The following is a 57,260-nucleotide window of genomic DNA, read 5'->3' as shown; positions in this document are numbered from 1 at the left end:
CTTACCGCCTTTGAAACGCGGTTTTGAACGTTCACAGCAGCAATATCGGGATCGGTACCCTGTTTGAAATACACATTCAAAGCCATGGTACCGTCATTATTGGAGGAAGAAGTCATGTAAGTCATGTTTTCCACCCCGTTCACAGCTTCTTCGATGGGTGTTGCCACCGCACGGGCCACCACTTCCGCGTTCGCTCCCGGATATACGGCGGTTACCTGCACGGTAGGAGGGGCAATGTCAGGAAATTTGGTAATCGGCAAAGTTGTCAGCGCGATACCTCCCAGCAGTAATATCAGGATAGAGATAACCGTCGAAAGGACAGGCCTTTCTATAAATTTTTGAAACATAAGAATTGTGTTTCGCCCCAGCTAGCAGGGCGTGGTGTTGAGTTATTTGTTGTGGTGTTTGAGGCAAGCGATACGCTTGTCATCCTGAGCGCAGCGGCCGCCGCTGCGGTCGAAGGACGCCACTGTGTTCGCACTAAGCACTTGTTGCATTGTGCATTAGCACTTCCGCTCAGTGTGACAAAGCAAGGAGTGCTCAGGATGACAAATGCTTGCTAATAATGTTGCGCTCCGGGTTTAAATAGGGTTCGCCAGCAGCAAGCTATCCATTGACATCTTCTGCGGAGCGATGGCCATACCGTCCCTCAGCCTGTCCAGACCATTGTAAACGATCTTTTCACCTGGCTTCAATCCTTTGGATATCAGGTAGTAGCGACCACTTCTGTCGGATACTGTAACCGGGCGGCCTTCTACCTTGTTGCTATCCAGAACGGTGTAAACGAACACTTTATCCTGCAATTCAAAGGTAGATTCCTGCGGAATGAGCACCGATTTTACCAATTCACGAGGTATCCTGATCTTACCGGTGTTGCCTGAACGCAGCAGTCCGTTCACATTCGGGAATGTCGCGCGAAAGTTGATGGCGCCCATGGTTTTGTCAAACTGGCCTTCCACAATTTCAACTCTGCCTTTTTGCGGATAGGTGCTATTATCGGCCAGTAGAAGCTCCACAGGAGGAATCTGCTTGATCTTTTCCTCTACCGTGTTGCCAGGGAACTGATCTTTAAATTGCAGAAAATCCAGTTCGCTCATGGAGAAGTAGACGTGGATTTCTTTCGTTTCGGAAAGTACCGTCAATGCTTCCATCGTGCCTTTTCCAACCAAGCTGCCACCTTTGAAAGGAATGGTACCAATGTACCCATCCGCCGGCGCTTTGATCGAAGTATAGCCAATGTTGATCTTGGCAGCATCCACAGAGGCCTGCGCCTGGGATACATTGGCCTTTGCAGCATCGTGAGCGGCTTTGGCCGATTTCAGCTGTACGTCTGAAACCACATTGGCAGCCACCAGCGGCGTCAGCTTATCTACATTGATAGAAGCATTTTCCAATGCCGCTTTCGCCGATTGGAGGCTGGCCGTGGCATTATTCAGTTGTTCAAGATAAGGACGCGCGTCGATATGGAACAATACCTGTCCTTTGTGGACGTACGCGCCTTCATCTACGGAAATCTTGTCAAGGTAACCGTCCACCTGCGGCCGGATTTCGATATCGCGGCTGCCTTGAATGGAGGCGGTAAACTCTCTGTGCGCCGTTACCTGGTGATCGCTCACGGTCAGTACGGGTAAAGACTGCGCTGGCATTGCTGTGGCCGGGGCATTGGCAGTGGATGAACCGCAACTGTAAATGATTGCGGGTAATGAGGCAAGTAAAAAAAATACAATGAGCCTGTGAATTGAGGTTAAATGAGTGTTTTTCATGGATGTTGAAGCTCCTTTTGTGGTGATTATTAATTAATTAAGAGTAGATAGCGTGGTTATTATTACTAACGGTGTTAGCTTATTTTCAAAAAAATTACAAATTTTTGATGAATGCTTCCACAGTATCGTCCATTATTTTCTTGTTCATAGTGGAGTCATCAATATCGGAGCAGCGCATCATTACGATGGAAATCAAACCGTGTAGTACCGACCAGAACGCATAAATCTTAAAGCAGGTTTCATCGTCGGACGATTTTTTTTCTTTAACGATTCCTTCTATGGCTTCTCCTATGAAGTTACGGAAGCAATTGAATTCCGGTTTGATCTTTCCGACTCCTGAGCAAGGCATTCCCAAGCCATACATAAGCTGATAATACTCGGGATTTTTAAAGGCAAAGCTCCAATACGATTCTGCATGGGCCCTTAATCGATCCGTCGGATCCGGGTATTTTTTCTTGTTTTTTTCCAGCGTCCTTTCGAGTAACCTGAAACCATCCAAAGAAAGTTCAAACAGAATGGCTTCTTTATTTTCGAAGTGATCATAGATAACCGGCACACTGTACTCAATGGCATCCGCTATTTTTCGGATCGACAGTGACTGCCAGCCTTCATCCTTTACCAGCTGCAATGCAACTGACAGAATATTAGTCCGCATATTCTCTTTCTGCCTGATTCTTCTTTCAAGAATGCCCATATTAAATCCAAGTTTACCTAACGGTGTTAGTAAAGGTAGTGGCGTTTTTTTATTTTGTCAAGAAATTGTCCGGTGATATTTCAGCTGATGTCGTCTTTCCATTTAGAATGATCATTAAACCAGAAATAGTGATGCGCATAAATAGAAATACGTTTTTAAAAGAAATATCCCTGATGGCAGGCGTGGCGGCCATTCCGGCTGACCTGCTTGCGGAAGCACTGGCAACAAAGCCGCAAATGAAGCTGGGCTTTGTTACTTATCTGTGGGGTAAAGATTGGGACGTGCCCACGATCATTAAAAATTGTACGGATACTAAAATTCATGGCGTCGAACTTCGCGTGGAGCACGCACATAAGGTGATGCCCGAGCTCACAGCCGCCGAACGGGCGGAAGTGAAGAAAGAATTTGCGGATAGTCCCGTGAAAATTGTCGGGCTCGGGACTAATCAGCAATTCGATTATCCTGATCAGGCTAAATTGACCGCATCCATTGAGCGTGCAAAAGAATTTATCAAGCTTAGCGCCGACGTGGGTGGCTCGGGAGTGAAAGTAAAACCCAATGCATTGCACAAGGATGTGCCTGTTGAAAAAACACTGGAACAAATTGGTAAATCGCTTCATACCCTGGCGGCCTATGCCGCTGATTTGGGCCAGCAGTTGCGGCTTGAAGTGCACGGCGAGCAAACGCAGGAGCTGCCGAACATCAAGAAAATCATGGAATATGCGGATCATAAGAATGCCAAAATCTGTTGGAACTGCAACCCGCAAGACTTAAATGGGAAAGGTTTTCAGTCCAATTTTGATTTGGTAAAACAGTATTTTGGTGATACCATCCACGTGAGAGAACTCAACAGAACTGACTATCCTTACCCGGACCTGATCGCCAACCTGATCAAAATGAATTACAAGGGCTGGGTACTGCTGGAATGCCATACCAATCCCGACGATAAGGTAAAATCAATGGCCGAGCAGCGCGTGGTTTTTGATAAAATGGTGGTTTAGAGGTACTTTTTCATGTAAGAAATGATATGCGTCCAGTCGGTGGGCAACACGGTGTGCCCACCTTCGTGCATATAATAGCCCAACTCATTCATCAAAAGCGAGGTATCGCCGGCGGCAGGCATGTCTTTGGTTTCGGGGCCGTTCTCGTTAAAAAGCTTGTAAACCGGAGCCGCTGCGACAGCAGACAAAAACTCGCCTTTCGGATCCGACCAGTAATCTGTATTGCCAGTTTGAAGTAGTAACGGCCTTGGCGCAATTAATGCTACCAGCATGTGCGCATCCACAGGCATACTTCCTACATTCTCCGCGAATGAATGGTAATTGGGCGCAAACTGGTACAAATAGCGGGACGGATCGCTGATATGGCGAATCGTTTCACCATAATTTCGCCTGCTCAATGCCGCGCCACCTTCGCCGGAAATACTGGCAATGACCATTTTATAACGGGTATCTTTCACACCCGCCCAAAGGACAGTCTTGCCCAAACGGGACGCACCTTGTAATGCAACACGCTTACTATCAATCTGATTGTCTGTTTCGAAATAATCCATGGCCCGGGCCAGTCCCCACGACCAGGCCGCGATCGCTCCCCATTCATTGGCAGCAGTTTCGGTCTGTCCAGGTTTCAGGTAATGGTTTCGGATACCGTATTTGATACCATCTTTGAAGTCGGGTTCAATGTCTCCATAATACACAGTCGCAAACCCAAACCCAGCATCCAGAAATTGCTCGACATTCATTTTACCAAAAACAGTCGGCTGGTCTGCTTTGATCTTTTTGCCATCTTTCCAGATATAATTGATAAGCAACCCCGCGTCTTCAATGGTTTGATTATAAGCAGCAAAGGAAATATTCATCAGTAACGGAACAGGTTTCCGGGCCGCTGCGGGAATATAAATAAGCAGGTTCATTTGATGACCAGAAGTGTCTTTGGTAAAATAAACCCTTACCTGCTTGCGCACCGCCTTCCCATTGAATGCAGAAGTACCTTTGTCAAATACTTTGAAAGTCATTTCCTCCGGTTTAGGCGGTATTTTGCCAAACTGATTTTCTTCAAACAGTTTCACAAGCTCCGGCCGTCTTTTTTGCGTCCATTGCTTCGCGGTGGTGACCGCCTTGCCATCCAGGGATTTGAGCAATTCCGGAAGCGTATAGGTACCCACAGAATCCTCCTGGTAATTGACTGGAAAGCCGGCCACCACCGTGGGTCGGTTCGCCGCTTGTTGTGCAAAGCCGGTAAAGCTTAGGGTAATGAGGAAGCCAAGTAATAATGTTCTGGTCATGGTTCAGCAATGTTTCTAACACCCAAAGTGCTGTATCTGCCAGACTTACTACCTGTTTCCCGGGATCTTGTTCAGTGGCCCACCACCCACTGGTTCACCCTTTCCCAGAATGCCACCGGCTCATTAAACATCGGGCTATGGCCACTGTGATCAAAAATGGTAGTAGATACATCCGTGCTACCAATATGCGCTTTGATATCGTCAGCCAACTGGGGAGGGCACACAAAATCGTACTTTCCCCACAGCAAAAGAGTAGGCACCTTGATCTTGTGCAGGTTTTCGCTGCCTTTTTGAGCGTAGGCCTGCTTGTCGATTTCTTTGATGAAATTGTTGTAAACGCCATTGCTGAGGTAAGTCGTGACCGGATAATTATATTCTCTGATAAAAAACTTGATCAGTTCTTTGGTCGTCTTGCCGGTAGTGATTTCGCTGATCAGGTCTTCCGCGTCGTGGGCATGTCCATTGATTTTGCGGGTAACCGAGTAGTTGTTTTTTGGATCGTGATTGCGGCAATATTCTGCGATTTTCTTCCAATCTCCCGCATTCCTTCCCGCCAGTACTTCCTGCTCCGCGAATTGGATCAGGTTGTTGCGCGAAAGCGAATCACTAATGGCGTAGTTGTGCTCACCGTCCACCTGTATCCACCCGCTCACGAGGGATTGATTATCAGCCTGCTCCAAAAATAATGGTACGAGTAATCCTCCCCAGCTGTGTCCCAGAAGGTATATTTTCTTCGACTGGCCGTAGCGGTGGCGCAACAGAATGATCAGTTTTTTTAAATCGTCGAGGTAGTTGGGAATATTTGCTTTGCTGATATTGCCCTGCGTGGTACCGGCCAGCCGCTGGTCCCAGTAGGCGATTGCAAAATTCTTTTCCGCGATATTGGTGGCTTCGTCAATGTTATAGTACAACGATCCGTCACCCGGGCCGCCATGCACCATGACCAATATCTTGTCGCTGCTGATGTTCCCTTCGAGGTACACGTGCATTTTGGCGTCGTCATTTTCGAGATAAAACTGATCTTTGACAAGTCCACTGGTACCAATTTCTTCTTTCTGACATCCCGCCAAGAGCAAAACCATGGCCAGGGATATAATAACATTCATTTTCATAGCTAATAGATTGAATTATTTGAAACGTTGCTTGATTTTGACTTTGTGAGTCATGAGGTTGCTGAATTGGTACCCGGCACCAACCTCCATCATCACCCGGCCTACTACGAAGTTGTTATAGGGCAGATTAGTGAATAAAGTGGCTTTTGCAAATACCGAGAGTGGATTTGCAGGGTTTTTGATTGAAAAATCCTTGCCGAACCCTGCCGTAAGTGAGGGAGCGAAATAGAAGTCGCCCGCCAGTTTTCGTTTGGAAACGGCGCCATCATCACCAACACGATAAACAGTACCGTCAATGATCGTCCGGCTAATCCCGATTTGTGGTTCAAAGGTGGAAAACCAGCCATTCTGATTGATCCGCTGCCATTGATAGCCTGTTTGGAGAAAGACGTTGGTATTATAATCTTGGTGGTAATAAAATCCGAGATTGGCAGTAACGGAACGGTGGCGGTATATCGTTTTCCGTTCACCATTCCGCTTGGCTTTCCCGACCATCTTGCTGACTAAAAGGTAGTCCGCACCGATTTTGAGGCCAGGGTATTTGAGTGCGCCGAGTGCTGACGCATGTAGATTCAGGCCGCTTTCTTTGCTGGGAAATACAGACTGGGCGTAATTGTTAAAGGGAGCCAGGAGTAAAAACCAGGCCAGGTTCCAATATTTCATTTTTCAGGCTATTAGATTAGTTGAACATTATCTGGCTGACCGACAACCCAAGAATGGCTCACCCTAAACTGATTCCTGTATATTTTTTCAAAAGGGTTTTATCTGATTGAAAATCAGGCTTGTGTAAATAATCGTTAAAGCGCAACACCATAGCTTACCTTCACTTTGTCCATCACCACATGCGTGTAAAAATGTTTCAGATTAGGATTATCCATCAGATGTTTTTTGGAGAATTCTTCAAAATGGGCCATATCCCGGGCATGGGCTATGACTACAAAATCATAGGTGCCTGTTACATAGTAGCATTGAGCCACCTCCTTACATTGCTGCATCGCCTCCTTGAATTTGTCAATGGCTTTGGAAGTTCCTTCATGCAAAATAATGTCGATCACGCAGGTAATGCCAATACCGGCAGCGGCGGGGGATATGATCGAAACATCAGCCTCAATCACCTTCTCATTCCGCAACCGCGTAATCCTCCGTTGCACCGCGCTCTGGCTCAGGTTGACGATCCGGCTGAGCTCTTCGGTAGTCAGTCTGTTGTTCTGTTGCAGCTCACGGAGCAGCATTTTGTCGTGGTCATCCAGTATTTGCATAATTTACCCGGTTGGGTTCTAAGAATAGGTTAATTTATGATCATTTGAATTGATAATGCAAGAATTGAGCAGAATGAGGTCTTTAATTTTGCATAAAAACTTACAGATCAATGCACAACGAAAACTTTACAATCCCTGTCGGCAGCATATTTTCAAAAGCTGAAATAGCAAAATTAAGAAGCGAGACAAGGGGAGTTCAAAATGTGATCCACTTCAATAATGCGGGTTCGGGTCTCATGCCCGACATAGTCACCCAGGTGCAGCTCGACCACATTGCATTGGAAGCGAACATCGGTGGTTATGAAGCATCCGCTTTGCGGGCGGAGGCTGTGCAGGAATTTTATACGCAAACCGCCCTGTTATTCAACTGTAAACTGACGAACATTGCATTCACCGCCAGCGCGACGGATTCGTATACAAGAGCATTATCGTCGATTCCGTTTAAGCAGGGCGACATTATATTAACAGACAAGGACGATTTTGTCTCCAATCAAATTCAGTTTTTATCACTTCAAAAACGATTTGGAATCAAAATCGTGCACATTAACAATGCTCCGGAAGGCGGCGTGGACCTGGGTGATTTGGAAGAAAAGTTATTCAAACTAAAACCGAAGGTACTCGCCATTACCCATGTTCCTACCAACTCCGGCCTGGCGCAGCCCGTGAAGCAGATTGGTCATATTTATCAGAAATTTGTGGCTAACCAGGCGGACCAAAGCTGGTACATTCTGGATGCATGCCAGTCTGCCGGGCAGATGAAACTGGATGTGCAGGACCTGAAATGTGACTTCCTGAGCGTAACAGGCAGGAAGTTTTTGAGAGGGCCACGTGGTACGGGAATGCTATATATTTCCGATAAAGCCCTCGAATCGGGACTGGAACCATTATTTATAGATATGCGCGGCGCCGAATGGACGGATAAGGGTTCCTACAAGCAGCAGCCCGACGCCAGGCGATTTGAAGACTGGGAATTTGCTTACTCCACGGTGTTAGGAACGAGTGCGGCAATCGCCTATTGCCGTAGTATCGGCGAGGACAGGATCCGGGGCCAAGTAAAATTGTTATCCGGCAAAATGCGGAAAGAACTGGAAGCGATTGACCGGGTACGGGTGCTGGACAGAGGCCCGGAACTCGCAGGACTGGTCACATTCACGGTTGGAAATTCGGATCCTCTACTGATTGTCAATGAACTGGCGCGAAGAAAAATTAATGTGGTACCTAGTTACAGGGCATTTGGCTTGATTGATTTTGACGAAAAAGGCGTGAAATGGGCGATTAGGGCGTCGCCGCATTATTATAATACGTTGGACGAGGTTGAAGGATTTATTGAAAGTGTGAAGGAGATTATTTAATAGCTGTGAACAAGTGCATACTGCTGGCCAAGCTTCTGAAGTTGGGCAGAGTCGTAAGTTGGGCGTAGTCTCCGACTACGTCCGAGCGTCATCCGGTCTCTGACCGGTTTTCGGTTGTGCTTGTGCCGGTCTGAGACCGGCTTTCGCTCGGGCGTAGTTATAAACTACGCCCAACTTATCATTATTTATTAGCTGTGAATAAGTGCCTACGGCTGGCGCACTACGTCGTCAGCCGTAATTTTTATCAAGAAGGCCGCAGCAAATCATCAATCGCCGTATACCCAGTCGGCACGGAAACCTGCTCCCGTCTAGCCCCCGCTTTCAGCAATATTTCCACGGATTCCGGAGAGCGCCGATCAGTCCAGTATGAATGCACGCAGGCGCGGACTGCGTGTTGCAAAGGCGTCCATCCATTTCCGTCGGGTGTATCAATGGGCGATCCTCGTTCCACTAGTAACTTGACGACTTCGGGGCGTGCGCGCCAGGCTGCGACGTGAATGGCCAGGCTCTTTTTCGGAATTTCAAAGTAGCCGTCGCCTTCTTGAAAAACGGCATCTACCTTTACGCCAGCATCCAGTAACTGTTTGATACCCTCGACATTACCAGTACCTGCAAACTTGGCCAGCAACGTGCCGCCCATTAACAACATTTGATCCAAAAGTTCAGGTGCCTGTTCCAAAATGGATTTCATTAACTCGCTATTTCCCAACGCACAAGCTTCGATCAGCCGATCCACACCGTGCAGTGTATACGGAATTCCGCGCGTTTTGAGCATTGACAACACATCTCCACGACCTTCCCGCGCTGCACGTGCCGCCGCTGTGATGCCATTCGTAACAACCTGCGGATCGCCGCCATGATCAAGCAGTAGGGAAATGATGGCCAGGTGATTGTCGCGCATCAATGCATGGTTAAATGGAGAAGTGGTGGCCCAGTGACCATTCGGGTCCACGCCGAGTTCGAGCAGGTATTTTGCGCCAGCGTAATCGTGAACGTCGTGTTTTCGGATCAGCATCAGTACCAAACCTTCTGGCGTGACCTTGCCGGTTTCTACCAATGCCATCATCGCACCGTTTTCGTGGCTTTCGGGGGAATGGTACACTGCTTCGCCATCATTTGGGTTGGCGCCGTATTCCAGTAGCAGCCTGGTAAGTGCCTCATGATGTGCAATGCCAGCGGCGCCATACAATGCGGTTTCAAAGTCGGGATAATCGCCTTCTATCCAAAAGCCTGAGTTAGCATCCGCGCCAGCGTCCAGCAGCAGGCGTGCGGCCTTCAAAAAGTTATCATTACGTGTACTGTCCAGCCGGAGGTATTTTGACATACATAAATAAACCAATGCATTGCCTCCATAAGGTGCAGCGATCGCCGTAGCACTGGCAGGATCGGCAACCAGAAACGCGCGGACAACTTCAACATTACCTAATATGGCTGCTGTATGAATGCTCAGATCTGCCAGCTCAGGATATAGTGCCAGCATGGAATCTGCCTCCGTGAGTGACCCGTGCCAGATGGCTTCCCGGATAAATGCGGCCTGAATGTCCTCCGGTTCAACAGAATTTATAAGATTTTCGGTCATGGCTTTTTCTTTTTCAGCTGTAAGTTAGCAAAATTAAAATGTTCATTAGCGGACAGTTTACGTTCTTTTGCGAACAAATTATTTTTATGAAAAAACGCTTTTTTGAGCCAATTTGAGCCATTCAAGCACTTTTTAAAAACTGGCACGGATTTGTACGATAAAATAGAAACTAATAGCTAACTGCTTATGCGCCGAACCTACTTAGGAGAATTCGAGGAGATGGTTTTACTCATGGTCGCGATCCTGAATGGTGAAGGTTACGGCGTTACGATCAGCCAGGCGCTGGAAGAGCATACCGGCCGCAGCGTCACTTTCGGAACGGTTCACAATACATTGATCCGGCTGGAAGAAAAAGGGTTTGTGAAGTCGGAGCTGGGAGGCGCCAGTACTGAGCGCGGCGGCAGGCGGAAACGTATTTTCAAGGTTACAGCGCTGGGTAGCCGTGCTTTACAGGATATTCAGCAACTACGGCAGGATTTGTGGCAAATGATACCTTCGCAAGCTTTAAAACTGAGCAGTTTATGAGCCAGAATGCCCGACCAGACCCGCATCCACCAGGCTGGATACACAAATTATTATCCTGGCTGCATCCTGAAAATACACTGGAAGAGGTTGAGGGTGACCTGGACGAATTGTATGTGCATTGGTACAAAAAATCGGGAGGTACGATCGCGGATCTCCGGTATTTAATCAATGTCGTTTCGGTACTACCGCCATTTGTGCGCCGCCGAAAACCTGTTAATGAATTCGCAAAAACTCCAATCCTCCATACAGCCATGATCAGAGACTACATTAAAATTGCCTTTCGTAACCTCGCCAAATACAAGGCGAATTCTGCCATCAACATTGTGGGCCTGAGCTTCGGCATGACCTGTTTTTTTCTGATTTCGCTATACCTGTTCGATGAATGGACATTTGATGCATTTCATTCCAATGCAGACCGGATTTACAGGATCACTGAAAAGAAGACGTCCGAAAACGGCAAGCAAACGCATATCGCCTCGGTAGGTTATCAGATTGGCAAGTATGCCGCTACCGAGTTACCGGAAGTGGAGAATGCGGTCCGTGTGACGGCATTGGGACGAATGAATGTTTCCGATACCGCCGGCAGGAATGTGTTTCTCAGGGAAGTGACCATTGCCGATCGGAATTTTTTTCCGGTTTTTGACTATAAATTGATTGCCGGTGACCGTGCGACGGCGTTGCAGCAACCGTTTACAACCGTAGTCACCCGCCAAATGGCAAAAAATCTGTTTGGCACCGAGGATGCAATAGGTAAGATTATTAAAACCGACGGTTTCGATGCGCCTTTCACGGTAACCGGTGTTTGTGAAAACGTGCCAAAAAATTCCAGCTTTCAGTTTGACATATTGTTTTCGGAAAGTACCATACACGGCGATACATGGTATAAAGAGCGCTCCGACAGCGATTGGTCTTCTAATAGCTTCGTGACTTATCTTTTACTAAAAGATCAGGCGAATAGTCAGTCCGTTGCAGCGAAAATCAGGATCGCGGCCGCAGCACACGTAACGGAGAAGAAAGAGCCAGGTATTTTCTTCTTACAGCCGCTTCGCGACATCCATTTCTATTCCGAAGACATCGACAACAGCGCCGAGCGTAATAACAGCGTCGGTCGGATGGGCGACATTACTTATATCTACGTATTTGCGATTATCGGAATATTTGTCCTTTTGATCGCCTGCATTAATTACATCAACCTGACCACTGCACGCGCTTCGCGCAGGGCAAAAGAGATTGGCGTGCGCAAAGTGGCAGGTGCGCACAGAGGAAGTCTCACTGTCCAGTTCCTGATGGAATCTCTGGTGATTACATGCATTGCATTGTTAATCGCGCTGCTTGCGGTGCAGCTGGCTTTGCCCAAATTTAATGCTTTCACGGAAAAAGCGCTGGCGATGAATTTTGCATCTGATTATCGCATCTGGATGATAGTAATTCTGGCAACGCTTCTTACCGGTTTATTATCAGGAAGTTATCCTGCTTTCTTGCTTTCGAAATTCCAGCCATTATTACTGATCAAGGGGGTTACATCAACCCCGGGGACCAATAAAACCCGATTGCGACAAGGGTTGGTGGTTTTCCAGTTTACATTGTCCGTCGTGATGATTGTTGCCACGTTGGTGGTATACCTGCAGCTACGTTTTGTACGGAATAAAAATCTGGGTTTTAACAAAGAGCAATTAGTGATCGTGGATATTAACAGCGGCAAAGTCCGCGAAAATTTTCAGGCGATTAAGTCTGAATACGGCAAGCTCGCTGGTGTGAACCAGGTTTCGGTTTCATCCCGGGTACCCGGTGAATGGAAAAACCTGGCACTGGTTGAAGTTCATGTTCCGGCAGCCCGCGAAGGAGAGAATTCAAATATGACCTTCATTGGCGCTGATGAAGATTTTTTGAGAACGTTCGACATTAAATTGCTCGCCGGCCGGAATTTCGGAAATAGTGCTTCCGCTGATTCTTCCTCAGTACTGATCAATGAGTCGGCAGCCAGGGAACTGGGTATCCAATCGCCAGGGGGACAGTGGATAGAAATCCCTCGCAGGGACGGCAATGGAAATATGCACCCGCTTGATGTCCCTATGCGGGTACGTGTAGTGGGGATCGTTAAGGATTTCAACTTCCGGTCGCTGAGGGAAACCATTTCGCCGCTGGTAATCGGTTATCGCGTAAATCCTATCCAGTCGATCGATTACTTCACGGTCCGGTTGTCCGGTACAGACGCGCAGGAAACCGTGGCCCAGATGAAATACATTCTGCAAAAGATTGATCCGGACGATCTGTTTGAATACCACTTTCTGGATCAGCAACTGGCCTTGTTTTACCGCGAAGATGCCAAACGTGAGACCATTTTTATCGGTATGGTGCTCGCCACGGTGTTCATTGCCTGTCTCGGATTGTTTGGTTTGTCTGCATTCACGGCGGAGCAGCGTGCGAAGGAGATTGGTGTCCGCAAAGTGCTGGGTGCCAGCGTCGGCAGCATTGTTTCATTATTGTCAAGAGACTTTTTGAAACCTGTTCTGATCGGAATTCTCCTTGCTACTCCGGTGGCGTGGTATGTGATGCATCGCTGGCTGCAAGACTTTGCTTATAAGATCGACGTGGAATGGTGGATGTTCGCATTGGCTGGCGTATTGGCCATTGGTGTGGCATTGCTTACTGTTGGTTTTCAGTCCATGAAAGCCGCGCTGATGAATCCGGTCAAAACCCTGAGAAGCGAATAAGTCATGCAAAGCAAAGAAAATCGATCAGCCGCACCTCCCCGCTGGATCCGAAGGCTACTGACCTGGTTTCATCCGGAAAATACCGTGGAGGAAGTCTCAGGAGATCTGGACGAGCTGTATGACCATTGGCACGAAAAGCAGGGAAAAACGGCCGCTGATCTTAAATACGCACTGAATGTGATCTCAGTACTGCCACCGTTTGTGCGCAGGCGGGAACAGACAACACCCTATCTAGCAGAATACCGGACCACACCCAATTTTCAACCAGCCATGATTCGTAACTATTTCAAAATTGCCTGGCGTAACATCGCCCACAACAAGTCATTTTCAAGCATTAACATTCTGGGGCTAGCCCTCGGAATGGCTTGCAGCTTGCTCATTATGCTATGGATTCAGGACGAATTCAGTGTGGATAGCTACCACGCCAACGGTCCGCAACTTTATAATGTCATGGAGCGGCAGTTTTTCGATGGCAAGGTAGAGGCAGGCCCAGGTACCCCTGGTTTACTTGCCGACGAATTGAAAAAAGAGTTTCCTGAAATCGAATACTCTGCCGGACTTTCCTGGGAGGAGGAGCGTACATTCTCTGTTGGAGAAAAATTGAACAAGGAAAAAGGGCGATGGGCAGGTGAGGATTGGTTCAAAATGTACAGCATTCCTTTGCTGACCGGTACTGCCGAGAATGCATTAAGTGGCCCTACAAACATTGCTATCTCTTTAAAACTCGCACAAAATTACTTTGGTGGCGCGCAGGAAGCGATGGGAAAAAGCATTCGGATGGGTAACAAAGACGATTATCAGGTGAGTGCGGTGTTTGAGATACCAGAAAACAGCTCTGTGAAGTATGATTACCTGCTGACGTGGAAGGATTTGCTGTCGCACAATGAATGGCTGAAAGACTGGGGTACCAATGTGCCCGAAACCCGGATTCAGCTGCATACGGACGGTAACGGCGTTTCTGTCGATCCGGGCAAACTGGAAACGAAAATGAAGGCTTTTCTGAAAACCCGCAATCCTGGTATGCAGGCCAAGGGGTTCGACATTCAGCTGTTTTTGCAACCAACACAGGAAGCTTATTTGTATTCCAATTTCAAAAATGGCTTTCAGGACGGTGGTCGCATTGAATATGTCCGGCTGTTCGGCATAGTAGCCGTTTTTATCCTGCTCATCGCCTGTATCAATTTTATGAACCTCGCCACCGCGCGCTCCGTGAAGCGGGCACGGGAGGTGGGTGTGCGTAAGGTAGTAGGGGCAGGGAGGGGCTGGCTCATCGGCCAGTTTGTCGGTGAGGCGCTGGTACTGACCTCATTAGCGCTGATTGTTGCAGTCCTGTTCGTCTGGGCATTGCTGCCAACTTTCAATAGCCTCACTGAAAAACACATTACATTCCAGCTTGCCAATGCATCGTTCTGGCTCACATTACTAGGCATGACGCTGGTCACCGGCCTGATTGCCGGAAGTTATCCCGCATTGTTTCTGTCCTCGCTGAACCCGATTAAAGTATTGAAAGGCTCCATCCGTTTCGGCTCAGGAGCACGGTTTTTCCGGCAGGGATTGGTCGTTTTTCAATTTGCGCTTTCGCTGCTGCTTATTATTGGTACCGTCATTGTGTACAGGCAAATGGATTTTATTCAAACCAAAAATCTGGGCTTCGATCGTCAGGGCATGGTTTACGTTTCTTCCGAGGGTGAGTTGATGGAGAAATACGATACATTCAAGCAAGAATTGCTGGAAATGCCCGGGATAGAGTCGGTAACCAAAATGGAAGGAACGCCTACCAATGGTTTTGGAACAACCGGCAATGTGCAATGGCCGGGCAAAGACCCTACTACCAGCGTTCAGTTCCAGTTTTCACAAGTAGATTATGATTTCACGAAGACATTGAAATTAACGGTTGCCGGGCGCGACTTTTCGAAGGATTTTGGTTCGGATTCTCTCAATTATATCATTAACGAAACGGCCGCTCGCCGCATAGGGTATCAGGATCCTATTGGTAAGCCGCTGACCATGTGGGGCAAAACGGGTACCATCATCGGGGTAGTGTCTGATTATCATCAAAGTTCCATGCACACGGCTATTGAACCATTCATTGCCAAGTTAGGACCGGGGAAAATGATCATTGTCCGCATCAGGCCGGGTCAGACCAAGCAAGCTATGACTAGTATGGAAACCCTGGCCCGGCAGATGAACCCGAAGTTTCCTTTCACGTACAAGTTTGCGGATGAGGCTTTTCAGGCACTATATCGCAGCGAGACGGTGGTGGGAACGCTGGCTAATTACTTTGCATTTCTGGCTATTTTTATCTGTTGTCTGGGATTGTTCGGGCTGGCGGCTTTCACAGCTGAGCAGCGTACCAAGGAAATCGGCGTACGAAAGGTGCTGGGCGCCAGCGTGGCAGGGATCGTTACATTGCTTTCGAAGGACTTTTTGAAATTGGTATTGATCGCCATCGTGATCGCGTCGCCGATTGCGTGGTATGCGATGAACCAGTGGCTCCGCGACTTTGTCTACCGCATTGACATTGAATGGTGGGTGTTTGTGCTGGCCGGTTTGCTGGCTGTGGTGATCGCCTTGCTAACGGTGAGTTTCCAAAGCATTAAGGCTGCGCTGATGGATCCAGTGAAAACATTGCGCAGTGAATAAAAAAAGAAACCCTGACTGATCCGGTTGGCTCAGTCAGGGCTCTTTTGAGTGTGTGGGGGGACTTATAAATTAAATATTAGGTTTGTTACCAGATAATCGTACGTTGTTGTTTCAATCAAAGCCGCGCCGTTCACATTATACCAGTCTCTTTTGGTTACATATCCATCCGGATTGAGCGTGTAAACGTAGTAGTTACCACCTAGTACCGTATTTTCAGTTACAAGTTTCACCAAATGCTTGCTTGATTTGCCAAATACCATCAGGAAAGGATCAGGCAGGTTGGCCGCTTCACAATTGATAGGGGCCAGGTTGGCCAATACAGGATCGCCGGTAGGTTGGTCGTAATAAAGTGTCGATTCCGATTTAAAAGACTCATACGCCTGGCCGTCCCGGAAATTATATCCGGTCAATTTTGTCAGATCACCGTCGGCATTCCAGATAAATACTGTTTTCTCAGTGGCTACTTTTTTGTTGGTACGCGTGTCCAGCTGCCCCTTGGCGTTATAAGTGTAATGAAAATTACTTTCTTTCACCTGAAACGTATTGGGTCCCATTGGAATGTAATCCAGTTGCTTGGAGTCATAGCAGCGACCGGAATTGTCGAGCAGGTAGGTGGTTTCCTGCGCTACTTTATTGTTGTAATAGAATGTGGAGATAATGTAGTTAGCGTTGTATTTATAAGTTGCAAATATGGCCGGTGAACTGCGCGTACTGGGAGCATAGGTTACTTTTTGCAACTTTCCGTCGGGATAGTACGCCAGTTTGACGTTTCCGTATTTGCTCAGTTGATACTTTTTCGGAGCGTCAGGCGATAGGTTTTCACGCATTTTGGCGTTAATAACTTCGTCTTTTTGGGAAGGTTTTACGGCATTGTCCTGTTCGTTGCAGGATGCGATACCCATGGACAGGATGAGGGCGAATTTTAGAATATTTTTCATGGTAACAGATAAGTGATTTGGATAAAATTGTTTGGATTTGTTTTGCCTATCTTTCGAAAGAAGTGTTTCTCAGAAGGCGATGCAAACCTAGGCAGGATAGGAGGGGCCTGCAATTTTACCGGGTATACAAGAGGTTGATCTCTAAAAAATTGGCGTATACAAGAGGTGTATTTAGCAAAAAAGGCCTGCACAAATGATGTACAAGCCCCTTTTTTGAATGTCGATAACCTACTTTGGCGATTGCGCCCCGCTCATCTCGTTACCCGCCCGGAGCATGGCCTGTGCCCAGTAATCGTACAAACTAGTCCATGCTTCCTCGGTTTCAGGGTTCCATAAATCGTCGAGGATGCTTTTTAATGTGCCGATCAGGATCGACCCCACAAGTTGGTAATGTTCAGGGCTCACGCCGTAGTGCATGTGCCGCTGGCCGAGGAGCTCAATCTCGTGCTGGACCTGCTCCATGTTCTGCAAATTGGTCACCATGTAGGTGATCATATCAGTGAACTTGCTTTGCTGTCCTTCTATATCCGATTTGAACATCGGTATCAGGCATGGAGCGGCTTCGAAGAGCTTTTGGTAGAAAAGTACACCCGGATTGTCCGGCTGCGCGATCACCTGGCTCCAAGAATTTTTAATAATGAGCATATTACGAATGTTCATGGCTGTTGTGTTTTTGTGATTGAGGATAAGATTAGTGAAACCTCTGCGAGGCCGATATGGCTTGTTTCCGAAGATGATATAAACTTAGGGTGTCAAAATCGCCGATCCTATTTCTGGTGGTATACAAAAAGTAAACATTCCCTCTTCTGAGCGAAAAAGGAATGTTTAAGTGCTTGAAAAAGCTATTTTTTTCAAACTTCAGACTGTCATAAGGTAATCCGTCAGGTTGCTGTCCTCCGGTAAGTTGAGTTTTTTGCGGAGCCGGTGTCTGGCCGTTTTTACACTATCCGGTGCGATGTTGAGCAATGTCGCTGCTTCTTTCAGGTTAAGGTTCAGCCTGATCAATGCACAAAGACGCAGTTCACCGCTGCTGAGATCGGGGTATTCTTTTTTTAGTTTGGTAAAAAAATCCTTGTGCACGCCTTCGAAATACATTTTGAATTCGTCCCAATCCTTGTCGAGGTTAAAACTGTAATCGATCAGGTTAATGAGCCTGCTGAATAGGGTAGAATGTTCCTCGCCTTGTCTGGTTTTGAGGGCGAGTGAAACAGTTTGCCGGATGTCTTCCAGGATACTGTTTTTCTGGATCAAGTTTAACGTGTGGGTCGTAAGTGCCTTGTTACGGAATTCCAGTTCTGTGGTCAATTGCTGTTCTCTTTCCTGGCGGTTACGAATTTCATTCTCGGCAAGCGCATTTTGCGCGGCATGTATCTCTCTGTCTTTTTGCACTTTCAGGCGCTGGCGGTTAAATGCCAGGCCCAACACGACCAGCCCGCACACAAGCCCCAACGCGAGCATGTTCCGGTGCGCATAACCCAGATCTTTCTCGTTTTGAAGCAGCTTTATCTCGTTTTCTTTCCTTTCAGTCTCATAATGTACCCGCAGGTTCGCGATCTTATTGGTGTTTTCCGCGTTGAAAATGGAATCTTTCAGCGTATTGGAAAGCTGTTGAAAATGATAGGCATTAGGGTAATCCTTCATGTCGCCGTAGACCGTTGCCAATCCCTGGTAAGACATCTGCAATGCAGGCCTGATGCCCGAGCCTTCCGCCAGCGACTGTGCGTGACGGTAATTTTCAATGGCTTTGGTGGTGTTATGTTGTTTGGCATAAACCTGGCCCAACCCGTTATAAGAGGTGATCATCAGTCGCTTGCTCTGAAACTCCTGATTGATCTCCAGAGAGCGTTCATATTTTTGCAGCGCTTGCGGGTAGTCTTCTTTTTGTAAATAAATTTCTCCCAGGTTATTGAGGCAGATGATCTGTCCATTGCTGTCTTTGAAACTTTCAAACAGTTCCAAAGCTTTATTGGCACTGGTGATGGCAGCGTCGTACTTTTTTTGTTTGCTGTAAATGCTGGCAATGTTGATGTAAGAACCCGCGGTGGATTTTTTATCCCCGGCCTTGACCCAAATATCCATGGCCTGATTATAGGAAATCAGCGCCTCTTCGAGATTTTTCTGGTTCTTATGCACATTCCCAATGCTGTTGATGGTCGACGCCATTCTTTTTTGATCATTCAACTCCTGAAAAATCAACAATGACTGTTGGTAGTTGTCCAGCGCCATGTCGTAGTTGCCCTGCTCGCCATATATCATCCCGATATTCGTCAGTGTCCTGCCGTAGCCGAGATGATCTTCGAGCTCCTTATATATTTTTTTGCTTATTTCGTAATGGGCCAATGACTTGGCGTAATCATTTTTTTGCCAATAGTATATGCCAATTCCCTGATTACTTTTCGCTTCTCCACGATAGTATTTTATTTTTTTTGCCAGCATCAGCGCTTTTTCCGAATACTGTCTGGTTTTCTCGGGATCGGAACCCCAGTACTCCACGCCAATATCCGTCAGCAGGTTCACTTTTGTGGTATCGACGGTAGTGTTGGCGAGCACACTTTCGAGACTGTCGATTTTGGAAGATTGGGCAAAAAGAGATGTTGTAAAAAGAGAGAGCAATAAGACACTACTGATTTTCATAGATGCGGTTGAGTCGAGGAGTTATAATGCCCTCAAAATTATGAGAATTAAACAGGTATTTACGTACCGTTAACTTAGAAAACAACAAAATCGAATTAGACTCATGCAGCCGTATATTGGAATTGATGTTTATATTTGTTCCAAAATAGTTACATATACTCAACGTTATTACTTGTGAAGAAATCGAATGTTTTTGCCTTCATTGAACTGTCTAAACTGGTCGAGACTCTGAAAAATGATTCGCGTCACCCTAATCTTAAGGAAAAATTAAAGTCCCAATCTTCGTATTTCAATATTATTGACGCCAAGTATTTCTCTGACGGATTAACGGACGAATGGATTGACTTGCAAAAAACGGCCACCCGGATGGGCATCATGAGGGACGAGGCGGGGTTTGTGGTTATGAATGCAGTGCGCCATACGATTGAAAACATGACCGAAGAAGAGTGCGCGACACTGGTGAACAGGATTTATTCAATCGCCGATAAAGTAAAAAAAGAGTTCGAGTAAAAATCAGCAATGCATGTCTTCACAAAAATAACGTGAGATTATTTTTTGTAAATAAGTGATGATTTTGTAGTATTACTTTTATGTTGATCGCACCGACCACATGAATATATATAACCTCCATATCTATTTAAATGAAGACCTTGTTGCCCTTTTTGAGCCTGATTGTGTTCATATCCTTTTCCGGACTGGCTCAAAAGCCCGAACTTTCTTATAATAAATTTACAGGCGAAGTTACGCAGACCAGAGTTGTGGACATGGGAAAGGACCAGTTGGTCGTTTTCAGGAACGTTAGGACCTGGCTTACCCAAAAGTATTCCAATTATTGGGAGATCATTAAAGTGTCAGATGCTGACCGGGGAAGGATCGTTTATCAAGGCTCAGAATCTGTATATACGCCGGGATATGACGCTTTCTCGTACCGAGTGACCGTCGATATCAAGGATAATCAATATAGCTGCACCATTGATCAGGTAAAAACCAAACAGTCGGGAGTTAAGGCTTTTGAGTCGTCAGACACGGATTTTTCGACGATACATACTTATAGAAGACGGATCGCGGACATAGACGTCGCAAAAATGTTGAGAAAAGGTAAAGCTGAACAATCGCGCCTGAACCGGGAACGATGGTCGAAAACAACATACCTCGAAAACCTGGCCAAAATGCACGATATCATGGCATACCAGTTCGACAGGATCCAGATCGAATTGAGGAATGCGGCATTGAAAAGCGACCCAATGGTCAGGAGATAACATTCACAATTGGATGGGTAGAGCGGAAGCTTATTTTTGGAGATGCTAACCCGGCAGGCGAATGGTACAGGCTTTTTGCAGGCATTGCAAATGCGGTCAACAGTCCGCCGCAGGCAGTTGCGGTGTTTCGAAGGAAATTTCTCCGGTTAAACATATCTTTTTCTTTCATTTTGAACTGTCGCTGTCCGATTTTTATCACAAGGGGGCAGGTATCCGGATCCGTGTAGCAGGGGATCTGACGAAAGGTGCCAAAGAGTTGACGTCCCTGCACGGATCACCTCAATACAGGATTTAATGACGCTGTTTCTTGGCTAAGATAGTAGCGAACGTTAGTGGTTGGCTTTTGACATATATTTGAATGACCAATAGCCTATAGTAATGATACCTAACAAAACATTTTCAGCCGAAAGAGCTGGAAAGCATTCCCTACACCTCGTCGCGATCATGGCGGCGGTACTTATTTCCCTATCCGTTCTAACCCGAGTAGCTCTGCTGTTCAAATCAGCGGCTGGTGTGGATTTTACATTCCTTAACCTGTTGGGAATCTTCGCGATCGGGGTTTTTTATGATGTGATCAATGCCGCTTATTTTACGTTGCCGCTGGCTTTATACATCTGGATTACACCCCGGAAATGGTGGCGGAAGCGCTGGCACCGCTTCGTACTTTACGGTATTTTCGCGTTTTTCGTCTTTGGACTGCTTTTCAATGCTGTCTCGGAATGGGTCTTTTGGGACGAGTTCAGTTCGCGTTTCAATTTTATAGCCGTCGATTACCTGGTTTACACGAATGAAGTAATTGGCAACATCAGGCAGTCGTACCCGGTCGGGATCATTGTAGCGGGGCTGCTGCTGACGACTGCGGCACTGGTCTTTTTTCTGAAACCAGCGCTGAAAAGAGCCGCTTATCAGCGTTATTCTTTCAAGCAGAGATCATTACGTATGTTGGCCTACGTCACGTTCCTGGTGCTGTGCTTTTATCTGGTCAATAACAAATTCAGGCAGTTCAGTGATAACACTTATGTAAACGAGCTGGCAGGAAACGGGTTATACGAGCTATTTGCCGCATACCGGAACAATGAGCTGGACTATGCCCAGTTTTATCAGAAGATACCTGACCAGGATGCATTTAAGAAGATCCGTGAGATGATCAAGACTCCTGAAAGCAGTTTTGTAGACAATAACCCATTCAGTATCGAAAGAAAGATCGTGAATCCGGGTTCGGAGAAGAGGATGAATGTAGTACTGATCAGCGTCGAAAGTCTCAGCGCCGACTTTCTCGGTACTTTTGGAAATACACAGCACATTACGCCAAATCTGGATTCTCTTGCCAGCCACAGCCTTCTTTTTACAAATCTGTACGCGACGGGAACGCGTACCGTCAGGGGATTAGAGGCTTTGTCAATATGTACACCTCCGACGCCGGGGCAATCCATTGTTCGACGGCCCAAAAATGAGGGACTATTCTCCCTGGGTCGTGTTTTTAATCAAAAAGGATATGAAAGCAAGTTCATTTACGGCGGCTACGGGTACTTTGACAATATGGGTTACTTTTTTGCAAACAATGGCTATAAGGTAGTAGACCGGACGGAGATCAAGAAAAAAGAGATTGACTATGAAAATATCTGGGGTGTTGCCGATGAAAACCTTTTTACGCTGGCGACACGTGAAATTGAAAAAACAATACAATCAGGGAAGCCCGTTTTTGCGCACATTATGACGACGTCCAATCACCGGCCATTTACCTATCCGGACGGCCGCATTGACATTCCTTCTCATACCAGCCGCGAGGGGGCGGTGAAGTACACCGATTATGCGATCGGCCGGTTTGTCCGTGAGGCCAGGAGCAAACCCTGGTTCAAAAATACATTGTTTGTCATCGTGGCCGACCATTGTGCTTCCAGTGCAGGTAAGGCCGATCTGCCGGTGAACAAATACAGGATACCGCTTATGATTTTTTCACCAAATACCATCAAACCAGCTAAAATGGAACGGTTGATGAGCCAGATTGATCTCGGGCCGACGATTCTGGGACTGCTTAATTTTTCCTATCAGAGTAAATTCTTTGGTTATGACATTTTTAAACTGGAACCCGGGCGCGAACGCGCATTTATAAGCACTTACCAAAGTTTGGGATACATTAGAAAAGATTCGCTGATCATTTTGAGGCCTCAGCGAATCAGCGATTCATTTGTACCCAATTTTACAGACGGATCAGCAAAGCTTGTACAATCCAACAAAAAGCTCACAGAAGAAGGCATCACCTGGTACCAGACGGCGAGCTATCAATTTAAAAACAAACTGATGAAGTGATCATTCTCAATCCTACCTTATACAAATGACGGGTAAGCGACAGCAATGTCAGGCACGAAGGCCTGCCATTGCCGGGACCTTGCGAAAGTTGCTTTCGCCCGGGCAACGATCACCACTGCCGAATGCATTCAGGCGGTGATGTGAATTTGCCGGCCAGCTTTAAAGCAATGGTATACCCTGAACGTAAGGTTTTACAGCCAGCGGAAAGGTATCTTAAATGAATGTAGTAGTCAATGTTAATTAGTTTGGTTATATAATAGATTATAACTTCGTAAGTTCTGGAAATATTCCTTGTTTTAATTGATAAAGTGACTACTTTAAGCGGAATTATGAAGATCGAATCCGAGTCCCCCTCCACTGATCAACTGCACAAAGCGCTTTTCTTTGAAATATCACAGGATGTTCTTTGCATTGCAGGATATGACGGATATTTTCGGATGGTTAACCCTGCTTTTACCAAACTCATGGGGTATTCTAGCGAGGAGTTGCTTTCCAGGCCTATTGACACATTCATTTATATTGATGATAGGGAATTAACTTCCAAGCATCGTGAGGAATTGAAAAAGAGCATTCCGCTTTTAAACTATGAAAACAGGTATGTAACAAAGGCCGGAGAAATCGTGTGGCTCTCCTGGACATCCATACCCAGCGATGAGGAGCAGCTTGTTTATGCCATCGCTAAAAATATTACGCATAAAAAAACGCTCGAAAAAGACCGCAATGCCCTTTTGGCTAATCTCACCCGCATTAACCAGGATCTGAAACAACTCACCTACACTACCTCGCATGACCTTCGGTCGCCGGTCAATAATTTGCTTTCCGTTTTTGGGCTTCTGGATACTTCTAAAATTGAGGATGCAGAGACATTGCAATTCATTGACATTTTGAAATCGGCCACGGAAAGCTTGAAAGATTCGCTGAATCAGTATGTTGATATTCTCGTACAAAAGGACCTTCTGACCGTCAAAAAAGAGGAAATTAGTTTGAGCGCATCGCTCAATGTGGTGATGCATTCCTTGAAAACACTCATTGAAAATTCACGAACCACTATCCACGTCGATTTTTCGGATTTTGATGACATCAGGTTTAACGCGACCTATATGGATAGTATTTTTCTGAACCTGATCACCAATTCGATTAAGTACGTCATACCGCACCAAACGCCGGTGATTTCTATTTCAACGCAAAGATCAGGGAATATGAAGCAGCTGATTTTTACAGATCAGGGAGCCGGTTTCGATATGGATTTGGTGAAAGACAGGATTTTCGGACTCAACCAGACATTTCACAATCACAGTGACGCCAAGGGGATCGGATTGTATCTTGTACATAGTCATTTGAAGAGCCTGGGGGGCGACATTACCATCGAAAGTAAGCCTAATGAGGGCGCGAAATTTATATTGTCCTTCAAAAACTGACATGGCGTCACCCGCAGTGAAAATCCCTATATCAACTTATTCCCACCATTTTTCTCAGGAAATCCGCCGTTTATGAACCGGGAGGATCAGGTGTTGCTATTTGAATCAATTTTGGTTCAGAAATCAAAATCAAGCCTAACCGTTATGCACCAGGAAGAAAAAGTTACTGCATTGTTAATTTGGATGTTTTTAAAGAACGGCGTACGCCAGTCCGTCGCAAAAAAGTTTGATGTGCACGCCTTCCTGGTGATCGCGCTCATCGCTATGTCGGTCAAAGTGATCTTCCATTATTAAGTAACAGCAAAATATACGATTCAGCGTCATGGAGAAATTTTTATCATTATTTGACATTATGGAGGTCTTTGCTACGGTCAGTATGAGCATGCTGGGCGGTTTGGTAGCTTACGGATTATGGATTTGTTTCACGATCGACAGCCACACCCAAAAGAATTAAATCAAACACGCAATCAAATGGCCATTCGGAGTTTAGTCATCGCCCTTTTAGTTACCGGTGTTTTAGGTTATTCATTCACATTCGGTCTGACCGATCCCAATTCATTTTTGAAAAAAATACCGGATTGGTTGTCGGTCCCGATGCTGTTGGCAGGAGGATTTCTTTACTTATTGGCTGCGTGGTGGGCATTGAAAGGCTTTCATGAACACAAAATCGCCGCACTCACCTCTCTTGCATTTTGCATATTCGGACTAGCGGTTTATGCAACGGTTTTTTCAATGGAATTCGGGCGGGGCAAAGCTTCTCCCGGGCAGTATGAGTACGATTTCACGAGATTGGACTCCACCGAAAAGGTGCTGGTTGCGAAAATTGCGCTAGATGCAGGTTTTGATGTGAAAAACGTGGAGTTTACAGAGCACTGGCACGTTGCCGATTCCAGTAGCAATTTCAAGGTCTGTGTGCAGAAAGGCCACGTCACTGCTTTGAACGTCTCAAACTATACAATAAAGAGTTTGGCATTATTCAATCAGTTTCCAAATCTGGGCGATTTGTACCTGCGAAACTGCGGTTTGACCGATGTAAGCGACCTGCAAACCAAAAAGCTTGATCGTCTGGATCTGTCCAACAATCAAATGACAGATCTGAAAACACTGAGCGGCTGTCCTAATGTGAAGTGGCTCTTCGTCGCCGGGAACCCGTTGAAATCAACGGAAGGTATTGAAAATTTCAGGAACCTTGTAAGTGTGGATATTCCTGTGGATCAAAAGTATTAATAAAAACAGCTTACTTACGAACAGGCCGAGGATACATCTTCATCGTTTCGGACATCTGGATGGTCTTCTTAATAATATTATTGCCGGACATTTCGGTCTGCTTCGTAACCTTATCCTGCTTAGCTAAGCCAGAGTCGGTATTTGTTACAATTGTAGCGGACATGTTTCTGTGTAGTTGAAATGAAATTAACTAATAATTTCGAAATGTGCCATTTTTACCAAAACTAAAAAATTTACAAGAATCAAGAATTTCAACAGAATCTTGCAAATAGATGTAATCGTTGATATCTACCTGACAAGTTGAATAGTGTGTTATTTTCATTGAAATGACAAAAAATCATATTGCACAAAGAATGGAAATATCAACATTCGTTCCTAAAAAATGCAATAAAAAATATTGCTGTAACAACATAAAACGCGCTCAGGTCGCCTGAGCGCGTTTTTGTCATCAACGCATTTCCCTAAACCAAATTAATCTCAACTCCAATATTCCCACGAGTAGCTTTGGAATAAGGACATGTTTCGTGTGCGGCGTTTACGAGAGCCTGCGCGGTTTCGGTGTCAATACCCGGCAAACTTACATTCAGACGTGCTTGCAGAAAGTAGCCGCCTTTGGTCGTTCCCAGATCAACTTCTGCATCAACCGCGGTTTCAGCGGGCAGTGTAACCCTCAATTTAGCAGCTGCGATCCCTATTGCGCCGAGGAAACAAGCCGACCAGCCAGCAGCGAAAAGCTGCTCAGGATTGGTACCGCCGCCAGCTGAACCGGGAGAAGTGAGTTTAATGTCCAGCAACCCATCGTTGCTTTGTGATACGCCGTCGCGGCCTCCTGTGGTGTGCGTCCTGCCCGTATAAAGCACTTTTTCAATTTGAGTAGTACCGTTTTCAGTAATGACTGAGCTTGCAATTGTGTTCGTTTCCATTGTCTTGTTTTTTTTATTTGTTTGAATTGTAGGTCAAAATTATACCAGGGCGGGCCGGTGGACCATCGTCAAAAAAGGGAAGTGGACGAATTGGTGGCTGAACTGGACATCTGTAAATCCGAAGACGGCAATGTGCTTTTTTGGGTTGTACGGGCATTTTTGTTCGGTATATACCTTCCAGCCTGGGTCGTTCCAATTCAGGTTTTAACCTGTCCGGTTCAGCTGTGATTTGGCCTAACTGAGCCGTATTCTGATGTGTATTAATTCTTGCGGAATATACTTTTGAGGAAAAAATAGCAGATATGATTTTCTCAAAACAAAGACGTTACAGAAAAGCCACAGTCCTCATTGCCTGTGTTTTGTTTGCCGGGTTTATCGGCATCCAGGCTACCAGTCCTGAAATTTCCAATCCAGCAGTCACTGGTAAATTCCAGGGGCCGAAGGAGGTGACAAAGATTTTTGAGCGCGCATGCTACGATTGCCATTCCAATGAAACCAACCTGACATGGTATGATAAGGTCGCACCATTTTCCTATGTAGTAGCTGCCGATGTGATTGAAGCCAGAAAGCGTTTCAATTTTTCGGAATGGGACAGTATACCCAAAGCGGATCAGGAAGCGAAGCTGTGGTATATGGTCAATATGATCAGCGCAGGGAAAATGCCCCTGCCGAATTACACCAAGCTCCACCCCGGTGCAACGGTTTCGAAAAATGATTTGGCTATTTTAAAGAAATATGTGTCCCAACTTTCGGACCGAAACCATAGTACCGGAGATACGTCAAAAATCAACCGACCCGCGCATACGCGTAAGTTTCCTACGTCGGCCAATGGTATCACCTATTTTGATGACTATAAGAAATGGAAGGTGATCAGTTCAACCAACCGGTTTGACAACGGTACAACGCGCCTGATCTATGGAAACGACATTACGGTAAAAGCCATCAGGGAAAATAAAATCAATCCCTGGCCCAATGGTGCCATTATTGTGAAGGTGGTATGGAACAGTCAGCATGAAGACGAGAGCGGGAATGTAAGCGCGGGAAATTTCAACAATGTGCAAATTATGATCCGTGACGATCAGAAATTCAGCGATACCGAGGGCTGGGGCTTTGCGCGGTTTGGTGGCCTGGATTTGGTACCTTATGGAAAGACACTCTCATTTGCTACGTCCTGCATCAACTGCCACCGCCTGGTGCCTGAAAATGGGTTTGTATTTGATATTCCAACCAAAAAACAAGATTTAAACTAATAAACTTAAAAAATATGAAAGCTGTAATAACCACTTTTTTTGCCGCCAGTCTATGCATTGCAGCGACGGTACTGACCTCATTTGTTCAACCCAATGATGAATCGACAATGAAAAATACTAACACGGATGATGTTAATAGCCAGGGATTTGCGGTCGTTGAGCTCTTCACGTCGGAAGGATGTTCGAGCTGCCCACCGGCTGATAAGTTAATCGCCAAAGTTCAGGAAGAAAATGCCGGGAAACCTGTTTACATATTGGCTTTTCATGTCGACTATTGGGACCACCAGGGTTGGAAGGATGTGTTCGGCAACCGCGATTTTACCAAAAGACAGTACCAATATGCAAGCTGGCTTAAACTGGAAACGGTGTACACGCCACAGGCAGTAGTAAATGGCAAACAGGAGTTTGTGGGATCGCAGGAGCCAACGCTACGCAACGCTATCGCATCCGGACTGCGCACATCGTCACAGGCCAGCCTGACCATGGAGGCAAAGCGGGACCAAAATAAAATTACATTGAATTACCAAACGAAAGGCACAGGAAACAGCGCGCTGTTGCAACTCGCACTAGTTCAGAAAGTAGCGCAGACAGTGGTGAAACGCGGTGAAAATGCGGGACGTTTACTTCCACATGTTCAGATCGTTCGCCAGATCCAAACCCAGCAGCTCGGTACCAACGGCGCTGGCGATGCGGAGATCATGCTACCGGGCAACTTTGATCCGAAAGGCTGGGAGGTGATCGGGTTTCTTCAAAATAAAAGTAATGGCGAGATCCTGGCGGCGACAAAGCCTGAATTAAAGGAAAATGTTTAGTCAAAAAGTAATCACAATTTCGATGAAAACCAGAATCCTTTCCCTGTTTGCGATGGTACTGCTGTTGTCCGCCTGCGACAACACTCCCGCGCCCACGCTCGCACCTGAGACGATTTTTGATAGCCCGGATATGCAGGCGATCACCTCGGTTTTTAACCGGAAACTGGGCACGACTTCCACCCTTTACGGAAACAACGCAGCGCGAATTGCTGCCAGCGCGGCAGATAGTGGGCATTTGCCCGGAGAAATATTTACATTAGTGACCTGGGAACTTGTCCCGAACCCATACTGGTTTGGCGGAAATATCAACGGCGAGCGGCAAGTGATCGAAACTGTGAAGGTGCTACCGGCAGCGAATGACGGCATCCGCATTGACTACGAAATTGAAAATACCGAAGGGAAGATTTTGACAAGAAGCAACGATGATCAAGAGCAACGGATAAATTTTATCTTTGGCCAAAAGGCGTCCGTTTTTCCGTAAACAAAACCGGTTCATGATTAAAAAGACTTTTAAGGTTTCGGCGGGGATTATTTGGCTCAGCTCCATTTTTCTTGGGGTACTGACTACGGTACCTAAAATAGCCGAAAAGTATTTTAGTGTCTTCGAAGCGATTACCGACGCATTGATCACATCGCTTTTCACGCTGTTTGTGTGGTATTTCAACATTTACTCGCTGCCCAAATTTTCGAGACATACTACCGAAACCGGATTTTCGCCGCCGTTGCTGATCCGTAGCATTGGAGTAGGGGTTTTGGTGATGTTCCTGATGGTAGGCGCGCAAAAACTAATGATGCCCTCCCGGGAGTTCGGGCCGTTTATGCTGATGTTCGAAGTACGGGGGATACTGATCAATCTGGTGTTTTATATGTTGTTGCATTTGCTTTATCAAGCCCATCAGAATCAGCAAGTGATGGTGGAACTGGAGCGCACGAAGGCGGATAATATGGGGGCACAGTATGAGCTGCTGAAACAGCAGGTAAACCCTCATTTTTTGTTCAATAGTCTCAATACATTGAAATCAATGGTGGAACTGGAAGACAAAAACAGCGTGGATTTTATTTTAAAACTGTCTGATTTTTATCGGTTTACGCTGGAAAACAGGAAGCTGGACCTCATTCAGTTGTCGGAAGAAATAGAAATACTGGATGCCTATATGTTCTTGCTGAAAGCACGGTTTGAAGAGGGGATCAGTCTGGAATATAGGATTGAGGATGAGCATTATCACACCTGGGTTCCGCCGTTTACATTGCAGCTGCTGGTCGAGAATTGTATCAAGCACAATGTTGTTTCGCTGGACTATCCCCTGCATATTGTTTTGTATTCGGAGGGAGATCATTTGATCGTAGAAAATAAGTTACAGCTGAAAAACAACCCGGGCCGCTCTACTGGAATGGGGCTTGACAATATTAACAGGAGGTACCTGCACCTTTTGGACAAAAAAATTGAAATAGAAACTAATCAGGACTCATTCAGGGTCAAACTTCCGATCATTCATGAACGTACTAATCATTGAGGATGAGATCAAAACGGCCAAATCGCTGGCTCAGATCATTACTTCGATCCGCCCGGATGCAAAAATAGTGGCGACGATACAGAGCGTCGAAAGGGCAGTCTCCTTCCTGACGGATGGCCCGCAGCCCGACCTGATCTTTATGGACATTCAGCTTTCCGATGGGCTGTGCTTTCAGATTTTCGAGCTTGTAAAAGTGCTTCCGCCGGTTGTTTTTTGTACTGCCTACGACAATTACGCGATTGACGCGTTCAAAGCCAATGGCATTGATTATTTGCTCAAACCATTCAAAAAGGAACATATTGAATCAGCATTGGAAAAGCTGAGCAATCTGAAAACGTATTTTTCGAGCGAAAAGCAGCTGGTACCTGATCTGGAAATGTTACTGAGGAAACTCGGTGAGCCCGACGGCAAGAAAAGCTTCCTGGTTTTCAGGCAAAATAAGTACGTGACGGTGAAAACAGAGCATGTTGCCTTTTTCTATATTCATCATGAAACCACTTCCATCATGACGTTTGATCAGCAGCAGTACGCGATCGCGCAGCCGCTGGAAGAAGTGCAGGGAGTTGTACCGTCGTCTCAGTTTTACAGGCTGAACAGGCAATATCTGGTCAACTTCGACGCCATTAAGGAAGTGGAACATTATTTCTCCCGCAAGCTGTTTGTTAAATTATCCATTCCTACCCCAGAGAAACTATTGATCGGAAAAGAGAAAGTGAGCAGCTTTCTGATGTGGCTGGAAAACAGGTAGGTGACGCTTAATTGTTGAAAAGCACTAACTTCCGGTCCCTGTTTCCGGCTTGTCTGTGCATCAGTAACTTTCCATTCTTTGATCTTTTCAAAAGACTGGACATGTTACCTTCAAACCTTCCTCCCTCGGTTGAATCACCCCAGCCGCCTCTATATTGACCAGCTACAAAAACATAATCCCCAAGACCATAAATCCTGTTGTAATAATGCTTTACAATAAAGGACGTGTTTGATGTATAGGTTTTGAGCATTTTCGGCCTGATACTCTCCATTCCGACATGAATTGAATCAAAACTTGACAGAAGGATTGCGTCCTTTGTAAATCCATCGGCTCTCGCCATTGCGTCACCATTTGCTACGGCTTTTAAAACGACTGCATCAAATTCTTCAATTTCAGCAATCAATTTCTTACTTACATGATCTATTGCTGTGAAGTTAGTTTCTTCCACCCGGACATCTGCATAAGGAACCACTTCAGGCTCAATATATGTATCAGCTCCAAATGTCTCGGATATAATACTCAATTTTCCACCTTTTTCGCTTTTCCATAGGATCATATAATTTCCTTTGTATTCACCTTGTGGATTTTTAATGGATGAGTAATGGAAAGTAAAAGTGCCTAATTCGAGTAAAAGATCTGAGTATATCTCCACTGCGGCTATTTTTTTCTTGTATGTCCTAACGTCTCCTGCCGTAAACCAGTCCTTAAAAAATTTGTTTAACGCCTTAATTTCAAAAATGGCAGGTTTATACTCAGGGAAAAAAGTGAACTGACTGGCGTATAAGCTGGTCAAAGCATTCACATCTTCCGTTAAATATAACTGCTCTATTCTGTTGTTTATCGCTTCCAGTTTTATTCGGGAGTCATTTAAATTGGTAGTGATACTTTGGCTTTTTAAGTCAATATTTAAAGCACCTGTTAACGCGATAATTAATATTACTCTGATCATTTTCATATTTCTTAATTAGATATCTGTTTCCAAGATTCAATTTCTTGTGCGCAGTAAAGTTGAGTCGAGTGCTTGCACTTACTCAAAAGTACCAACCCCTTAATAAGGAAGAAATTAGATTGACTAACGGAGGTCATGGGTGTATCAAATACCCGTTTTTATTGACGAAAAGAATGTGTCTCCCAGTGCTGCCGGCTATGGCAACTGCGATTACATCAGCGCTGACTTCAGACGCAGTAAATTCAAATTAACGATTACATCATTTTCCGGAAGCATTGGGGCAACATGAAGTGGGTAGTTTTGGCAAACATATCCAAGAAGAAAGCGCATGTCCAAATTCTACGCTTCTCCAATAACCGCCTTGTTATTAATCTTATTGCCTTTTATGGTTAGCCAGGCCCCAATACATGATTACGCTGCCAAAAAGCATCTACCTAAATTAAGTGTTTCGGATTCAGGCAGCTTTTCAGCGATCACATACAACATCGCGGGGCTGCCCGAATTTATTTCAAGCGCGGTGACCAAACGCGCCGTCAGTATTGCCGACATTGGCGGGAGGCTCAATTCTTACGACATTGCGCACGTTCAGGAGGATTTCAATTATCACAAAAGCCTGTACCAAGGTCACAATCAGCATTCTTATCGAACCGAAACCAAGGGTGTGGTACCATTTGGGGACGGCCTGAATACATTGTCCAAATACCCGATTCACCGCCTAAGCCGCATCCGCTGGAACGACTGTACGGGTGCCGACTGCCTGACACCGAAGGGATTTAGCTACACTCAGATACAAGTCGCGCTGGGTGTTTTCATTGATTTTTACAATGTGCATGCCAATGCATATAACCATCCGGCTGCGGCCAGAGCGCGGTGCAACAATGTATTGCAGCTCAGTAAATACATTGCCAGTCACTCAAAAGGCAACGCGGTCATCGTCATGGGCGATCTGAATGGTCATTACAGTTTTTCGAAAGATAATATTCATACATTGCTCAAAAACAATGGTTTATCCGATGCTTGGGTTTTGTTACAGAACCAAAACGAAATGCCGGGGCACGGAGAAATGTTACCCGCCAGCAATATTCTCGATCTCCCACCGAGTAGTGAAACCATTGATAAAATACTTTACCGAAGTTCCTCAGAACTTGTTCTCGCACCTGAGAACTACAAACTGGAAAGCGAAGGCTTCCGCAACCAAAAAGGTATTTCGTTATCCGATCATCACCCGGTGAGTGTCTCGTTTCAATGGAAAAAGCGCCAGGGTAGCATTGCGAGGATGTAATACTGGTTTTCAAATAAAATAGCCGACATTAGCCGGCTATTTATTGGGAAACCATTAAGCCAACGCGATCAGTCCGAGTTGTTGTAAAGCAGTTACACCATCGTCCAGCCCGATCTCTTCGACGATCTTGCCGTTTTCTAATTTGAGGACGGTTGTACCCGTGAAATGCATTTTTTTGCCGGTTGCAGCTGGCAATGATCCGGCAAGAAAATCGCTGAATGCAGGACCAGTATGCGTGCCGCCTCCTTCCCAAGTATCGCTTTCATTATTTTTTATTATAAAAGAACTTCCTGAAAAGAAATAGTATTAGTGATATATAAAATGTGAAATTTAGCAAAGCAGAAGTAAGTAGTATAAATCTACTTACAGTCAAGTTTACGTTGTTCATAAACATATATAAACCAAGAAGGAAAACGATATTAGCAATAATAAATAACGTTAACAGGTTTTTGGAATTATTAAGTAGTTTCATACTAGATTAATGAGTTTAATAAATACCACATACTTATTTTATTATGGATTATAATCAAAGGCCATACAATAATCAAGTGCTTGTAAAGCCATACCCGCAGCACAGACAGGTCCTGAGGCTGTACAAGCAATATCACATACTGCATCATTGGTGCAACTGCTTTTAATACTTTGATAATAAAAGTTAAACTCATTGTATGTGCAAGTCGGTTGCAGTGCTACCCTTGCATTTTTTGTTGATTCATCAACCTCATGTGTCAATAGCTTAACGAATTTATTATTTTCGACAAACTCCTCAGAAACAACTTGTTCATCCATAGTTTTTAGTCTGGTAACCCCAGAGAACGTTCCTTCACTATTAAAATTTCCTTCTCTTTCTGTCAAAAGAAAACGATACGAACTAAAATTATTTTTGAAGTATACTATCAAATTTTTACTCAGCTTATTTCCTACGTTATCGGTATTTATAGGAATCATAATCGCTCTTAAGTTACTATTGTTTTCATTATCGAATTTAATTAAAACCATATTGTTAAAATCTAATGAAAAAGACTTCTCATACTCTTGAAATTCTGTAATCTTACAAATTCCTACAAAATCTTTAAATTTAGCATCAATTAACAAAGTACTTGTACCTCTTAGAACTAAAGATCCCGCTGGTGCCACGTCATTTTGTTTAGACTCAAAACAAGAATACAAAAATGAGGACATTAAAAACATGCAAAAAATAGCTTTTTTCATAAGATAATAAATTAGGTTGAAAGGTGAACTAAAGAACGCCCTGTTGACCACAAGTCACAAGCGGGTTTCTTATGAAAAAGACCTTTGTGTTCGAAATACTCGGAGGGAGGCTAGGTAGTTATTAGTAGGTAGGGTAGAGTTACCAATCGGTAAAAATGATCGTTGAGATAACGACTGACAACTTGTAGTGCCAGCTATCAAATAAATAGCCGACATCAGCCGGCTATTTATTTGAAAAGATTAGACTAACGCGATCAGTCCGAGTTGTTGTAAAGCAGTTACACCATCGTCCAGCCCGATCTCTTCGACGATCTTGCCGTTTTCTAATTTGAGGACGGTTGTACCCGTGAAATGCATTTTTTTGCCTGTTGCTGCTGGCAATGATCCGGCAAGAAAATCGCTGAATGCAGGACCAGTATGCGTGCCGCCTCCTTCCCAGCGACCTACTACATAATCGCCCTCCGCAATAAGATCGGCGGCACCCCAGAAGTTAAGGTCAGGGAATGCGCTGCGAAAATCCGTCATAAACGCTTTGATATCCTCCCGTCCATGACGAGGTTCATGAAGCGAATAGCGAAGGAGCATGTCGGGAGCGGCTAATTCGTCCACAATGTTGAGATCACAGGTTTCGCCCCAGAAATTTGTAAACCACCGGCCTACGATCGCTTTGTTTTGTTCTTCTTTTGACATGGTTTCTTTTTGTTGTGCATTCATGATTGTTAATTTTTATTCAAAACTACCTGTCGCATACAGCCCCTGAAACCCGATTCTTGCTGAGATAAATTAGCACGGGTAATATTTCACCGTTAGCGACCTTTTACGATGATATGATCCATTAGATTTAATTCATCATGAAAAATTCGCGACGAAAATTTATCAGTTCAGCTTCGGCTATAGTGGCAGGTGCGGGCATATCATCTGTTTTCCCGTCCACGCTGGCGGCTTTTCCTCAGTTTTCGTCTGTTGCTGACCCCATCCGGATGGGCGCGATCGGTGTCAATGGAATGGGCTGGTCGGATCTGACGGCTATATTGAAAAATCCGGGGGTTGAATGTGTGGCGCTGTGCGACGTGGACAAGAATGTGCTGGAAAAGCGTGCAGCGGAACTCGCCGCGAAAGGTACCAAAGTGAAAATTTATGGCGATTACCGCGAATTACTGAAAGACAAAAATATAGATGCCGTCGTCATCGGATCTCCCGATCACTGGCATTGTTTAATGATGGTAGAGGCTTGCCAGGCTGGAAAAGACGTATATGTCGAAAAGCCGATCGGAAATTCTATTGCGGAATGTCGTGCTATGGTCGCCGCTCAGAAAAAATCCGGGCGCGTGGTACAGGTAGGGCAGTGGCAACGGAGCCAGAAACACTTCCGGGATGCGATGGATTTTGTGCATTCGGGCAAGCTGGGCAGTGTCAGGCTGGTGAAGGTATGGTCGTATTTTAGCTGGGTAACACCTATTTCAAAGCTCCCGGACGGTACTCCGCCAGCGGGTGTAGACTACGATATGTGGCTTGGACCTGCTCTTAAAAGGCCATTTAACCCAAACCGTTTTCATTTCAACTTTCGCTGGTTTTGGGATTATGCCGGCGGGTTAATGACCGACTGGGGAGTTCATTTGCTGGACTACGCGCTTCTGGGAATGAAAGCACAGATCCCCAAAAGCATTATGGCAGCAGGAGGCAAATTCGCGAATCCTGATTCCGGCGCAGAAACGCCTGATACACTGACTACTGTGTACGAATTTGGCGATTTTAATATTCAATGGGAGCATGCAATCGGTATCGACGACGGGCCATATAACCGCCAGCACGGCATCGCTTTCATAGGTAATAACGGAACGCTCGTCCTCGATCGGGAGGGCTGGGAAGTATTTCCGGAAGGTAAAAAAATGGAAGCCGTAGCCGTGCAAAAATCCTCCGATAATGGACTGGATTTGCACGCGAAAAATTTCATTGATGTGGTACGTTCGAGAAAATTGGAGGACCTGCACGCACCGGTTCAGGTTGGGGCTGATATTGCTATTTTTTCGCAGATGGGAAACATTGCTTTCAGGACAGGTAAAAAACTGTATTGGGATAAAGAAAAAGGCATGTTCAATGATGCCGAGGCCAATAAGCTCATTGCCAAGCAATATCACAATGGCTATAAAATCCCGACTGCCTAACCTTCTGATTTGATTATGAAAACTAGAATAATTTTACTCCTTTGCGGGCTGGTAATTTTAAATGCCAAAGCACATTCACAAACGTTGGCATCCGTCAAAACTCAAAAAGCGGTAACGAAGGCTGCTGACAAACGCTACCTGTATGTCGCGACGCCCGGAATCCGCGACTATCTCGGATATGGCGGTCACGGGTTGCTGGTTTTTGATATGAATGATCATCACCGTTTTGTCAAAAGGATCAGTACGAAAGGCCTGCATCCAAACGGCAAACCGTCCAATGTGAAGGGTATTGCGGTCAGCATTCCGCTGAATAGCATCTATGTCAGTACCATCGAAGGCTTGCAGCGCATTGATCTGACGACTGAAAAAGTAGTTTGGGAGAAAACTTTCGAGGGAGGATGCGACCGTATGTCCATTTCGCCGGATGGGCAAACGATGTACCTCCCGTCGCTGGAAAAGGGCTTCTGGAATGTAGTGGATTGCAAAAACGGTGACATTATTAAAAAGATCAATGTCCACAAAAGGGCGCATAATACCATTTACGGCCCGTCGGGGAATTTTGTTTACATGGGCGACATTGCCAGCCCATGGCTGCATGTGGCGGATACTAAGACGCATACATTGGTCGGAAAAGTTGGGGTTTTTGCAAACAGCATCAGACCATTTACGATCAATGCGAAGGAAACAATGGTGTATGTGACGGTGGATAGTTTGCTGGGTTTTGAAGTAGGGGATCTCAAACAAGGCACAAAAATCGCGCACATAGCAGTCGAAGGCTGGGAAATGGGCCCCGTGCGCAGGCATGGTAACCCGAGCCACGGCATTGGCCTCACCCCCGACGAAAAGGAAATCTGGCTTTGTGACGGTCACAATATGCGACTGCATGTATTCCAGGCGAGCACGCCTTACCAGCAGTTGACGACTATTCCTGTGCAGGATATGCCCGGCTGGGTCACATTCAGTATGGACGGCAGGTACGCGTATCCTTCTAGCGGCGAGGTGATTGAAGTGAAAACGCGTCAAATGGTCGCTGTTTTGAAGGATGAATTCAATAACAATGTGGCCAGTGAAAAAATGGCGGAAGTTCAGTTCAGTGGTAACCGAGCTGTGCGTGCGGGTGACCAGTTTGGCATTGGACGAGCAGGTCAAAATTGATATATGATTTAAAAAAAGCTAATTTTGCGCACTTAAAGTTCTTTGTCTTGCTTCTCCACAAAAATTGGTTCACATTGATCATGTGAAAAATAGGGAACCGTGTAATTCACGGACTGTCGCGCAACTGTAAGTAACGATATCCAAAACGTTATAAGTCAGATACCTGCCTTTTTTGTTTGATGATGCTTTCGCGTAATGAAGCAAGTCAGGTACGGATCATTTTTCTGCATATCCTTTACGGGATATTTGCGGCGCTTCGCCATTTGCAATGCACAATGTTTCTTCTTTTCCTGTCTGGTTTATTTTCGCGGCATGACTAGTAATGTCTAAGCCTTTTATTTTTATTAATTCATTTTGGATTAATAAAATGCGAATTATTTCTTAAATCAGAATGCACAGAAAATGATAAATTTTTTATTGATAGACTCGCTTCTTTTGGGTGTACAACATTCATTTGAACCGGACCACATGGCAGCCGTTTCAGTATTGGCCACAGAAAAAGACCAAAAACCAGCTGATCGCCTCAAATTGATCTGGCGTTCATCACATTGGGCATTAGGTCATTCTTTTACATTAATTCTTTTCGCCTGTCTGGTTTTGTTGTTAAAATCCACCATTTCTTTAAGTATCGCCGAGAAGGTCGAACTGGTTATCGGGCCATTAATGATCTGGCTTGGGATACTGGCATTACGACGAAATTTTAGAAAATCAAAAACGTCAGTACAATCATTAAATGCAAAAAAAGTGAGCCGTTCGTTTTGGGTTGGTATGGTCCACGGACTGGCGGGAACGGGCGGTGCTTGTGCAGTTGCGTTAACACTCGCAGCGCGTGATGCATACACTGCTGTTTGGATTATTGTGCTGCAAAGTTTGGGAATTATTTTGTCAATGTCTGCGTATGGCTATTTCTTTGCTTTTTCAATAACTAAATTCGCTGCAAAGAAGGAAACAGTACTCAAAACGATCAATTATGTCGCTGGTTTTCTTTCTATTTCAATTGGAATGATCACTTTGTTGGAGGCTTTTTAAAAATTTTCCGCAAAAGTTATACATTAAGTCATTTGAATTAGGCTTTTAACTGATAATCATCTTGTAAGGATATGGTGAATTCGCAACCATCCGCTTCATTAAATTCTGAAATATCCCCGCGCGGCGTCCGCTTTTTTCATTTTGTGCCTGTTAAACCTATAAGTGTACCTCATTGATGTAAGCTTGCAAATAATGAACTGCATGGTGAACACCTAGAAGCCAGGCCTTAAACATTCTGCTCATAGGACATATTGGAAGCCACCAGGTCCAGCTCTCTTTTTACATAATTTTCAATGGCGGCAGGCATAGCCGCTGGTTCGGGGATAGGTGCAAGAGGTCTCAGGTTCAATCCTGTCATCACGACATTAGTTAAAGACCCTACAGAATTATTTGTAAGCGTCTTTTTGGCTTAATTGCCAGTAAGCTATCATTTCACCAGATTTGAAGCAATTATATTGAATAAATCTTCCGGTACGAAAGGTTTCCCAATTAACTCATTCATTCCTGCCTGAAGTATGCTGGCCCGTTTATTAGAAACCGATGAGGCAGTGATCGCAATGATAGGTAACAGCCGATATTTCTCTTCACGTATTTCCCTAATAGCCATTGCTGCTTCATAGCCGTCCATTACGGGCATCTGCAAATCCATCAATACAAGGTCATAGTCGTTTTTGATCACCATTTCCACTGCCACTTTTCCATTTTCAGCGACGTCACACACACATTGCCACTTTTCCAAAAACTTTTTCAGTACCAAAACATTGATTGGCTGATCCTCCACAATAAGAATTTTTGTACCATGCAAATTAGGGTCAACATTGTCTTTAAAGCTGACCCGTTTTATATTTTTAACTGCAACGTTTTTGAAAACAATCGTAAATGTAAATGTTGATCCAAATCCTGGTCGGCTTATGAGCCCGATCTCACTTCCCATCATTTGCAATAGCTTTTTGCTGATTGTAAGGCCCAGTCCGGTCCCTCCATATTTTCTTGTGATGTTGGAATCCGCTTGTGTAAACATTTCAAACACCTGACCATGCTTATCTTCTGGAATACCGATTCCGGTGTCCTTAATTTCAAATATTAAGGTCGTTGTATCATCTGTCTTGGATTGTGTGGTAACCGACACTGAAACAAATCCGGAAGGAGTGAATTTAATGGCGTTTGATATTAAATTGATCAGTATCTGACCAAGTCGGGTGGGATCAGCCATCACAAACTCAGGAACGTCATCATCAATCAACAGCCTTAAATCGAGCTTTTTGATATCCGCTTCCAACTGCAATGACATGATTATATTTTTAACCAATGCTTTTAGATCCACTTCCATTTCTTCCAGAGGCACCTTCTGGGCATCGAGTTTATTGTAATCGAGTATGTTGTTGATCAATACCAACAGATTCTCGGTAGAGAATTTCAAAACACTCATTTTCTCCAATTGATCTTCACGAGGGTCAAGCAACAACAGGTTAATAAATCCAATCACCGCATTGAGCGGAGTGCGCATTTCATGGCTCATCACGGAGAGGAAATCAGATTTTATGGCTGATGTTTCCTCAGCAGAAACCATCGCTTTCATAATGGCGTCATTGAATGCATGCCGCTCCGAGATGAGTGCCCCAAAAATGATAATGCCACCTGCGGTTTTGGACGGTTCATACCAAGGCCTGATTTCCCACTGCATCCATTCTGTTCGTCCATCCGAACTAAGAAAACTGTCTTCCTCCATCTTCAATTCTTCACCAGCCATACCGCGTTTGTGATATTGCTTCCAGATTTCATGCGTACCCGGAAAAAGCGCATAATGGCTTTTGCCGGTTATATCCGTATCGTTCAGATTAAAATGGGCCTTCCACACATCACTCGCAGCTATGTATTTTTGTTCCGAATCTACTATGGCGATGGCCACCGGCAGCTGCTTGATAAACGAAGCAAGTAATTGCTCATGAAGCTGTGCATCTTCTCTGGCTGCCCTGAGCTCGGTAATATCCTGAATACTTACGAACATCCTGATGCATTCCCCATTCAAATATTCAGGCTCTCCGACGCTGCGTGTCCACATTTTTTCTCCTGTGGCAGTCGTTGCAGGCAGCTCTAATACATAAGGCTTACCACCGTTCAAAGCGTTTATCAAATCATCATTATTGTCAAACCAATCAAGGACTTCATTCTTGTTTGGTTTGAAGTTATCCTGAACCTCAAAAATAGTTTTCGTGTATTCAGTCCAGTAGAATTCGTCTGTCCTCAGATCAAGTTCCCACCCTCCTATTCTAGCAGCATGATTGGTCCTTTCCATTAAGTTCCTCATACTGGCCAATTCCTTTTCCGCTTTTGCCTGATTAGTTACGTTCAGATAAGTCCCTTCCATCTTGGTTTGGGTTTCAGAAATCGACACAATCTTCCCGATGAAAGTTACCTCAAGGATCCGGCCGGTCTTGTGTATCAGCCTGACCCTCTGTACAAAAGGTTTACTATCCGGACTCTGTCGGGCCCGCATGTAATTTCGTTTTAGAAGCCACCAGTCTGCTTTTTCAAACACGAGTTTCCAGTTTGCCCAGGTATCCGGGAAACTATCAATTTCATAACCCAGAAATTTTTTGATCTCATCACAGGAAAAACGTGACTTATCTACCAAATCCCACTCCCAAAACCCACATTCCGGCTCTTCATGACTCGTTTCGGTGGAAAAATACATTCGAAGTTTGTTTTACCGGAATGGTGCAATATTGCACCGTAATCCCTACCCGCAGACATATGAGTGGCATAATTAAATAAGCTTGCTATACTGACGTCGATGTCTGCCTAGTTAAAGTTACCTAATTAAAACTGGTATTATTTAGAGTACTTAAATGATTGAAAACCTGAAAGTAATATAGGGGGGCTTTTGGTAAATAAAATGATTGAATTAGGCTTTTATGCAATAATAAGTTTATAGGGAAGGGGCGGTTTGTCAACCATTCGCCTCATTAGATTTTCGAATATTCCCGCGCGGCGTCCGCTTCCTTCATTTTGTGTCGATTGAAGCGGTAGGTATATTCAATGATGTAAGCTTGCAAATAATGAACTGAATGGTGAATCCCTCTCAACCAAGCGTTAAACATCATATACTGCGGTGCAATTGAGAAAAATTCTTTCCCTTTTTCTCTGATTTTCACGTGTTAGCTTAGGGAATTCTGACTCTAAGCCCTTGTAGCCAGTCCATCCATCAGTACGGACCTGAGCATCCTTGTTGATGTGCGCCTGCATGAATTTTTTGAGGTTTTTCTTGCTAGCAGTTTCGATAACCTGGCCGTACATGCGGGAAACACCCGGCGTCGGTCGTCCGATTTTCCTTTCGTTCGACAGCTACTACCATGATTTTCCGCATCGGCGGTCCAATTCTTACCCTTATAGCGCCCTATCGCCTGGTCATCCTGGCCACCGACGTAAGTTTCATCGACATCAACCTTGCCTCGCTTCGGCGATCCGATCCATTGGAAAATTCTGGCTACTCTCCATCGCTTTCATCACCGCGGCGGCGGCTTTTTTTTTAACTAGCCAGCACGTTTTTTGACGAAGGGCCATTTTTCGACTCAATTCGGTACTACTAATTCCGTTTTTGGTGGTCGCCAGATAATAGATAATGTAAAATGCCGCGCGGCGTCCGCTTTCAAAATCAGCACTTTGCTTTTGTGAAACATTGTGCCTGCAGTTGGCGATTCTATATAACGGCAGCTTGTGCATTGCCGATCATAAATGCCGTTACCACCACAATATCTTCCGTGGCCGCATTTGGAGCGCTCAAATCCATTCTTCCACTTTAAATTGGCCAGATATTCTTTACATTTATTCTCATCCGGAAACTGATTCTGAAATTCAAATAACGATAGGCTTGTGAGTCTTTTCTCCATATAACTTGCTTATTTACAGGTGAGTTAACTATTTTTCAGGTCTTAATCAAGTGCCTAATTCATTAAGTCATTTATAAAATTCAAAATAAATTACTTCGATAATTTCATGTCGGTGACATTAGTGTGCTTTATTTTAGCTCCTAACTAGCTGATTATAAATCACGTATAAACACTTGCTTAAATCAGTACAACTACGCTGCATTTTAGCATTAATACTAAACTACATTTACTTATTATTTTATTGCTCCCAAAGGCCATCCCCACTACTTCTCTTTTTTTGGCATACACAACATTTCCTGTTTGTAGTTAGTACAAGATTCCCATTTCATTCCGAATTGACAATTAACCTTTCATTACTATGAAAAAGATTTATGCTTTTGCGTTAATTTCGATGGCTATTATTGCCCTTCTGCAACTAGAATCGTGTTTCAAGCCAAGGCGGCCCGATCCAATCGCCGGACTTATTACTGGATATGTATTTACGGAGGTCAGGGTAAAAGATAAACCTGCTAGGAAAATGTTTTTGCCGGATGTAATTGTTACTATTAAGGATCCTTCCGGCAGCACTGTTGCCGTGGATACGACGGAACTCGATGGTGGTTATCGCACAAAAGATCTTCAACCGGGCAATTATATTATTAATCTTTCAAAGCAAGGGTTTATTAGTCAGGATTACAAAACGACTGTTGAAAAAGCAACCAATCATCCAGGCCAATTGAAAATAAATTTTCGTGGGAATAATTACATTTTTGGTACTGCAAAATTAGCTGACGGTTTTCCGGCAATTTTTAAAAATGAAGTATTTGCAGTTAGTTTTTTTACAACTGTTTTTGTTGATCTGAATAAAGATAAAACCGCTGTAAGATGCAATACGTCCGGGGAATTTATCTTAACGGGAGTACCACCAAAAGCAAGGTTTTCCATTACCGCAACTTGTCAGCAGGCAGTTGCCAATCAGACGGTACAGGCTAATGGTGAGATATATAATTTGGTTTTTAAAAATACAAAACCTGCTATTAAATACATTGTGGCATTCAATGAAAGCGGTAAGGCAGTGCTACGTACTTTGCCTTCGACCAAATTGAAAGTTGTAGCCAATACATTGGACAAGGAAGGGCAAGCCCTTACCTATATGTGGCTGCCGGGCGGTGATTATCCGGGCTCGACTTTTTCAAATAGTGCGGAAGCGACCTGGCAATTGACGGCAGTGAAAGCAAAGAATCTGTTGACATTGCTGGTGCTCGATGATTTTGGAGGCGCTGCATTTACCTCTTATTCCATCGATGACAATGATGGGAAAGTCGCATTTTCGGGTGTAGCGCTGAACATCGATGGAAGCGGAAAGATCCCCGGTGCCATGATCACGGTTAATGGACAACAAGTGGCGACAACCAACGGCAAAGGGTATTTCAGTGTGCGGGTAGATGAGGCGGAAAACAATCGATACGTGCTCAATGTAGAGAAACCGGGGTTTATGCTCAGCTCTACGATCTTTCAAAAGGAAGCTTTCGAGCAAACTTACAAACTGGTGAGTGCCACAGTGAAGGAATTCGATCCTGGAAATGACATTGTTCTCACGGAAGAGGAAGACAAGTTCACCAAGTTTATTACATTTGACAAGGAACAAAAACGACGCTCACGACCAGCTGCGACTATTAAAATACCTGCCGGAAGCATCACAGACAGTAACGGTAATAAGGTATTGTCAGCAGTGAATGTGCAGCTGCGAACCATTGACCTGTACAATTCGCAGGGATTGATGCCGGGAGATTACGCCGCGGTAGAAAACGGATCGGACAAAACATTGGTGAGTTTCGGAGCCATTGACGTTCAGATACGAGACAAAGCAAACCCTACTAAAAGGTATAACATCAACCCATCCGCCCTTGCGAACATTAATGTGCCTATTTCATCAGACATTCAGAGTGCTGCTCCGGCCAATATCGGCCTTTGGGATTACAACGAAAAGAGCGGTATCTGGGAGAAAATCACGACGGTCAGTAAAAGCGGTGATCAATATGTGGGCACTACCAATAAGTTTTCATCGATCAATACCGATGTGGCCATTATCGGCGGAACCTGCATTTATCTGCAAGACAACCTGAACAACCCGATTTTCCCGGGTGGAGATTGTGATGTGACCATTACGATCCCGACCGCCGGTGCGCCGAAAATAAAGCACGCTACGATCAGTGCCTCGGACCCGACATTGATCATTGCCCGGCTTCCGCTGAACACCAACATTTCGATTGAGGTAAAAAGAGGCGCGGACATCGTCGCTGCCCGTACCTTGCTTACTTCATCCGTATCCTCGGGAGCTGCATCCGCGATTGATCCGGCTGATCCCGGAACTGTCTGTACCAATGACTTTTATAAAAAGGATCCGCCTTTTGCTGACGTAACATCGGTACCTTTCCTGAGCATGGTTGAAACACTTACCGAGGCGCAGGCCATTGCCTATTACAGGTCCACGGGAGCCATTAAGGACACCGACGGCGACGGTATATTTGAGTTGAGCGAAGGAGAGACATTCGCTCAATGGAAAGCAAGGAATAATTTTGGGGCAGGTGATGACGCCCACGCTTCTTATTTCAATGCGGGTGATCTGGGATTTCACCGGGCAATGCATCAAAAAGGATCCGGTGGGCACATCGCGTACTATGTGTCCAATTATGCCAATGCCGCGCAGGCGGAGGACGATGTTTTCGGGGTGCGTTCGATTGTGCCCAATGCGACGGTAGCCATGGAGTATGATTTCAACGCGAACACTGGCGTCCGTGGCATCATCAAATTCTACCTGTTTACAGGCCCCGCGGAAACACTCAACACGCACGTAGACCTGGACGGAGGCGGGGAAAAGTTTGTTCCGGGATTATGCATTGTTTGTCATGGCGGAAGGGAAATTGACTATCTGGCTGTGACCAGTTTGCAAGACTACTATAAACTTAATCCCACCCATTCACCCGCGTTTCTGGCATTCGATGCGCAGTCGTTCAAGTATTCGGCATCGCATGATCGTCCTTCGCAGGAAACAGAGCTGAGAAAGTTGAATCAGCGGGTTTATGATGCCAATTCGACGCAGGCTATCAAGGACTTCCTGAATGCAGCTTATAGCAGCACGGGCACATTGGCAGGGAATTTCGCAGACAACAGTACCGCTGTGAATTGGCTCCCTGGGGCTACCAATGGCATTAATAATGCATTTTTCTACTCCCGCGTAGTCGGACCGTCGTGCCGGACTTGTCACGCGTCCAAGTCGGCGAATCCAAGTCTGCAGTTTAACACGCCCGGCGACTTTTCAGCGTTTCCGGTGTGTGGACCAGGCAAGTATATGCCCAATGCCAAGGTTACTTTTATCAATTTCTGGACGAGCTCGAATCCTTATCAGCCTGAGCAGCTGCGGTTATTTGTAGGAGACCAAATTTGCGAGTAGCGTTTTGGCGGTATTCATTTCAGAACAACCAGTTGTTTCAAACTGTTTTGGTCGTCATGTTAACGTTTTAAAAAATGAGTGGCGGCGAATTTGCCGCCACCATTCAAAATGGAAACCAGACAAAGTCCGATCATGAGCAGAAAGAATTCCATTCCTTCGCTCTGCTGGTTGCGGAACCAGTCCATAAAAAAGTATTGATGCTGTACACTGATGATCACACCGATCATTACTACCATGATGGCCGCAGAGACCACGCGAGTTCCTATGCCTAGAATGAGCAGTATTGGACCAAAGAATTCAATCATAATCACCAGAAATCCAATCTCATAGGGTATCCCGACAATGTGCGTGAAATAGTGCATCGTACCGCCGTAGCCATATCCGCTCCACCATCCGAGCAGTTTCTGGGCCCCATGCGGAAATAGGACGATCCCGATTGCCAGCCGCGAGACCAGGGCTATCAGGTCATGACTGGTTTGTAAGTTCTTGACTTCTAATACGTTTTTCATAAAAAGAAGAAAGTAAGTTGCAGCCGCTGAAAATGTGCCTTTTGCATTGGCAAAATTACATTGGACTGTTTCAGCCAGAAATGACAATTGGTAAAATTTGGCTGTGATAAATGTCACATGATGAACAAAGGCAATGGCTTTTATTGATAAATTTGGTGACATAAGAATCCGTTATGCATCCCTTACGAAAGCACATTGAACAAGTCGTATCGCTCACAGATGAAGAGTTTGAAGTGATATTGACGACCTGCCGGAAACGGGTCTTAAAAAAGAACCAATATTTGCTACTTGAAGGAAATCAATGTACTTCCGATTTTTTTGTGCTGAGCGGCAGTCTCCGCCAGTACTATACGGACGATAAGGGTAAGGAACACATTGTGCAATTTGCGGTGCAGAACTGGTGGATCAGCGATTGGGATTCTATTTTGCACCAAAAACCATCCTTTTACAACATCGACGCGCTGGAAGCTTCGGAAGTATTACAATTTGGGTACCAGCAGCTGGAACATCTTTTTGAAGAAGTGCCCAAAATGGAAAGGTATTTCCGGATCATGCTTCAACGAGGTTTCGCTGCCCATCAAAGTCGTATCCTATGGTTACAAAAACCTGCCAAAGCGCGCTATTTGGAATTTATATCTGCCTATCCTCATTTCGAACAAAGGCTCTCGCAGTCGCACATTGCTTCATTTCTGGGCATTACAAGAGAATCCCTCAGCAGGCTGAAAGCGAAAAACTGATGCAAATAAGAGTTGCGTTTTGTACATTGAGTGCTTCATACTCTTAAACCCACTTTTGCAAGACATCATGAATAAAAAGATCATCACTGTTTGCTGGATCGCCGCTGTTGTCTCGCTCACAGGCATACTTTATAGTTTCACGGAGCGTGGCACGATCAAGCCTTTGAAATGGAAAACGGGTGTAGCATTATACTCATTCAATCATTTCTCGTTTGCCGAGTCGCTGAACAAGGCGGATAGTGCGGGAGCTAAATATGTGGAAGGATTTTTCTTCCACAAGCTGGGTAGTGATTTTGGCGACCATTCCATTCCCGCATTGTCGAACGAAGAGATTACAAAGATGAAGACCATGCTGAGCAATAAGGGGCTTCAAATGAAGTCATTATATGCGGGCAATGGTAAAAATCTGAAAGAGTGGCTGGCGTATTTTGACTTTGCTAAACAGACCGGTGTTGAATTTCTGAACTGTGAGCCCGAGAAAAAGGACTGGAATTTGCTGGATAGCCTTGCCGGGGTTTATAAAATCAAAATCGCCATTCATGAGCACGCCAAAGGTTCCAGCTACTACTGGCATCCCGATTCTGTGTTGGCCGCGATGAAGGGCCGGCCCAATATCATGGCTTGCGCTGATCTCGGACATTGGGTACGAAGCGGGCTTGATCCTGTTAAATGTTTGCAGGCGCTTGAAGGCAAAATTATTTGTCTGCACCTGAAAGACCTGGACGCAGCTAATAATCTGAAAGCCAACGACGTGGCTGTAGGTACAGGCGTGCTCAACTACCCTGCTATCGTGAGAGAATTGAAGCGCCAGAATTTCTCCGGAATGGCCTACATTGAACGGGAAGGAAATTGGGACCACAATGTGCCCGACGTGAAACGGGCATTGAAATACATAGCATCGCTGTCAGCGTCAAATTAGATAAGCAACGAAGAGGCCCCTATTATAAGCTTCTTCGGAAAGCGTGCGCGGTAGGGGCGTGCCAGAAGTTTGTTAGCCAGGGGATCTCCAACGATTTCACGTGCCACAGGATCATATATGATCGGTCTGCCGATATGCACCGAAATGTTGGCTAGCAGGCAGGTCGCCGTGGAAATATGTCCCTGCTAGATGTCAGCCACCGTACGGTCACCTTTAATTATCAGGAGATGAGCAGGATGTGAATTTTGTCCCCCTCACGCACGGTTCCGTTTTGTAAACCCACCAAATTCTGGCCGAACAGTATTTTCCGGTCCTGTTTCCGGTAAGCAGCCAGGGTTTTTAATGGTTCGGTTTCTTTTAATGCAGTTTTAGGGTCGATATTGATCAGCACGCAGCGTTCGCAAGGTCTGGCTACTTCGAAACGCACGTCCCCAATTGTGATGTAATTCCACGAATCTTCTGCGAATGCGGGTACATCGGATACGACGAAATTGGGACGAAATCGCCTCATGCTCACAGGTTGCGGCAGCCTGCTATTGAGGTCGGCAAGTGATGCTTCGGAAATCAACAGGTAGGGAAAGTCATCGGCAAAGCTGACCTCGTCGCCGTGTTGGGAGTCGGTCACATTCATTTTTCGACTAGATGAGCCGGACATGCCTACTATATGTACATTTTTTCCAAGCTGCGCGGTCAGCCAGGCATCGGCATCCGTGCTGATGGTGTGTGCCCAAACCCAATCGTCCCAAATTTTTACTTCTATCGCACGACTTAAAATGCCTTGAAATGGAACTAGTACCTGGTTTTCGGCTTCCAACCGGGTTGAAAGTAACAATCCTTTATCCGTGATAGCTACATCTATCAAAGCCATTTTGGGGTTAGTCCGTTGGGTAAGGAACACACCTTTTTCATCCACCACCATCCAGCGACGATCGTATTTCAGTCCCCTGGCTTCGACTTCCGATTCTTTCAAACGAATGCCTCCCAGGGATTTGACGGGATAGATCCATATTTCGGATAGATGCATGGGCGTTTGTTAAAGGTTTTTTTGAAGTTTCTCAACAATACAATTGGAAGCTTCTTCACAAAAATCCAGCCCGGAATAATCAGGGTTATAACCGCCAATGTAGGGAACAGCCATCATGTAAATGCGTTCATTCTCAATACCGTACTCATTAACTATCTGGAAATCATCATTAATAGTAATACCGGATACTTTTAAAAAGTAATCTCCATTTAAATTGCGCACCACCGACTCATTTCCCTCTTTCAATTCCTGCGCACCAGCATCATTATCCTTAAACCGGATGACTGCCTGGCTGACGGTCTTCTTCATGAGCAGACTTTTGAACGGAAGGTCTTCGTAAGACAAATGCGGCTGTCCAACGCAGTTGACGAAGGTTTTGTAATTGATCGCATGTGCTTTGCCTCTCTCATCCGTGTATTGGTAAACAATACCGCCTTCTTTTTTGGGTACCACGTTACTATCGGGACCGACGGACATGATGTCTAGTCTTCCCGCATCATTCAATGCAAACAATTCTTCGCAGGAACTTTGCGGAACAAATGCGATCACGACCGAAATGAGCGGCATGAGCACCTTTTTCAGCCTAAGCATATCTTCCGCCGACAGATACTTGGCGGGATAGTTCATCGTAAAGCTCAGCTCTGCGAGCATTTCTTTCCAATAAATGGATTCTCTCTCTTCAATCGACTTTTCGGCCTCCGCATATTCCTCCCTGAAAAGTTGAAATGGCTCTTTTCCTTCCCGCATATCCATCACCAGCTCGACAAAGCGTTCGATCTTCATGTCACTGATCTTTTTATAAAACTTAGGGTCTTTTTTACGAAAACCGTCTTTAAAGTTTTTTTCAAAAACATAATCCAGTGAAAGAAAGCCACCGTTCTTTGCCTTGTTTTGCGCTATTTCCTCTCTTGTCAGCAGCGAGTCGCTGGAAAGCTGAGGCGCTTCAAGATGAAACCGGATCGCAGGCAACAAACCATTCCTCGAATGCATGACGATCTTGAATTTGGGGCTGTCTTCGGAAGGAATAAAAGCCAGTTTTCCATCTTCCATTTTTTGAAAAGAACCATTGTGGCGCGCCAGCGTGCGTATTGCGTCAATGGCTGTAAGCGACGACCCTTTCATGGCGATCGGGTGATTGATCACTTTTTGAAGCTTAGCAGGAGGGTAGGGAGAGTCATAGTAGCCAGGGATTTTTCCCTCGTGCTCCACGGGCCAGTTGTGACCCGTACAAACAATCACCGAGTCAAACTCCATCAGACCCTGATCCTCCACCTCGACCTGAACGGTACCTTGCTCAGGCCAGTCGATAATGTCCGTTATATTGCTCCCGAGATGAACCCTGGTGGTTATACCTGACCTTTCTGCCTGCTCCTGCAACAGTTTAAACTGCGCAGTCAGATATTTGCCAAACAACAGCCGGGGCAGCACATGATATTTGCTGAAAGTCTCACGATCAATCTTAAACTTGTTCAGGGTCGTCTGCGGAACCGTTTTGATCCAGTCCTCAATGGAGTTTGCAATCTCTGGTATTTCATTGTCGGAAACATTGGTAATGTGCTCAACATTAGCACCTTCCTCGCTGTAAGGCATTCCAGAGCCCAGTTTTGTCTTCCTTTCGAAAATATCAATTTCAAATTCTGTCTCCGATTCAACCAGTCTTTTGTAGACAAATAAGGCACTTGGTCCGCCGCCAAGTATGGCAATTCTCTTTTTCTGTGTTTTGGAGGTCATCGTTTTGCAGCCCTGAAACTGCCGTCGTTTTGAATGAATACTGTACCGTGTTGTTTGGGAAAAGCCCCTGTGACTGCTATTTACAAAAATCGCGCCGCAACCGAATGCTCGTATTTGCCGACGTACGGAGTTCAATAGAAATGCGGGATACCGAGAATCATTTTGGAAAATTTATTGCTAGTTATTTGTTCGTACGAAATATTTCCTACCTTTGAGGCGCAGTCACTTTAAAGGTAGGACGATGGGAAGCAATCTTTTTGATCAGCCTTATTTTCACGCAGTTATCAATGCGCTTTGCTGGACATTGATCCATTCGCTCTGGCAGGGATTGGTACTGGCCATTCTGACGGGAATCGTGCTGTTGGTCACCCGAAAGTCGGCACCTGCTTTGCGGTATAACCTGTTTGCGGGTCTGCTTTTGCTGTTTGTTCTAACGAATGCAGCTACGTTCTTCTATGTTTTGGAACAAAGTAAAATGCTGGCCGTACCGGTGAATGTACTTTCCGATTATGCGTTCGACAATGCGGTACGGACATCGAATCAATTGATCCCAGCTGGTTTTGGGTACGGGTTTATTGAAATGCTGACAGTTAACCTCAATCGGAATGCGGCTGGAATTGTAACGCTATGGTTGACTGTTTTTCTAATCAAATCGGCCAGGACTGCGGCTGGGCTGATGTATAACGAGCGAATCGGGCGGATGAAGATTTCTCCGGTGAGTGAATCCTGGAACTGGCAATTGCGCGAGCTGGCGGTCAGGCTGGGAATTTACGGTCGCGTCTTGCTCATGGAGTCTGGGATCGTGAAGGTACCGGTGATGAAGGGGTTTTTTAAACCGATGATCATTGTACCGCTTGGGTTTTTGACCAGCCTGCCACAGCAGCAGATCGAAGCCATTTTACTTCACGAGCTTGCGCATATCAAGCGGAAGGATTATCTGGTCAATTTCCTTCAATGCGTGGCTGAAAATCTGTATTTCTTCAATCCTGCGCTTTTGTGGGTATCATACCTGATCAAAACAGAACGCGAGCACTGTTGCGACGATCTGGTGATAGGAGTGACCCGGGACCAAATGGCTTTTGTGAATGCATTGGTATCATTCAAGGAAGCTGAAATCACCATCAGCAACGTCGGGATGTCATTTACCGGGAATCGAAATCACTTACTGAACCGGATCAAAAGGATTATTTTCAATGACAATAAACAACTAACTACCATGGAAAAATTCTCGATAAGTACCAGCCTGATCGCCGTAGCATTGTTATCAATGGCTTATTTTTCACCATTGAAACAACCGGAGAAAACATTAACGCAGGTAATTCCAAAAATTGAAGTGCCCGTTATTGCTCAAAGGTTACCAGTCGGCAAAGAGGAACATATAGTAAAGGCAAAACCTGTGAAACGATTGGCTAAGGCTAAGGCTAAGGTACCGGTACCTATCGATTCGCTGACAAGCATTGACAAGTTAATGGGCGATTTGAAAAAAGCAGTGGAGAGCAAAGATATAGAAGCGGCAGAAACGGTGAGGAAGCGGTTGTCACTTCTGATTTGGGATGAAAAACAGCAGGTAAAAGCGCAGACCGTTGAGGCTAAACTTCGCTCTGGTGCTTTTGCGATTGAGCAAACACAGACGGCGACCGGAACTACACTCGGCAATTTGCAGGAAGCAGTTTTAAAGTCCGAGGCGGAAAAATTGCAGGCCCGTTCGGTGCGGATCAATGCGATTTATGGGGAATTTGAGCAGATAGGAAAAGATATGTGGAGGCAACGGAGCCAGGTCAGTGCGGCCGAGGACAAGGTAATGCAGGAGGAATTAATTCAGGACCTGATTCGTGAAAACGTGATCAAGGATAGGGAAAACCTCTCATTCAAGCTGCATAACATGTTCCTGATCGTGAATGGCGTGGAGCAGCCGGAATCTTTACACCAAAAACTGAAAGCCAAATACCTGAAAAGAACCTGGACGGAATGGGTTTACAACTGGGACGGCGCGACCGGGCACCGATTTACGGGGGTAAGATACAATGGCTGACCTAAGCTGATATTAAGTATTTTACCAAAAAACTGATACTACTAACTAATTAGTTTGCAAACTAATTAGTTAGTAGTATCTTTGTTTCAAGGGGTTGTTATTTACCAGTCCTATCACTACGTTTATGGAGATACGTTCGCTTACCCGAGCCGAGGCAGAGATCATGCGGATCTTGTGGCAGCTGGAAAAAGCATTCATTAAGGATATACTGGTTCAAATGTCGGAGCCAAAGCCGGCATATACGACGGTTTCTACATTCATAAGAATTCTGGAAAAAAAAGAGATTGTCGCGCATAATACCTACGGAAATACACATGAGTATTACCCGCTGATCAGTGAGGAGGAATACAGAAGGCATGAAGTTCAGCAGCTGATGGAAAATTACTTTGACAACTCGGTAGGTAACCTGGTTTCTTTTTTTGTGAAGGAAAATAATATGAAAGACAAGGATCTGGACGAGCTGATGACATTTATAGCGAATAATAAAGGCAAATAAAACGATAAGATTTTATGGAGCAACTTCCTTACTGGGTCAAAGTGAACCTGTACTGGTTCCTGTTTTACGCTTGTTATTGGCTGCTTTTTAGAAAACACACCTTTTTCCGCTGGAACAGGGTTTACCTGGTCGCGACGCTATGTCTGGCTATCGCGCTGCCATCCATTGAGTTTTCAGAACCGGTGAAAATGCTACCGGTGGCGGTCGCGGATATGATCGTCAATCCGGAAATGACCATGACACCGGAAATCATTGAACCAGAGTCCAACTGGGCCGATGTCATTCCCATGATCTATCTGGCGGGCGTAGTTATGATGTCTTTTAAATTTTTGGAAGGTCTTTATAAATTGAGAAAGCTGATTGGTAAGAGTGAATGTATTGATTTGGAGCGTTTTACATTGGTGCTGCTCCCGGAAAGCCTCGGATTTGCGACTGGCTCTTTTTCATTTTTCTCGTACCTGATTGTCAGCCGCAATGACTACGAAAATCATTTTCAGACTATTCTGGAACATGAAGAAGTGCATATCCGGCAGTGGCACAGCATTGACATTATTTTGATTGAAATACTAAAAATAGTCTGCTGGTTTAATCCGGTACTGTGGCTTTACAAACTCGCGCTGAGAGAGGTTCACGAATATCTCGCCGACGAGCAAGCTGCCAACCGGGATAGTTATGCCACTTTTTTGGTACTGTATGCGAAGAATGCGGCGATCCGGTCTATATCCAATCAGTTTTATAATTCCTCGCTGCTCAAAGGTCGCATCAGTATGATTTATAAAGGCCGTACCTCTCAATGGTTCCGCGGCAAATATCTGCTGCTGATCCCTTTTGTGACTGTTTTGGTCATTATCACCGCGGCGCGCAAACAGATTATTTCTAGTGAAAAGCAGGAAGTTACCGCATTAACAAACATTCCGAAAGCCATTGACGAGAAAGAAAAAGTAATCACAAACAGGCCGCTTACTTTGAGTGACACGACCATTCGGACTAAGAAAAGAAGTACAGGAAAAGCCACCAGGAAAGCTGCGAGCCAGAAAAGTGCTGTTTCGCAGGAAGTTACAGAGAGTAAAGAAACGGAGCAGGCATCGGGAAAATCGCCGGTGAAAAAGAATGAAGAGTTGCGTCAGTTCAGTAACTGGTCTAACAATCTCGTACCGAAAAATCCCTTTGCTGAAACGGGTGAGGCTAAGAACTTCCGGAACTATGCATACAATCATGTAGCGATGAATTATTCAGACATCCTGGCGCCCAAACTAACTGTTATTGAGCCACCGAAAATGAAGTTTCACAGATATGGATTTACGATTGGGAGGCCCGTTTTGCGCGCTGTCGACATGAAATTTAACGTCAAATAAGTTATGAAATACCGTATGTTTTTGATTGCCTTGTTGCTGCTTCAAACGCTGGCGACAACAGAAAGCCATTGCCAAAACATGAAGATTGGTTATGTAGATGTTGGGTATGTTTATGACAATCTGCCAGCCTATAAAGCCTTTATCAAAGAAATTGAGGCTACTTCTCTGCAATACCAAAACCTGCTGAACGAAAAGATGACGAGCTATACCAAAACCTGCTGAACGAAAAGATGACGAGCTATAAACAGAAACTCGAAAACTACCAGAAGGCCGTGAAAGACGGCACTTCCGAGCCCATTCAAAAGGACAAAGCTATGGAACTTGAAAATCTTCAAAAGTCCATTCAGGAATTTCAGGCAAATGCAGAGAATGATGTGAGGACACAGTACTCGAAGAAATTTGAACCTATTCAACAGCGCGTCAGGCAGGTCATTCAGGATCACGCAAAGGAGCAGAGCTTTACCTATATTATCAGATTGCACGAAGATGAGGCAGTCGGTGAAACTCGTCCTTTTCTACTTTATGCCCATGACCAAACCGGCGATGTGAGTGACATTATCCTGTCGAAGCTGGGTGTGGCAGCACCGGTAAGTAAGCCAAATCGCCCGGTTGGTATGCAGGTGAAGTTCAAGAAGTAGGAAGTCCTGAACGTTAATGTAATACGTGGAAAAATATATCCACCTAATTTTATGGAACCGCTTTGAATTATTATATTATTTGTAATGTAATTTATTTTGAAAGCAATGCTAGTTGAACAATACACCACTATTGAAGTTAATACAGACGAGTATAAAAACGGAGAATTTTTCAAGAAGAATAACATATTTGCTGCCTGCAAATTTACCAGTACCGGAGATAGCGGGTCTTTTGAATTAATTGTTTTCATATTCAGGAGCAAGAAATCAAAATATCCTAATGACTATACGCTCGGTTTTGGGAAATGGAACGTGGATACATCGGAAGTTGACGATCTCTTCGAGACGCGAAACAGGGACGTAGAGCGAATCCTGGCAACTGTCGCGCAAGTAGCCGTTAATTTTCTAAAAAGAAGGCCAATGGCGGGAATTTACGCCCAAGGTAGTACGGCAGCGAGAACAAGGCTCTATCAGAAAGGCATCTCTCAAAACTTGGGAATTGTACCACCTTCATTAAGAATAGAAGGACTCGTGGTTAAGGATAATTTCGGCTGGGCCGATTTCAAAAAGGGAATAAATTATGATGCTTTTTTGTTACCAGCCAAATGAGTATTAAATTTGATTATAACTAAAATATAAAAATATGGCTAATATAGTTGTGAAAGAGAGGGCTAAAAAGACAGAATCTGTTTTTTTAGCGTATATAGAAGATAGTTCATCAATAAAGCGCTCCAAGTCTACGATAGCGACGAAAAATGTAGATGCATCCAAAAAGGATATGTTTGATAAGAAGGCAGCCCAAATGGAAGCAATGCTTGACAAATTTTCGCGTCCTGCAAGAAAGTAAGTTCAAAAAATAGGAAATCCCGGACGTTAACACCCGAAACTTCCCACCTTCAACACTATTTTAAGCCACAAGATCGGCTTCCGCACCAAATGCCTGGTCAATGATGATTTTCCAGTGGCCGTCGGGTTGCAACTTCATGACCTCAATACCTTTGGCGCTGATTTTCACTTCGCCGTTATCGGTAATGTTCCATTCGGATCGGCCCAGGGCGATATTGCCCGTTTGCAGACAATAAACCGTCTGGATTTCCATCGTTCCCTTAATGGACAAAATGGCGGTGATCGATTCTCTGAATTTGTCCTGGCCGGAAACAGGCTTGTTCGGTTCCGGCACGATAATGCCGCTCACATCGTACATACTCATTACGATATCGACATCACCCGTGTTGAACGCGGCCGCAAGTGTTGCGTGTGCGTCTTCTGCTCTTCTTGGTAAGTTCATGGTTTTTTGAGATAGATTAAATGGAAAATCAGGATAGAATGGACGAGAAATCGCTGTCGGTTTTAATGGATTGTAAAAGCTTTCCGACGTTTTCGTAAACTTTATTGAACAGAAATGGCCCCATACTGATCCTTTTGACACCTAATGATTCCAGCGTCGCGAAGTCGGGCAGGTTTGGAATGCACATTACATTCACGGGCAGGGAGGTGGCGTTCACTACCTGCTTGATATCATCGGGAGCAGAGATACAGGGGACGAAAATTCCCTTCGCGCCAGCATTTTCATAGCTGCTGGTCCGCGTCAATGTTTCCGCCAGCGCATTGGGCAATCCGAGGAGAAAGCCGTCGGTGCGGATGTTCAAGAAGAGGTGTAAGTTGTTCTGACTAATGTAGTTGGCTACCTGCGAAATCACCAGCTGGAAATCCTGGACAGATTGCAATGTTCGTTGCGGGCCCGGAATC

Annotated in this window: 55 protein-coding genes and 2 pseudogenes (1 of these 57 running past the window's edge); 31 read left to right on the top strand and 26 right to left on the bottom strand. The window is 45.1% G+C overall.

The window, feature by feature from the left end; all coding sequences use genetic code 11:
* From ABIO93_RS24125 to ABIO93_RS24115, 3 genes are all read right to left on the bottom strand, one after another.
* Positions 1-347: the start of an efflux RND transporter permease subunit gene (locus tag ABIO93_RS24125; RefSeq protein WP_348072485.1), read on the bottom strand. Its footprint begins 2,812 nt before the window's first position; the window shows 347 of its 3,159 coding nt (coding positions 1-347); the start codon lies at positions 345-347; its stop codon lies beyond the left edge, outside the window.
* 234 nt (positions 348-581) lie between these two features.
* Complete coding sequence (locus ABIO93_RS24120; protein ID WP_348072483.1) at positions 582-1,763, bottom strand: efflux RND transporter periplasmic adaptor subunit; 1,182 nt, start codon at positions 1,761-1,763, stop codon at positions 582-584.
* 94 nt (positions 1,764-1,857) lie between these two features.
* A complete protein-coding gene (locus ABIO93_RS24115) occupies positions 1,858-2,457 on the bottom strand; it encodes a TetR/AcrR family transcriptional regulator (protein ID WP_348072481.1) in 600 nt (199 codons plus the stop codon).
* A 131-nt stretch (positions 2,458-2,588) separates the two neighbouring features.
* Here ABIO93_RS24115 and ABIO93_RS24110 point away from each other — a divergent pair, with 131 nt between their 5' ends.
* Positions 2,589-3,458: a TIM barrel protein gene (locus ABIO93_RS24110; RefSeq protein WP_348072479.1), complete on the top strand. Its 870-nt coding sequence runs from the start codon at positions 2,589-2,591 to the stop codon at positions 3,456-3,458.
* Here ABIO93_RS24110 and ABIO93_RS24105 read toward each other — a convergent pair.
* From ABIO93_RS24105 to ABIO93_RS24090, 4 genes are all read right to left on the bottom strand, one after another.
* The gene (locus ABIO93_RS24105) at positions 3,455-4,741 is read right to left on the bottom strand and encodes an acetylxylan esterase (RefSeq protein WP_348072477.1); all 1,287 of its coding nucleotides are present in this window, start codon (positions 4,739-4,741) and stop codon (positions 3,455-3,457) included. The two genes, ABIO93_RS24110 and ABIO93_RS24105, sit on opposite strands and share 4 nt — an antisense overlap.
* Positions 4,742-4,812: 71 nt before the next feature.
* Positions 4,813-5,853 carry an alpha/beta hydrolase gene (locus ABIO93_RS24100; RefSeq protein ID WP_348072475.1) on the bottom strand — a complete coding sequence of 347 codons (1,041 nt, stop codon included), beginning with the start codon at positions 5,851-5,853 and terminating at the stop codon, positions 4,813-4,815.
* A 15-nt stretch (positions 5,854-5,868) separates the two neighbouring features.
* Entirely contained in the window at positions 5,869-6,516 is a 648-nt protein-coding gene (locus ABIO93_RS24095) for a hypothetical protein (RefSeq protein WP_348072473.1), read from the bottom strand.
* A gap of 134 nt (positions 6,517-6,650) precedes the next feature.
* Positions 6,651-7,112, bottom strand: coding sequence for an Lrp/AsnC family transcriptional regulator (locus ABIO93_RS24090; RefSeq protein ID WP_348072471.1), 462 nt, complete (start codon positions 7,110-7,112; stop codon positions 6,651-6,653).
* A gap of 110 nt (positions 7,113-7,222) precedes the next feature.
* Between ABIO93_RS24090 and ABIO93_RS24085 the strand changes: the two genes are divergently transcribed.
* A complete protein-coding gene (locus tag ABIO93_RS24085; protein ID WP_348072469.1) occupies positions 7,223-8,464 on the top strand; it encodes an aminotransferase class V-fold PLP-dependent enzyme in 1,242 nt (413 codons plus the stop codon).
* A 244-nt stretch (positions 8,465-8,708) separates the two neighbouring features.
* Here ABIO93_RS24085 and ABIO93_RS24080 read toward each other — a convergent pair whose 3' ends face one another.
* Positions 8,709-10,043 carry an ankyrin repeat domain-containing protein gene (locus ABIO93_RS24080; RefSeq protein WP_348072467.1) on the bottom strand — a complete coding sequence of 445 codons (1,335 nt, stop codon included), beginning with the start codon at positions 10,041-10,043 and terminating at the stop codon, positions 8,709-8,711.
* Between the two features lie 186 nt (positions 10,044-10,229).
* Between ABIO93_RS24080 and ABIO93_RS24075 the strand changes: the two genes are divergently transcribed.
* From ABIO93_RS24075 to ABIO93_RS24065, 3 genes are read left to right on the top strand one after another with little or no spacing between them, the layout of a single operon-like run.
* Positions 10,230-10,568, top strand: coding sequence for a PadR family transcriptional regulator (locus tag ABIO93_RS24075; protein ID WP_348072465.1), 339 nt, complete (start codon positions 10,230-10,232; stop codon positions 10,566-10,568).
* Positions 10,565-13,282 carry an ABC transporter permease gene (locus ABIO93_RS24070; protein ID WP_348072463.1) on the top strand — a complete coding sequence of 906 codons (2,718 nt, stop codon included), beginning with the start codon at positions 10,565-10,567 and terminating at the stop codon, positions 13,280-13,282. Before ABIO93_RS24075 ends, ABIO93_RS24070 begins: the two co-directional genes overlap by 4 nt.
* 3 nt (positions 13,283-13,285) lie before the next feature.
* Positions 13,286-15,925: an ABC transporter permease gene (locus ABIO93_RS24065; protein WP_348072461.1), complete on the top strand. Its 2,640-nt coding sequence runs from the start codon at positions 13,286-13,288 to the stop codon at positions 15,923-15,925.
* A 62-nt stretch (positions 15,926-15,987) separates the two neighbouring features.
* Here the strand turns inward: ABIO93_RS24065 and ABIO93_RS24060 are convergent, their stop codons facing one another.
* The 3 genes from ABIO93_RS24060 to ABIO93_RS24050 form a co-directional block, all read right to left on the bottom strand.
* The gene (locus tag ABIO93_RS24060; RefSeq protein WP_348072459.1) at positions 15,988-16,863 is read right to left on the bottom strand and encodes a hypothetical protein; all 876 of its coding nucleotides are present in this window, start codon (positions 16,861-16,863) and stop codon (positions 15,988-15,990) included.
* A 228-nt stretch (positions 16,864-17,091) separates the two neighbouring features.
* Positions 17,092-17,523, bottom strand: a complete 432-nt coding sequence (locus ABIO93_RS24055; protein ID WP_348072457.1) for a globin domain-containing protein — start codon at positions 17,521-17,523, stop codon at positions 17,092-17,094.
* 198 nt (positions 17,524-17,721) lie between these two features.
* Entirely contained in the window at positions 17,722-19,497 is a 1,776-nt protein-coding gene (locus ABIO93_RS24050) for a tetratricopeptide repeat protein (protein ID WP_348072455.1), read from the bottom strand.
* A 174-nt stretch (positions 19,498-19,671) separates the two neighbouring features.
* On the opposite strand from ABIO93_RS24050, the gene ABIO93_RS24045 reads away from it, so the two are divergent.
* Both ABIO93_RS24045 and ABIO93_RS24040 read left to right on the top strand, forming a co-directional pair.
* Complete coding sequence (locus tag ABIO93_RS24045; protein WP_348072453.1) at positions 19,672-20,007, top strand: hypothetical protein; 336 nt, start codon at positions 19,672-19,674, stop codon at positions 20,005-20,007.
* A 131-nt stretch (positions 20,008-20,138) separates the two neighbouring features.
* Positions 20,139-20,756 carry a DUF4468 domain-containing protein gene (locus ABIO93_RS24040; protein ID WP_348072451.1) on the top strand — a complete coding sequence of 206 codons (618 nt, stop codon included), beginning with the start codon at positions 20,139-20,141 and terminating at the stop codon, positions 20,754-20,756.
* On the opposite strand, the gene ABIO93_RS24035 is transcribed toward ABIO93_RS24040, so the two are convergent.
* A complete protein-coding gene (locus tag ABIO93_RS24035; RefSeq protein WP_348072449.1) occupies positions 20,746-20,925 on the bottom strand; it encodes a twin-arginine translocation signal domain-containing protein in 180 nt (59 codons plus the stop codon). The genes ABIO93_RS24040 and ABIO93_RS24035 overlap by 11 nt on opposite strands.
* Before the next feature lie 209 nt (positions 20,926-21,134).
* Between ABIO93_RS24035 and ABIO93_RS24030 the strand changes: the two genes are divergently transcribed.
* The 5 genes from ABIO93_RS24030 to ABIO93_RS24010 all read left to right on the top strand — a co-directional run bounded on the left by ABIO93_RS24030 (position 21,135) and on the right by ABIO93_RS24010 (position 25,711).
* Positions 21,135-23,066: a sulfatase-like hydrolase/transferase gene (locus ABIO93_RS24030; RefSeq protein WP_348072447.1), complete on the top strand. Its 1,932-nt coding sequence runs from the start codon at positions 21,135-21,137 to the stop codon at positions 23,064-23,066.
* Positions 23,067-23,395: 329 nt separating this feature from the next.
* Positions 23,396-24,484 carry a PAS domain-containing sensor histidine kinase gene (locus tag ABIO93_RS24025; RefSeq protein WP_348072445.1) on the top strand — a complete coding sequence of 363 codons (1,089 nt, stop codon included), beginning with the start codon at positions 23,396-23,398 and terminating at the stop codon, positions 24,482-24,484.
* A gap of 144 nt (positions 24,485-24,628) precedes the next feature.
* Positions 24,629-24,778, top strand: coding sequence for a hypothetical protein (locus ABIO93_RS24020; RefSeq protein WP_348072443.1), 150 nt, complete (start codon positions 24,629-24,631; stop codon positions 24,776-24,778).
* Between the two features lie 28 nt (positions 24,779-24,806).
* Positions 24,807-24,938, top strand: a complete 132-nt coding sequence (locus tag ABIO93_RS24015) for a hypothetical protein (protein ID WP_348072441.1) — start codon at positions 24,807-24,809, stop codon at positions 24,936-24,938.
* 17 nt (positions 24,939-24,955) lie between these two features.
* Positions 24,956-25,711, top strand: coding sequence for a hypothetical protein (locus ABIO93_RS24010; RefSeq protein WP_348072439.1), 756 nt, complete (start codon positions 24,956-24,958; stop codon positions 25,709-25,711).
* Between the two features lie 461 nt (positions 25,712-26,172).
* Here ABIO93_RS24010 and ABIO93_RS24005 read toward each other — a convergent pair whose 3' ends face one another.
* Positions 26,173-26,634, bottom strand: coding sequence for an organic hydroperoxide resistance protein (locus ABIO93_RS24005; protein ID WP_348072437.1), 462 nt, complete (start codon positions 26,632-26,634; stop codon positions 26,173-26,175).
* A 302-nt stretch (positions 26,635-26,936) separates the two neighbouring features.
* On the opposite strand from ABIO93_RS24005, the gene ABIO93_RS24000 reads away from it, so the two are divergent.
* Genes ABIO93_RS24000 through ABIO93_RS23980 form a run of 5 tightly spaced genes read left to right on the top strand, consistent with a single transcriptional unit; the run spans position 26,937 to position 30,958 of the window.
* Positions 26,937-27,884: a heme-binding domain-containing protein gene (locus ABIO93_RS24000; protein ID WP_348072435.1), complete on the top strand. Its 948-nt coding sequence runs from the start codon at positions 26,937-26,939 to the stop codon at positions 27,882-27,884.
* Positions 27,885-27,898: 14 nt separating this feature from the next.
* Positions 27,899-28,696 (top strand): DUF1223 domain-containing protein, encoded by a 798-nt coding sequence (locus ABIO93_RS23995; RefSeq protein ID WP_348072433.1) that lies wholly within the window; start codon positions 27,899-27,901, stop codon positions 28,694-28,696.
* Positions 28,697-28,718: 22 nt separating this feature from the next.
* A complete protein-coding gene (locus tag ABIO93_RS23990; RefSeq protein ID WP_348072431.1) occupies positions 28,719-29,177 on the top strand; it encodes a hypothetical protein in 459 nt (152 codons plus the stop codon).
* 13 nt (positions 29,178-29,190) lie between these two features.
* Positions 29,191-30,210 (top strand): histidine kinase, encoded by a 1,020-nt coding sequence (locus tag ABIO93_RS23985; RefSeq protein ID WP_348072429.1) that lies wholly within the window; start codon positions 29,191-29,193, stop codon positions 30,208-30,210.
* Positions 30,191-30,958 (top strand): LytTR family DNA-binding domain-containing protein, encoded by a 768-nt coding sequence (locus ABIO93_RS23980; RefSeq protein ID WP_348072427.1) that lies wholly within the window; start codon positions 30,191-30,193, stop codon positions 30,956-30,958. Before ABIO93_RS23985 ends, ABIO93_RS23980 begins: the two co-directional genes overlap by 20 nt.
* Before the next feature lie 7 nt (positions 30,959-30,965).
* Here ABIO93_RS23980 and ABIO93_RS23975 read toward each other — a convergent pair whose 3' ends face one another.
* The gene (locus ABIO93_RS23975) at positions 30,966-31,907 is read right to left on the bottom strand and encodes a hypothetical protein (RefSeq protein ID WP_348072425.1); all 942 of its coding nucleotides are present in this window, start codon (positions 31,905-31,907) and stop codon (positions 30,966-30,968) included.
* 328 nt (positions 31,908-32,235) lie between these two features.
* Here ABIO93_RS23975 and ABIO93_RS23970 point away from each other — a divergent pair, with 328 nt between their 5' ends.
* Complete coding sequence (locus tag ABIO93_RS23970) at positions 32,236-33,189, top strand: endonuclease (protein ID WP_348072423.1); 954 nt, start codon at positions 32,236-32,238, stop codon at positions 33,187-33,189.
* A 54-nt stretch (positions 33,190-33,243) separates the two neighbouring features.
* Here ABIO93_RS23970 and ABIO93_RS23965 read toward each other — a convergent pair whose 3' ends face one another.
* The 3 genes from ABIO93_RS23965 to ABIO93_RS23955 form a co-directional block, all read right to left on the bottom strand.
* Positions 33,244-33,465, bottom strand: coding sequence for an ester cyclase (locus tag ABIO93_RS23965; RefSeq protein ID WP_348072558.1), 222 nt, complete (start codon positions 33,463-33,465; stop codon positions 33,244-33,246).
* Between the two features lie 237 nt (positions 33,466-33,702).
* Complete coding sequence (locus tag ABIO93_RS23960; protein WP_348072421.1) at positions 33,703-34,401, bottom strand: hypothetical protein; 699 nt, start codon at positions 34,399-34,401, stop codon at positions 33,703-33,705.
* 240 nt (positions 34,402-34,641) lie between these two features.
* Positions 34,642-35,115, bottom strand: a complete 474-nt coding sequence (locus ABIO93_RS23955; RefSeq protein WP_348072419.1) for an ester cyclase — start codon at positions 35,113-35,115, stop codon at positions 34,642-34,644.
* A 137-nt stretch (positions 35,116-35,252) separates the two neighbouring features.
* Here ABIO93_RS23955 and ABIO93_RS23950 point away from each other — a divergent pair, with 137 nt between their 5' ends.
* The 3 genes from ABIO93_RS23950 to ABIO93_RS23940 all read left to right on the top strand — a co-directional run bounded on the left by ABIO93_RS23950 (position 35,253) and on the right by ABIO93_RS23940 (position 38,750).
* Positions 35,253-36,566 (top strand): Gfo/Idh/MocA family oxidoreductase, encoded by a 1,314-nt coding sequence (locus ABIO93_RS23950; RefSeq protein ID WP_348072417.1) that lies wholly within the window; start codon positions 35,253-35,255, stop codon positions 36,564-36,566.
* Positions 36,567-36,581: 15 nt separating this feature from the next.
* Entirely contained in the window at positions 36,582-37,721 is a 1,140-nt protein-coding gene (locus tag ABIO93_RS23945) for a hypothetical protein (protein WP_348072415.1), read from the top strand.
* Positions 37,722-38,123: 402 nt separating this feature from the next.
* Positions 38,124-38,750 (top strand): cytochrome c biogenesis protein CcdA, encoded by a 627-nt coding sequence (locus ABIO93_RS23940; RefSeq protein WP_348072413.1) that lies wholly within the window; start codon positions 38,124-38,126, stop codon positions 38,748-38,750.
* A 226-nt stretch (positions 38,751-38,976) separates the two neighbouring features.
* Here the strand turns inward: ABIO93_RS23940 and ABIO93_RS23935 are convergent, their stop codons facing one another.
* The 3 genes and pseudogenes from ABIO93_RS23935 to ABIO93_RS23925 form a co-directional block, all read right to left on the bottom strand.
* On the bottom strand, positions 38,977-39,108 hold the full coding sequence (locus ABIO93_RS23935) for a hypothetical protein (RefSeq protein ID WP_348072411.1): 132 nt from the start codon (positions 39,106-39,108) through the stop codon (positions 38,977-38,979).
* Positions 39,109-39,177: 69 nt separating this feature from the next.
* The gene (locus ABIO93_RS23930) at positions 39,178-41,445 is read right to left on the bottom strand and encodes an ATP-binding protein (RefSeq protein WP_348072409.1); all 2,268 of its coding nucleotides are present in this window, start codon (positions 41,443-41,445) and stop codon (positions 39,178-39,180) included.
* Between the two features lie 218 nt (positions 41,446-41,663).
* Positions 41,664-42,640 (bottom strand): annotated as a pseudogene (locus ABIO93_RS23925) (IS1595 family transposase).
* A gap of 358 nt (positions 42,641-42,998) precedes the next feature.
* Here ABIO93_RS23925 and ABIO93_RS23920 point away from each other — a divergent pair.
* Positions 42,999-46,073: a carboxypeptidase-like regulatory domain-containing protein gene (locus tag ABIO93_RS23920; RefSeq protein ID WP_348072407.1), complete on the top strand. Its 3,075-nt coding sequence runs from the start codon at positions 42,999-43,001 to the stop codon at positions 46,071-46,073.
* A 59-nt stretch (positions 46,074-46,132) separates the two neighbouring features.
* Here the strand turns inward: ABIO93_RS23920 and ABIO93_RS23915 are convergent, their stop codons facing one another.
* Positions 46,133-46,744, bottom strand: a complete 612-nt coding sequence (locus ABIO93_RS23915; RefSeq protein ID WP_348072405.1) for a DoxX family protein — start codon at positions 46,742-46,744, stop codon at positions 46,133-46,135.
* An 11-nt stretch (positions 46,745-46,755) separates the two neighbouring features.
* Here ABIO93_RS23915 and ABIO93_RS23910 point away from each other — a divergent pair, with 11 nt between their 5' ends.
* Positions 46,756-47,319 (top strand): Crp/Fnr family transcriptional regulator, encoded by a 564-nt coding sequence (locus tag ABIO93_RS23910; protein WP_348072403.1) that lies wholly within the window; start codon positions 46,756-46,758, stop codon positions 47,317-47,319.
* Positions 47,320-47,386: 67 nt separating this feature from the next.
* Positions 47,387-48,238, top strand: coding sequence for a sugar phosphate isomerase/epimerase (locus ABIO93_RS23905; RefSeq protein ID WP_348072401.1), 852 nt, complete (start codon positions 47,387-47,389; stop codon positions 48,236-48,238).
* Here ABIO93_RS23905 and ABIO93_RS23900 read toward each other — a convergent pair.
* The 3 genes and pseudogenes from ABIO93_RS23900 to ABIO93_RS23890 all read right to left on the bottom strand — a co-directional run.
* Positions 48,235-48,444 (bottom strand): annotated as a pseudogene (locus tag ABIO93_RS23900) (hypothetical protein); the annotation flags it as partial. The gene ABIO93_RS23905 and the pseudogene ABIO93_RS23900 sit on opposite strands and share 4 nt — an antisense overlap.
* Before the next feature lie 14 nt (positions 48,445-48,458).
* A complete protein-coding gene (locus ABIO93_RS23895; RefSeq protein ID WP_348072400.1) occupies positions 48,459-49,262 on the bottom strand; it encodes an MOSC N-terminal beta barrel domain-containing protein in 804 nt (267 codons plus the stop codon).
* A 9-nt stretch (positions 49,263-49,271) separates the two neighbouring features.
* On the bottom strand, positions 49,272-50,993 hold the full coding sequence (locus ABIO93_RS23890; RefSeq protein ID WP_348072398.1) for an FAD/NAD(P)-binding protein: 1,722 nt from the start codon (positions 50,991-50,993) through the stop codon (positions 49,272-49,274).
* Positions 50,994-51,234: 241 nt separating this feature from the next.
* Here ABIO93_RS23890 and ABIO93_RS23885 point away from each other — a divergent pair, with 241 nt between their 5' ends.
* The 7 genes from ABIO93_RS23885 (at position 51,235) to ABIO93_RS23855 (ending at position 56,358) form a co-directional block, all read left to right on the top strand.
* Entirely contained in the window at positions 51,235-53,025 is a 1,791-nt protein-coding gene (locus tag ABIO93_RS23885; protein ID WP_348072396.1) for a M56 family metallopeptidase, read from the top strand.
* Positions 53,026-53,149: 124 nt separating this feature from the next.
* Positions 53,150-53,521 carry a BlaI/MecI/CopY family transcriptional regulator gene (locus ABIO93_RS23880; RefSeq protein WP_348072394.1) on the top strand — a complete coding sequence of 124 codons (372 nt, stop codon included), beginning with the start codon at positions 53,150-53,152 and terminating at the stop codon, positions 53,519-53,521.
* Between the two features lie 14 nt (positions 53,522-53,535).
* The gene (locus tag ABIO93_RS23875; protein ID WP_348072392.1) at positions 53,536-54,876 is read left to right on the top strand and encodes a M56 family metallopeptidase; all 1,341 of its coding nucleotides are present in this window, start codon (positions 53,536-53,538) and stop codon (positions 54,874-54,876) included.
* A 3-nt stretch (positions 54,877-54,879) separates the two neighbouring features.
* Positions 54,880-55,098 (top strand): OmpH family outer membrane protein, encoded by a 219-nt coding sequence (locus ABIO93_RS23870; protein ID WP_348072390.1) that lies wholly within the window; start codon positions 54,880-54,882, stop codon positions 55,096-55,098.
* A gap of 8 nt (positions 55,099-55,106) precedes the next feature.
* A complete protein-coding gene (locus tag ABIO93_RS23865) occupies positions 55,107-55,514 on the top strand; it encodes an OmpH family outer membrane protein (RefSeq protein WP_348072388.1) in 408 nt (135 codons plus the stop codon).
* A 105-nt stretch (positions 55,515-55,619) separates the two neighbouring features.
* Positions 55,620-56,120: a hypothetical protein gene (locus ABIO93_RS23860; protein WP_348072386.1), complete on the top strand. Its 501-nt coding sequence runs from the start codon at positions 55,620-55,622 to the stop codon at positions 56,118-56,120.
* A 34-nt stretch (positions 56,121-56,154) separates the two neighbouring features.
* The gene (locus ABIO93_RS23855) at positions 56,155-56,358 is read left to right on the top strand and encodes a hypothetical protein (RefSeq protein ID WP_348072384.1); all 204 of its coding nucleotides are present in this window, start codon (positions 56,155-56,157) and stop codon (positions 56,356-56,358) included.
* A gap of 60 nt (positions 56,359-56,418) precedes the next feature.
* On the opposite strand, the gene ABIO93_RS23850 is transcribed toward ABIO93_RS23855, so the two are convergent.
* Positions 56,419-56,799: a DUF4440 domain-containing protein gene (locus ABIO93_RS23850; protein WP_348072382.1), complete on the bottom strand. Its 381-nt coding sequence runs from the start codon at positions 56,797-56,799 to the stop codon at positions 56,419-56,421.
* A 28-nt stretch (positions 56,800-56,827) separates the two neighbouring features.
* Positions 56,828-57,260: isocitrate lyase/phosphoenolpyruvate mutase family protein (locus tag ABIO93_RS23845; protein ID WP_348072379.1), on the bottom strand; the 433-nt coding region annotated here is incomplete at its 5' end.

The sequence above is a fragment of the Dyadobacter sp. genome (assembly GCF_039919315.1).
Classification (GTDB): Bacteria; Bacteroidota; Bacteroidia; order Cytophagales; family Spirosomataceae; genus Dyadobacter.
This window is presented reverse-complemented; position numbering and strand designations above follow the sequence as displayed.

Excerpts from the sequence above, each read along its gene's own strand:
- ABIO93_RS24055 (WP_348072457.1), bottom strand. The coding sequence starts at position 17,523 with ATGAACATTCGTAATATGCTCATTATTAAAAATTCTTGGAGCCAGGTG.
- ABIO93_RS24030 (WP_348072447.1), top strand. The coding sequence starts at position 21,135 with ATGATACCTAACAAAACATTTTCAGCCGAAAGAGCTGGAAAGCATTCC.
- ABIO93_RS24085 (WP_348072469.1), top strand. The coding sequence starts at position 7,223 with ATGCACAACGAAAACTTTACAATCCCTGTCGGCAGCATATTTTCAAAA.
- ABIO93_RS24065 (WP_348072461.1), top strand. The coding sequence starts at position 13,286 with ATGCAAAGCAAAGAAAATCGATCAGCCGCACCTCCCCGCTGGATCCGA.
- ABIO93_RS23880 (WP_348072394.1), top strand. The coding sequence starts at position 53,150 with ATGGAGATACGTTCGCTTACCCGAGCCGAGGCAGAGATCATGCGGATC.
- ABIO93_RS23995 (WP_348072433.1), top strand. The coding sequence starts at position 27,899 with ATGAAAGCTGTAATAACCACTTTTTTTGCCGCCAGTCTATGCATTGCA.
- ABIO93_RS23955 (WP_348072419.1), bottom strand. The coding sequence starts at position 35,115 with ATGAATGCACAACAAAAAGAAACCATGTCAAAAGAAGAACAAAACAAA.
- ABIO93_RS23890 (WP_348072398.1), bottom strand. The coding sequence starts at position 50,993 with ATGACCTCCAAAACACAGAAAAAGAGAATTGCCATACTTGGCGGCGGA.
- ABIO93_RS23875 (WP_348072392.1), top strand. The coding sequence starts at position 53,536 with ATGGAGCAACTTCCTTACTGGGTCAAAGTGAACCTGTACTGGTTCCTG.
- ABIO93_RS23895 (WP_348072400.1), bottom strand. The coding sequence starts at position 49,262 with ATGCATCTATCCGAAATATGGATCTATCCCGTCAAATCCCTGGGAGGC.
- ABIO93_RS23920 (WP_348072407.1), top strand. The coding sequence starts at position 42,999 with ATGAAAAAGATTTATGCTTTTGCGTTAATTTCGATGGCTATTATTGCC.
- ABIO93_RS23905 (WP_348072401.1), top strand. The coding sequence starts at position 47,387 with ATGAATAAAAAGATCATCACTGTTTGCTGGATCGCCGCTGTTGTCTCG.
- ABIO93_RS24025 (WP_348072445.1), top strand. The coding sequence starts at position 23,396 with ATGAAGATCGAATCCGAGTCCCCCTCCACTGATCAACTGCACAAAGCG.
- ABIO93_RS23930 (WP_348072409.1), bottom strand. The coding sequence starts at position 41,445 with ATGTATTTTTCCACCGAAACGAGTCATGAAGAGCCGGAATGTGGGTTT.
- ABIO93_RS24105 (WP_348072477.1), bottom strand. The coding sequence starts at position 4,741 with ATGACCAGAACATTATTACTTGGCTTCCTCATTACCCTAAGCTTTACC.
- ABIO93_RS24010 (WP_348072439.1), top strand. The coding sequence starts at position 24,956 with ATGGCCATTCGGAGTTTAGTCATCGCCCTTTTAGTTACCGGTGTTTTA.
- ABIO93_RS23975 (WP_348072425.1), bottom strand. The coding sequence starts at position 31,907 with ATGATCAGAGTAATATTAATTATCGCGTTAACAGGTGCTTTAAATATT.
- ABIO93_RS24040 (WP_348072451.1), top strand. The coding sequence starts at position 20,139 with ATGAAGACCTTGTTGCCCTTTTTGAGCCTGATTGTGTTCATATCCTTT.
- ABIO93_RS24020 (WP_348072443.1), top strand. The coding sequence starts at position 24,629 with ATGCACCAGGAAGAAAAAGTTACTGCATTGTTAATTTGGATGTTTTTA.
- ABIO93_RS23960 (WP_348072421.1), bottom strand. The coding sequence starts at position 34,401 with ATGAAAAAAGCTATTTTTTGCATGTTTTTAATGTCCTCATTTTTGTAT.
- ABIO93_RS24005 (WP_348072437.1), bottom strand. The coding sequence starts at position 26,634 with ATGGAAACGAACACAATTGCAAGCTCAGTCATTACTGAAAACGGTACT.
- ABIO93_RS24035 (WP_348072449.1), bottom strand. The coding sequence starts at position 20,925 with ATGAAAGAAAAAGATATGTTTAACCGGAGAAATTTCCTTCGAAACACC.
- ABIO93_RS23915 (WP_348072405.1), bottom strand. The coding sequence starts at position 46,744 with ATGTCACCAAATTTATCAATAAAAGCCATTGCCTTTGTTCATCATGTG.
- ABIO93_RS23940 (WP_348072413.1), top strand. The coding sequence starts at position 38,124 with ATGATAAATTTTTTATTGATAGACTCGCTTCTTTTGGGTGTACAACAT.
- ABIO93_RS23950 (WP_348072417.1), top strand. The coding sequence starts at position 35,253 with ATGAAAAATTCGCGACGAAAATTTATCAGTTCAGCTTCGGCTATAGTG.
- ABIO93_RS23885 (WP_348072396.1), top strand. The coding sequence starts at position 51,235 with ATGGGAAGCAATCTTTTTGATCAGCCTTATTTTCACGCAGTTATCAAT.
- ABIO93_RS23970 (WP_348072423.1), top strand. The coding sequence starts at position 32,236 with ATGTCCAAATTCTACGCTTCTCCAATAACCGCCTTGTTATTAATCTTA.
- ABIO93_RS23865 (WP_348072388.1), top strand. The coding sequence starts at position 55,107 with ATGACGAGCTATAAACAGAAACTCGAAAACTACCAGAAGGCCGTGAAA.
- ABIO93_RS23945 (WP_348072415.1), top strand. The coding sequence starts at position 36,582 with ATGAAAACTAGAATAATTTTACTCCTTTGCGGGCTGGTAATTTTAAAT.
- ABIO93_RS23870 (WP_348072390.1), top strand. The coding sequence starts at position 54,880 with ATGAAATACCGTATGTTTTTGATTGCCTTGTTGCTGCTTCAAACGCTG.
- ABIO93_RS23980 (WP_348072427.1), top strand. The coding sequence starts at position 30,191 with ATGAACGTACTAATCATTGAGGATGAGATCAAAACGGCCAAATCGCTG.
- ABIO93_RS24075 (WP_348072465.1), top strand. The coding sequence starts at position 10,230 with ATGCGCCGAACCTACTTAGGAGAATTCGAGGAGATGGTTTTACTCATG.
- ABIO93_RS24070 (WP_348072463.1), top strand. The coding sequence starts at position 10,565 with ATGAGCCAGAATGCCCGACCAGACCCGCATCCACCAGGCTGGATACAC.
- ABIO93_RS24050 (WP_348072455.1), bottom strand. The coding sequence starts at position 19,497 with ATGAAAATCAGTAGTGTCTTATTGCTCTCTCTTTTTACAACATCTCTT.
- ABIO93_RS23855 (WP_348072384.1), top strand. The coding sequence starts at position 56,155 with ATGGCTAATATAGTTGTGAAAGAGAGGGCTAAAAAGACAGAATCTGTT.
- ABIO93_RS24060 (WP_348072459.1), bottom strand. The coding sequence starts at position 16,863 with ATGAAAAATATTCTAAAATTCGCCCTCATCCTGTCCATGGGTATCGCA.
- ABIO93_RS23935 (WP_348072411.1), bottom strand. The coding sequence starts at position 39,108 with ATGACAGGATTGAACCTGAGACCTCTTGCACCTATCCCCGAACCAGCG.
- ABIO93_RS24100 (WP_348072475.1), bottom strand. The coding sequence starts at position 5,853 with ATGAAAATGAATGTTATTATATCCCTGGCCATGGTTTTGCTCTTGGCG.
- ABIO93_RS24115 (WP_348072481.1), bottom strand. The coding sequence starts at position 2,457 with ATGGGCATTCTTGAAAGAAGAATCAGGCAGAAAGAGAATATGCGGACT.
- ABIO93_RS23990 (WP_348072431.1), top strand. The coding sequence starts at position 28,719 with ATGAAAACCAGAATCCTTTCCCTGTTTGCGATGGTACTGCTGTTGTCC.
- ABIO93_RS23860 (WP_348072386.1), top strand. The coding sequence starts at position 55,620 with ATGCTAGTTGAACAATACACCACTATTGAAGTTAATACAGACGAGTAT.
- ABIO93_RS24110 (WP_348072479.1), top strand. The coding sequence starts at position 2,589 with ATGCGCATAAATAGAAATACGTTTTTAAAAGAAATATCCCTGATGGCA.
- ABIO93_RS24080 (WP_348072467.1), bottom strand. The coding sequence starts at position 10,043 with ATGACCGAAAATCTTATAAATTCTGTTGAACCGGAGGACATTCAGGCC.
- ABIO93_RS23910 (WP_348072403.1), top strand. The coding sequence starts at position 46,756 with ATGCATCCCTTACGAAAGCACATTGAACAAGTCGTATCGCTCACAGAT.
- ABIO93_RS24120 (WP_348072483.1), bottom strand. The coding sequence starts at position 1,763 with ATGAAAAACACTCATTTAACCTCAATTCACAGGCTCATTGTATTTTTT.
- ABIO93_RS23850 (WP_348072382.1), bottom strand. The coding sequence starts at position 56,799 with ATGAACTTACCAAGAAGAGCAGAAGACGCACACGCAACACTTGCGGCC.
- ABIO93_RS24000 (WP_348072435.1), top strand. The coding sequence starts at position 26,937 with ATGATTTTCTCAAAACAAAGACGTTACAGAAAAGCCACAGTCCTCATT.
- ABIO93_RS24095 (WP_348072473.1), bottom strand. The coding sequence starts at position 6,516 with ATGAAATATTGGAACCTGGCCTGGTTTTTACTCCTGGCTCCCTTTAAC.
- ABIO93_RS24015 (WP_348072441.1), top strand. The coding sequence starts at position 24,807 with ATGGAGAAATTTTTATCATTATTTGACATTATGGAGGTCTTTGCTACG.
- ABIO93_RS24090 (WP_348072471.1), bottom strand. The coding sequence starts at position 7,112 with ATGCAAATACTGGATGACCACGACAAAATGCTGCTCCGTGAGCTGCAA.
- ABIO93_RS23985 (WP_348072429.1), top strand. The coding sequence starts at position 29,191 with ATGATTAAAAAGACTTTTAAGGTTTCGGCGGGGATTATTTGGCTCAGC.